The organism is Bacteroidales bacterium, from assembly GCA_035299085.1.
Classification (GTDB): Bacteria; Bacteroidota; Bacteroidia; order Bacteroidales; family UBA10428; genus UBA5072.
The window spans coordinates 1-55,041 of sequence record DATGXG010000060.1 but is presented as its reverse complement, the minus strand read 5'-3'; the positions used below and the strand labels follow the sequence as shown (position 1 = coordinate 55,041).

The 55,041-nt window shown below is 41.2% G+C and carries 39 protein-coding genes; 20 read left to right on the top strand and 19 right to left on the bottom strand.

Features of this window, described 5'->3' with window-relative positions; genetic code table 11:
- Positions 1-210 precede the first annotated feature (210 nt).
- The 4 genes from VK179_20305 (at position 211) to VK179_20290 (ending at position 7,658) form a co-directional block, all read left to right on the top strand.
- Complete coding sequence (locus VK179_20305) at positions 211-1,191, top strand: hypothetical protein (GenBank protein HLO61104.1); 981 nt, start codon at positions 211-213, stop codon at positions 1,189-1,191.
- 1,223 nt (positions 1,192-2,414) lie between these two features.
- The gene (locus VK179_20300) at positions 2,415-5,438 is read left to right on the top strand and encodes a metallophosphoesterase (GenBank protein ID HLO61103.1); all 3,024 of its coding nucleotides are present in this window, start codon (positions 2,415-2,417) and stop codon (positions 5,436-5,438) included.
- 186 nt (positions 5,439-5,624) lie between these two features.
- Entirely contained in the window at positions 5,625-6,395 is a 771-nt protein-coding gene (locus VK179_20295) for a hypothetical protein (GenBank protein HLO61102.1), read from the top strand.
- A 129-nt stretch (positions 6,396-6,524) separates the two neighbouring features.
- Positions 6,525-7,658 (top strand): hypothetical protein, encoded by a 1,134-nt coding sequence (locus VK179_20290; protein HLO61101.1) that lies wholly within the window; start codon positions 6,525-6,527, stop codon positions 7,656-7,658.
- 129 nt (positions 7,659-7,787) lie between these two features.
- Here the strand turns inward: VK179_20290 and VK179_20285 are convergent, their stop codons facing one another.
- The gene (locus tag VK179_20285) at positions 7,788-8,123 is read right to left on the bottom strand and encodes a cupin domain-containing protein (GenBank protein HLO61100.1); all 336 of its coding nucleotides are present in this window, start codon (positions 8,121-8,123) and stop codon (positions 7,788-7,790) included.
- 808 nt (positions 8,124-8,931) lie between these two features.
- Here VK179_20285 and VK179_20280 point away from each other — a divergent pair.
- Positions 8,932-10,167, top strand: a complete 1,236-nt coding sequence (locus VK179_20280) for a hypothetical protein (GenBank protein ID HLO61099.1) — start codon at positions 8,932-8,934, stop codon at positions 10,165-10,167.
- 106 nt (positions 10,168-10,273) lie between these two features.
- Here VK179_20280 and VK179_20275 read toward each other — a convergent pair whose 3' ends face one another.
- Positions 10,274-11,338, bottom strand: coding sequence for a S41 family peptidase (locus tag VK179_20275; protein ID HLO61098.1), 1,065 nt, complete (start codon positions 11,336-11,338; stop codon positions 10,274-10,276).
- Positions 11,339-11,446: 108 nt separating this feature from the next.
- Complete coding sequence (locus tag VK179_20270) at positions 11,447-12,274, bottom strand: tetratricopeptide repeat protein (protein ID HLO61097.1); 828 nt, start codon at positions 12,272-12,274, stop codon at positions 11,447-11,449.
- Between the two features lie 385 nt (positions 12,275-12,659).
- Between VK179_20270 and VK179_20265 the strand changes: the two genes are divergently transcribed.
- The 7 genes from VK179_20265 to VK179_20235 all read left to right on the top strand — a co-directional run bounded on the left by VK179_20265 (position 12,660) and on the right by VK179_20235 (position 18,155).
- Positions 12,660-13,406, top strand: coding sequence for a hypothetical protein (locus VK179_20265; GenBank protein HLO61096.1), 747 nt, complete (start codon positions 12,660-12,662; stop codon positions 13,404-13,406).
- Positions 13,403-14,482: a serine hydrolase gene (locus tag VK179_20260; protein HLO61095.1), complete on the top strand. Its 1,080-nt coding sequence runs from the start codon at positions 13,403-13,405 to the stop codon at positions 14,480-14,482. The genes VK179_20265 and VK179_20260 overlap by 4 nt, the downstream gene beginning before the upstream one ends.
- Positions 14,483-14,551: 69 nt before the next feature.
- Positions 14,552-14,764, top strand: coding sequence for a helix-turn-helix transcriptional regulator (locus VK179_20255; GenBank protein ID HLO61094.1), 213 nt, complete (start codon positions 14,552-14,554; stop codon positions 14,762-14,764).
- A 20-nt stretch (positions 14,765-14,784) separates the two neighbouring features.
- Positions 14,785-15,702 (top strand): hypothetical protein, encoded by a 918-nt coding sequence (locus VK179_20250; GenBank protein HLO61093.1) that lies wholly within the window; start codon positions 14,785-14,787, stop codon positions 15,700-15,702.
- Positions 15,703-15,709: 7 nt separating this feature from the next.
- Positions 15,710-16,633: a hypothetical protein gene (locus VK179_20245; GenBank protein ID HLO61092.1), complete on the top strand. Its 924-nt coding sequence runs from the start codon at positions 15,710-15,712 to the stop codon at positions 16,631-16,633.
- Between the two features lie 197 nt (positions 16,634-16,830).
- On the top strand, positions 16,831-17,283 hold the full coding sequence (locus tag VK179_20240) for a hypothetical protein (protein HLO61091.1): 453 nt from the start codon (positions 16,831-16,833) through the stop codon (positions 17,281-17,283).
- A gap of 119 nt (positions 17,284-17,402) precedes the next feature.
- Positions 17,403-18,155, top strand: coding sequence for a hypothetical protein (locus tag VK179_20235; GenBank protein ID HLO61090.1), 753 nt, complete (start codon positions 17,403-17,405; stop codon positions 18,153-18,155).
- A 96-nt stretch (positions 18,156-18,251) separates the two neighbouring features.
- Here VK179_20235 and gshAB read toward each other — a convergent pair whose 3' ends face one another.
- The 3 genes from gshAB to VK179_20220 are packed head-to-tail and all read right to left on the bottom strand — an operon-like array spanning position 18,252 to position 22,442.
- Positions 18,252-20,570, bottom strand: coding sequence for a bifunctional glutamate--cysteine ligase GshA/glutathione synthetase GshB (gene gshAB, locus VK179_20230; protein ID HLO61089.1), 2,319 nt, complete (start codon positions 20,568-20,570; stop codon positions 18,252-18,254).
- A gap of 7 nt (positions 20,571-20,577) precedes the next feature.
- The gene (locus VK179_20225; GenBank protein HLO61088.1) at positions 20,578-21,972 is read right to left on the bottom strand and encodes an MATE family efflux transporter; all 1,395 of its coding nucleotides are present in this window, start codon (positions 21,970-21,972) and stop codon (positions 20,578-20,580) included.
- An 11-nt stretch (positions 21,973-21,983) separates the two neighbouring features.
- Positions 21,984-22,442 (bottom strand): MarR family winged helix-turn-helix transcriptional regulator, encoded by a 459-nt coding sequence (locus VK179_20220; GenBank protein HLO61087.1) that lies wholly within the window; start codon positions 22,440-22,442, stop codon positions 21,984-21,986.
- A 139-nt stretch (positions 22,443-22,581) separates the two neighbouring features.
- Here VK179_20220 and VK179_20215 point away from each other — a divergent pair, with 139 nt between their 5' ends.
- A complete protein-coding gene (locus VK179_20215) occupies positions 22,582-24,090 on the top strand; it encodes a ThuA domain-containing protein (GenBank protein ID HLO61086.1) in 1,509 nt (502 codons plus the stop codon).
- 67 nt (positions 24,091-24,157) lie between these two features.
- On the opposite strand, the gene VK179_20210 is transcribed toward VK179_20215, so the two are convergent.
- The 4 genes from VK179_20210 to VK179_20195 all read right to left on the bottom strand — a co-directional run bounded on the left by VK179_20210 (position 24,158) and on the right by VK179_20195 (position 32,797).
- Positions 24,158-26,170, bottom strand: coding sequence for a glycoside hydrolase family 97 protein (locus VK179_20210; GenBank protein HLO61085.1), 2,013 nt, complete (start codon positions 26,168-26,170; stop codon positions 24,158-24,160).
- Between the two features lie 438 nt (positions 26,171-26,608).
- Entirely contained in the window at positions 26,609-28,474 is a 1,866-nt protein-coding gene (locus VK179_20205; protein ID HLO61084.1) for a RagB/SusD family nutrient uptake outer membrane protein, read from the bottom strand.
- 28 nt (positions 28,475-28,502) lie between these two features.
- Positions 28,503-31,727 (bottom strand): TonB-dependent receptor, encoded by a 3,225-nt coding sequence (locus VK179_20200; GenBank protein ID HLO61083.1) that lies wholly within the window; start codon positions 31,725-31,727, stop codon positions 28,503-28,505.
- A 215-nt stretch (positions 31,728-31,942) separates the two neighbouring features.
- Positions 31,943-32,797, bottom strand: coding sequence for a hypothetical protein (locus VK179_20195; GenBank protein HLO61082.1), 855 nt, complete (start codon positions 32,795-32,797; stop codon positions 31,943-31,945).
- 256 nt (positions 32,798-33,053) lie between these two features.
- On the opposite strand from VK179_20195, the gene VK179_20190 reads away from it, so the two are divergent.
- Positions 33,054-35,042, top strand: coding sequence for a right-handed parallel beta-helix repeat-containing protein (locus tag VK179_20190; protein HLO61081.1), 1,989 nt, complete (start codon positions 33,054-33,056; stop codon positions 35,040-35,042).
- A gap of 199 nt (positions 35,043-35,241) precedes the next feature.
- On the opposite strand, the gene VK179_20185 is transcribed toward VK179_20190, so the two are convergent.
- Positions 35,242-36,804, bottom strand: a complete 1,563-nt coding sequence (locus tag VK179_20185) for a DUF6377 domain-containing protein (protein ID HLO61080.1) — start codon at positions 36,802-36,804, stop codon at positions 35,242-35,244.
- A gap of 377 nt (positions 36,805-37,181) precedes the next feature.
- On the opposite strand from VK179_20185, the gene VK179_20180 reads away from it, so the two are divergent.
- A complete protein-coding gene (locus VK179_20180) occupies positions 37,182-39,689 on the top strand; it encodes a DUF5916 domain-containing protein (GenBank protein HLO61079.1) in 2,508 nt (835 codons plus the stop codon).
- Positions 39,690-39,833: 144 nt separating this feature from the next.
- Here the strand turns inward: VK179_20180 and VK179_20175 are convergent, their stop codons facing one another.
- Together VK179_20175 and VK179_20170 are read right to left on the bottom strand one after the other, a co-directional pair.
- Positions 39,834-41,204, bottom strand: a complete 1,371-nt coding sequence (locus VK179_20175; protein ID HLO61078.1) for an aldehyde dehydrogenase — start codon at positions 41,202-41,204, stop codon at positions 39,834-39,836.
- A 156-nt stretch (positions 41,205-41,360) separates the two neighbouring features.
- Positions 41,361-43,241 carry a hypothetical protein gene (locus tag VK179_20170; GenBank protein HLO61077.1) on the bottom strand — a complete coding sequence of 627 codons (1,881 nt, stop codon included), beginning with the start codon at positions 43,239-43,241 and terminating at the stop codon, positions 41,361-41,363.
- A gap of 145 nt (positions 43,242-43,386) precedes the next feature.
- On the opposite strand from VK179_20170, the gene VK179_20165 reads away from it, so the two are divergent.
- On the top strand, positions 43,387-44,448 hold the full coding sequence (locus VK179_20165) for a hypothetical protein (GenBank protein ID HLO61076.1): 1,062 nt from the start codon (positions 43,387-43,389) through the stop codon (positions 44,446-44,448).
- A 14-nt stretch (positions 44,449-44,462) separates the two neighbouring features.
- Here VK179_20165 and VK179_20160 read toward each other — a convergent pair whose 3' ends face one another.
- The 5 genes from VK179_20160 to VK179_20140 all read right to left on the bottom strand — a co-directional run bounded on the left by VK179_20160 (position 44,463) and on the right by VK179_20140 (position 47,646).
- Positions 44,463-44,897: a hypothetical protein gene (locus tag VK179_20160; protein ID HLO61075.1), complete on the bottom strand. Its 435-nt coding sequence runs from the start codon at positions 44,895-44,897 to the stop codon at positions 44,463-44,465.
- Positions 44,898-45,059: 162 nt separating this feature from the next.
- Positions 45,060-45,881: a 4,5-DOPA dioxygenase extradiol gene (ygiD, locus tag VK179_20155; protein ID HLO61074.1), complete on the bottom strand. Its 822-nt coding sequence runs from the start codon at positions 45,879-45,881 to the stop codon at positions 45,060-45,062.
- Between the two features lie 8 nt (positions 45,882-45,889).
- Positions 45,890-46,435, bottom strand: coding sequence for a YceI family protein (locus tag VK179_20150; GenBank protein ID HLO61073.1), 546 nt, complete (start codon positions 46,433-46,435; stop codon positions 45,890-45,892).
- Positions 46,436-46,535: 100 nt separating this feature from the next.
- A complete protein-coding gene (locus VK179_20145) occupies positions 46,536-47,366 on the bottom strand; it encodes an AraC family transcriptional regulator (protein ID HLO61072.1) in 831 nt (276 codons plus the stop codon).
- A 40-nt stretch (positions 47,367-47,406) separates the two neighbouring features.
- Entirely contained in the window at positions 47,407-47,646 is a 240-nt protein-coding gene (locus tag VK179_20140; GenBank protein ID HLO61071.1) for a hypothetical protein, read from the bottom strand.
- Positions 47,647-47,761: 115 nt separating this feature from the next.
- Here VK179_20140 and VK179_20135 point away from each other — a divergent pair, with 115 nt between their 5' ends.
- Together VK179_20135 and VK179_20130 are read left to right on the top strand one after the other, a co-directional pair.
- Positions 47,762-48,814 carry a VOC family protein gene (locus VK179_20135; protein HLO61070.1) on the top strand — a complete coding sequence of 351 codons (1,053 nt, stop codon included), beginning with the start codon at positions 47,762-47,764 and terminating at the stop codon, positions 48,812-48,814.
- A gap of 302 nt (positions 48,815-49,116) precedes the next feature.
- The gene (locus VK179_20130) at positions 49,117-51,258 is read left to right on the top strand and encodes a S9 family peptidase (protein HLO61069.1); all 2,142 of its coding nucleotides are present in this window, start codon (positions 49,117-49,119) and stop codon (positions 51,256-51,258) included.
- A gap of 280 nt (positions 51,259-51,538) precedes the next feature.
- Here VK179_20130 and VK179_20125 read toward each other — a convergent pair whose 3' ends face one another.
- Positions 51,539-52,039, bottom strand: coding sequence for a cupin domain-containing protein (locus VK179_20125; GenBank protein ID HLO61068.1), 501 nt, complete (start codon positions 52,037-52,039; stop codon positions 51,539-51,541).
- A gap of 90 nt (positions 52,040-52,129) precedes the next feature.
- On the opposite strand from VK179_20125, the gene VK179_20120 reads away from it, so the two are divergent.
- Positions 52,130-54,016: an alpha/beta fold hydrolase gene (locus VK179_20120; GenBank protein HLO61067.1), complete on the top strand. Its 1,887-nt coding sequence runs from the start codon at positions 52,130-52,132 to the stop codon at positions 54,014-54,016.
- Positions 54,017-54,018: 2 nt separating this feature from the next.
- A complete protein-coding gene (locus VK179_20115) occupies positions 54,019-54,807 on the top strand; it encodes an MBL fold metallo-hydrolase (GenBank protein ID HLO61066.1) in 789 nt (262 codons plus the stop codon).
- Positions 54,808-55,041: the final 234 nt, after the last annotated feature.

The window sequence follows — 55,041 nt, the reverse complement described above, 5'->3', positions numbered from 1 at the left end:
GGTTATATTTCAATCTTATCAAAAAAAATATTCAACCGAGGGTTACTTTTTGCCTTCCCGCGGTATTAAACAGTACCAAAAACAATCAGGAAGCTTCCATCTATGCAACGGCTCATTGGCGGGGACATGATGCGCTCATGGGGTCACTTTATAAAATCGGCCGGACTTGTAAATAGCTACAAATTATTAATGAAATAAAATTTTAAAACAATGGCACGAACAAAAGCAACCGCAAATCCAATTTGGAAAGATTGGAGATTTATTATTGGAACCATCATTGCAATTTTAGCTATATTTTTTGGTAACGAACTTTATTCTGTTTGCAAGCCGCATTTTGAGGTTAACATTAAACCATTGGAAATTGTCGTGTTTCAGGGAGGCAGAAGCGAAACCAATGCATCAATAAAGAATGCTTCTATTCTGGGATTTGATTTCAAAAAACCTGTTAATCTTGAAACACAAGGACAGCAACAGGATATAAGGTTTACTTTTAGCCCTGAAGCTCCTACATTACCAGACTTTGATAGCAAGGTAATGATAGAAGTAGGTAGCAATGTTGCCCCGGGCAAGTATCAATTTACTTTAATTGGCACAGGTGAAAATGGTTTGGCCCACTCTTCAGTTTTTTTTATCACTGTAAAAACTCCTCCTTGTCCATCTCCTTATGTTATTAATGTTGAAGAATATTTTATTCCAAGTGGATTTATGTGTAACACAAATGATTTAAAAATGGATACAGAATGCAATTTAGCCCCGTATTCCGGAGAAACCTGCACGAAAATCGAATATTCAGCAAGAACTAAGGAACCGTGCCAAAACGATGGCTGGATAGGGGCAGGTATTTACTGGTTCTGTTATGGTTGCAAGTGGGGAGAGTCAAGGCCTGACCCAATTAAATACGATTTTTCATGTGCGAAAAGTTTAGTATTCATGGCAAAGGGCAATCACGGTGGAGAAAAGGCAGAATTCAAAGTCGGTGGTGTGACCGGAAAATATAGTGATAGTGTAAATCCTGCCAGAACAACTGGTGTCATCACGCTTACAGCTAATTGGCAGGAATACAGGATTGATTTTACAAGCGACGATAATTTAACCTCCATGATTGGTGGATTTTGTTGGGTAACTGATAGGGCCTGGAATCCTAATGGATGTACTATTTATTTGGATGATATAAAATTCATTGACAAATAGAATAAAACTGGAGAATTCGGATCAAATAGCCACGTTAGTGGCGGTATCTTTGTAGTAAGAACGTTTCCCTTTAAACACAGAGCCACGTTAGTGGCGAAATCTTGAGATGCCGCCACTAGCGTGGCTCATGTGTTCCAGTATCATAGATATTACTACAAAGATATCGCCACTCCGTGGCTGGGCGGTATATTAGCGGCCTTAACTTGCCACGAATGCACAAATCAAAACTAATAATACCTAATTAATAAGACTAAATGGCTCAAAACAATTAACCACGAATTAAAGACGAATAAAAAATTAAAACGAATGCACACGAATGCCTGAAAGCTTTGCTTTCAGCGGGTGCTCCGATTTAAGCACTGCCTAACTCATATCGTCATTGCGATGACCGGTTCCTACGCTTAAACCGAAGGTTTAAGCAATAGCCACGCTAGTGGCGGTATCTTTGTAGTATGAACGCTTCCTGTAAACACAGAGCCACGCTAGTGGCGAAATCATAAGATGCCGCCACTAGCGTGGCTCAAGCGTTCCAAAATCACAGCAATTACTACAAAGATATCGCCACTCCGTGGCTGGGCGGTATAAATCCGGTTGACTTTAGTCAACAAACAGTACGCCTCCGCTAAAGCAGATGTTATTCAACCACAAAGTTCACAAAGTGAAATCTTCACTAAGATCACAAAGTTTTAATCTTAGTCATTTTCTTTGTGATCTTTACTTGGTGTTCTTTGTGACGATCCCACTTCGTGTTCTTTGTGTTAAAATTCCTAATGCCAAAGGCATTACATAAAATTTTAGTGTTTATATTTCAAGCCTAACAAAAAAAAAATTTCAACCGAGGGTTACTTTTTGCCTTCCCGAGGTATTAAACAGTACCCAAAACATTCAATTGTTATTCCGAGGGTGTTAAAGTATGGCCAAAGGGGCGCTGAAAATGCGCCCTGTAAGGCCATTAAAAATCCATTTAGAAAGTATTAATTTCAAAATGTAATCATGAGCCTGATTATGCAGTATCTTTCGGTACCAAAAATGACACTGACAGTCAGTTCAAAGCGGTGTGATAGTGTTAGGAAATCTTACTGATTGCCACTGTGTATATCCGAACGGTAATATAAAACACATGTATTTAGTATTCCATATGATCTTGTTTAGCTAAGAACATTTCCTCGTAAAAAATTTGTATAATTTTTAAAACCTACTAAATTCCAAAAGGTGAATCGAAAATGAGTAATATAAAAGTAATTCATATTTCAGACATTCATTTTGAAAAAAATGAACCAGAAAATCAAGGACTTATTCTAAATTCTTTCTTTGATGATCTAAAAGAAAAAGAATCAAATCTAAATAAAGATAGTACATATTGCATTATTACTGGGGATCTTGTGAAAGCGGGTAGCAATGAAATTATTTATAATAGTTTTTATGATGCTTTCATTGTTCGTTTAGTTAAATTCGTTCATATTAAGAACATTTTTTGTTTACCAGGTAATCATGATTTAAACAGGAATATCGTTGAAAATAATCTTGATAGTCATAATGAAACGATTTCAAAAGAATATTCTGAATCAGAATTCAATGAATTTATCAAGTCAAACGATAATATTTTATTGAAAAAATTCATCCCATTTGAGAAATTTTGCAATGAGAAACTTGAATTACCACATTTTAATCTCTATGGCTATTCGGAAAACTTAGTACCTGAAATAAGCATTTTTTTGCTTAACAGTGCTCTCTGTTCATCTGGTGGATTTAACGGCATAATTGATAAAGGCAAGTTGAAAATTGAAACAACTTCCATAAATAAGTGGATAAGTGAAACTAGTGGAAGAAAAAAAGTCTTGCTTATGCATCACCCAATTGAACATTTATCAAATTGGGCACAAAATGAACTGAAATCGATGATCAAAAGAGATATAAATATTTTGATAAATGGTCATATTCATGATCAGGAGATTGTTACTAATTACAATGGGTCTATAAAAATATGTTCTCCCCAGCTTTTTTCTGATAAAAATGATACACTTGGATATTCAATTTTGACATTTAATGATACTGATTTGGTTAGAATAGAATATAGGCAATGGGTTAAAAAACAAAGGAAATTCATGGCTGGTAGAGATTTCTCAGGTACTGACTCTGGAATTTTAGAATTTGTAGTAGAGAACAAGATTACTTCAGACGATTTTATTACAAAAAGGCTAGAAACTGAATTTAATATTTCAATGAAATCTTATTCTCAGACTCCAGATTGGATTGAAAGGACATTAAGCACTTCACCTCCAAATTCCACTTTTATAAAAGATAAATGCGAAAAATTCGATTATATAAATATTTTAAATAATTCTCAAAATTATCAGATAATCGCCGCACCTCAATTTGGACTTACATGTTATGCAAGGTATTTATCACTAAAGTCATGGGAATTAAATAAAAAATTTTGGTTATATCTTGATTGCGAAGGTTGGAGTTTTTCCAAAGCTATTTCTGATATTGATAATGCTATTTTAAGTTATGAGGTTGATAGACAATATATAAGGTGCTTATTACTTGATAACTGGCGAAATTCAATGAAAGATGCATCGAAGATATTAGCAAAAGTAAAAAACATATTTCCAGAAATACCTTTTATTATTTTATCCAATTTTCACGATTCAATTATCATTGATGGATTAGACTCAGAGGAGAGCCATGAAGGTTTTAAACAACTTTATTTAAAAGAGCTAGATAGATCGGGGTTGAGAAAACTTGTAAAATATATTAACAACAAACAACATATTGCTGAAGAAAACAAAGTACTTGAAAGGCTAAATATTGATCTTATTGATTTAAATATTCATAGAACACCTATAAATTGTTTGCAAATTCTAATTGCTTTTATTAATAATTTTGAGAACAGACCTGTCAATCGATCGAAAGTTTTTACCTATATACTTAAAGTTATTTTTGAAAATCCAGGCAATTTATTTTATGGTAATGAATTGGACGAACAAAATTGCTCTTTTATAGTGGGTTATTTTTGTGAGTTTCTTTTAAGAAGAAATCTAGAAACCTTTACTGAAGACGAATTTTTTAGGGAAACTGTCCCATTTGCTAAGAAGAATTATAATTCTACAAATATTTCTGATCTTCTTGCTGTTTTAAAGAACACTCAAATTGTCGTAAATCACAATGGGAATTTACGTTTTAGATTTTCATATTGGATATATTACTTTGCTGCAAGTAGAATGAAAATTTCGGATGAGTTTGCAAATTATATGTTTGATATAAAACATTCAGTGTACTACCCCGAAATTATTGAATTTTATTCAGGAACAGATGGTGCTAGAGAAGATGTTGTAAAAAAGCTTATTTCTGAATTAGAGCGATTATCGGCAATTGTCCATGGGAAAATAGGATTAAAAGAAGACATTGACCCGTTTACGAATATCAAATGGTCATTGAATGAAACCAATAAGGGCATGACTCAAGATCAGTTAGAAGCTAGAGTAAAAAATTCCAGATTACCAGATGATATAAAAGATGTTATTGCAGATAATAATTATGACAGCATAAAACCATATCATCAAACAATTCATTCTTTCCTAGAGGATTATGATGTTAAGAACCTTATGGACTTAACAAGATCTGCATCGCGGGCATTAAGAAATAGCGAATTCATTTCATCAGTCTTAAAGGAAGAATTAGCCAAATCTATATTTCATGCATGGAATGAAGTTACGAGAGTTTTATTGTTAATTGCACCTATTCTAGCAAAAAATGGTTTTGGAGGAGTTGGAGGCGCTAGATTTCAATTAACTGATGATTTTCCGAAAGAGTATAGTGAATGTTTAAAGAAGATTGTTATAGCTATGCCCTTTAATATTATGAATTGGTATAAAGATGACTTTTTTTCTGATAAACTTATTCTATTATTAAACAAATATTTAATTGAATATCCTGATCCAAAAGTCAGGCATATAATTGCTTTAATAATCAGTTGTGAGAGGCCCGCAACATGGAAAGAATCAATTCAAATGTATATCGAAAGCATTGGAAAAAATTCCTATTATTTAGGTGATTTATTTACTATTTTATCGGATAATTATTCTACAAAATATATGATTCAACAAGAATTGAAACAAACAGAAATTTTGATTAAATCTTGCTGGGCAAAACATAATACAGGAAGTCCTTCTCCTGGAAAGGGTACTATAAGAAAAGTTTCTAATAGTATTTTACCAAAAAGAAATATCAAAGATTTAGAATAATGATTAAATACTAAATGAACCTTGCTTAAATACTGCTACCAACATGTGGTAGTTAGTTGCCGATGCAGTGCTTATTCGAGGCGCACAGTTCGTATTAAATAATTGTAACTTGATATGAAAGTGCTTCGAAATCGGAAACTAAAGATACCGCCAAGGTTGACAACAATTATACCAAAATTCAGACAAATGAGAAAATTTAGAAATTGGTGCAACAATAATCAAGGATTTATAGCTTTTTGGGCGTTTTTTCTATATGTGTTTGTAGAAATATTAAAACCGATAAAGCCAAAAATGCCTATGGTACTTCAGGAAATTTATGACATTTTCATTTTTAAGGTACATATACCAATTTTTGCTTTATTAATTTTATTGATCTTGATACTTATAATCTTCAAAAGCAAAATTGGAAGATGGAATTTTTTCTTTTTAAAATCCGTCCGTAACAAAGTAATTGATATAGTAAGTGATGAAACTACTCAATTTATAGGATCACCTTCATATCGTTTAGAAGCGAAAAGCTCTTTTGCATTTTCAGACAACGGTTATTGGAAGGGTTATGTCACTTTTCCTGAACTTTCATCTTCAAAATGGATTTGCCACACTAAATTAATTACTGATGAAGAAGCAACCAAAGGTGGTTCCTATTCTTTTGAGAAAGAGTTTCATATTGATTATAATATTGAACTAATTGAAGAAGCATTATTTAGTCTTGTTGTAGATGATTTGTGTCTCGTAGCTTTAAATTGTAATATAATTGGAAATTTTGCAGGATATTTAAAACTTAATCAGGTCAATATTAAAAATTTTATCAAAAAAGGTAGTAACAAGCTAAGATTTGATATTACAAATAATACTGGTTTGGTTTTAGATTCAGATCAATATAATAACTATATAAACAGAAAAGGTGAACTAAATCCTTATGGGATAAAGTATATTCTAAGAATAATTAATAAATAACTATTGCCTTCGGCCGATATTGTGCTCGAGGTTGCAGTCTTTTGGCTACCCTCTGCTAACTAGACAAATAATCGCTCAGAATCATGCAACTGTACATACCATGTCCTTATTGCAACATATATTATTATCATGAAAGACAGAGTAACAGAAATATCAATAAAGTATATTAATTCCATAAGAGAAAGACTTCATATAGAAACTAATGAATACGAACAACCTATATTCTTTCCTGGAAGAATTAATATTTTTTCATTAGAGCGTTTAAAAAAAGATATTGATGATATATACAATAGCTCATTACTTGATGATGCAATAACGGACACTGCTTCGTTTACTAGAGATAAGAAGTTAATACAAACAGTTGGATATGGTATGGTTAGCGATTTTCAAAAGTTAATAAAACTTGGTTTCTTAATTGGAGATAGAGTGGTTATTTGGGATTTTTTGTTTTCTCGGGCATTAAAGGACATTAAGGATGATTATAGGTATTTTGATTTTATAGGTGGCATAGCTTGTGATTTGTTATTATTGGAAAATGTTATTAAAGATGGTTCAATTGGAATACTTCCTCCACCAATTATGTGGTATCCCCAAACAAGAAATATTTTTCAAAATATTGAAATATCTAAATTGTCAAATGCTGATTTTGCTTTGATGTCAGTTTTAAGTATCGTTGATGATTTTTCCCTGCATCCATACACTTATTTTGACAAGGAGATTCCAAAATTTCCAAAAATTGATATTGACTATTACAATAAGGAGCAATTTCAACTACACAATTGTCTAGCTAAGCTATTTAATGATGGTCACTTTGCATTTTTAGATGGCATTTCAACCTCATCGTTTTATTCTGTTATAACACAAGAAAAAAAATTTGCAGAAAAACTTAGAGAACTTTTTAGTCCTAGGATTAATCAATCAAATGAGCAAAACGAAAGTAATTTTAATCAAATTATAGATGAACTTGAGAAACTGAAGAATGAGCGTAACAAAAGCTTAATAAGCCATAGCTTTATTCTCAATGGCGCAATTGTTTCTATGGTCAACTCTGCGGCCACTTTGATTTATGCAGGCTTAGCCCAAAAGAATCCTAATTTTCTATTAGCTATATCAGCCCTTTCCGGACCATTATTGGCGGTTATTGGTCGGTTTCTTTCTAAACCTTCAACGCCTATTTTAATACATGTTTTTAATAAGCTCGAAAAAATTTATGAAAAAGAACTTATCGAATCATATATAGCTAATTCATATCTTGGTAAATGATCTGAAATGTATACAATATTAATCTGATGCTTAAAGCGTATATACCCTTTGATGCTAGGCAGGTCGGAAAGGTTATCGGTACAATAAGTGCATATAAACACTCGGCTTTCCATTCGCCTTAAAGATACATCACAAATACTCCTCCCTCACCGGCGTAAATACATCAATAATTTCACCGGGTTCAATTATTTCAAGGGAATGCTCCATATTGGCAGGAATGGAGTATGAATCTCCGGCGGCCAGGATGTATTCATTATTATCAAATAGCAATTTGTATTTGCCTGAAATAACATACCCGCTTTGTTCATTGGGATGCTTATGAAACGGGGCAAAATCAGACTGTTTGAATAGCATCTTTGTTACCATGGACTCTTTGCCAATGGCCAGCACTTCAAAATTGACTCCAAGGAATTGCTTCTTCACGGCATCGCCTTTTTTCACAATGGTTTTAATCGGGTGGGGCATAGCAGCAGAAATTTATTTTCTCCATTAATAACTTACTTACTTTCATTTTTTTGCGGTTTTCGAAGCATTATAAAGGTATCAATTCCATTTTAATTACCATAATGTCGCACCGCTGGTGCTTGGAGTATGATAAGGCTGGCAAATATTCTACCATAATGTCGCACCGCTGGTGCTGTTCGTACCATAAAATTATAGCACAGCCAAGTTCAAAGCACCGTGGGCTGGCCATGACAAAACGAGGAGGGGCTGAAGCAGTGAATGTCGAAAGGCATGGAATTTCTTATAAACGAGCTTGTCGTCCGGTTATTAGAAATTCCTGTTTTAACCACCGTAGCCTTAGCGAAGGGGGGCCTTTCGGCAGAGCGGGCGGGGGTCGTTTTGTCTTGCCTTTTCTTGCTTCGTTCTTTTTGGCAAGAAAAAGAATGAAGTGGGGGTTAGGGGGCGAAGCCACCTACCGAATGTAATTACAGTAAAATATGAAGTGGTAATAGTAAAGATCATCATCTCTGGTATGAAAATGGTCTATGAAATAGATTTTGTTTTACCATAATGTCGCACCGCTGGTGCTTGGAGTATGGTAAGGCAACCAGATATTCTACCATAATGTCGCACCGCTGGTGCTTTGAGATATCCGATGGTCCGGTTCGAATAGAAGAAATTACTACCATGTTTAACAAGTACTTGCCAGCATGACACGCTAATTTTCTTGGAAACTTTACTCCAGCTGTTCAAATTATGATTATCTTGATAACCTATATTAAAATAAATAATAAGATTTGCGAATATGATTTTCAATAAAGAACCCATCATGAAAAATCTTATCATCATAACTCTCATATTGATTGGTATTGTCAGCTGTGAGAAAGAAAAATCAAAAAGTACCGGAATAATTATCAAAGGAAGAATTTCGCAAGGTTCCACGAAAAGTACAGAATCACTATCCGCATCAGATCTGCCACTTTCTGATGCAAAGAAAGTGCTTGTGGTAAATCTTAATAACGGAATGCTCAGATCTGAATTTATAGATATCGTCAATGGCGCATTTTCTGCAAGTGCCAGGTTGGGAACTGCCACATCATTTGTTTTCCTTGATACAAACAATACATACATCGGAACACTTTCAGCAAAAGGACTGAATTTGCTTCCGCTGAGCAATTTAGCGGATGGTGAAAATACTACAATCGATCTTGCTGACCTGACAATCATGGGGACAAGTGTTATCCCGTCACATGATCCCTTTGGTAATGAAATTATTATTAGTACTGATGAGATTAACAGGCTCAAAGAGATCGATGGATTTTTTGAATCACTTGCAAAAAACACTGATGCGAATAATGACGGAAAGCCTGACGTTCTTGATAAAAGGCAGCTATTTATTAAAACACGTTTCGGTGTAAAAGCGGCAAAATGGGGATTAAACAACACGCCTGCACTTCTGTCAGATATTGATACGGCAAATATAGATTATATGATCGAGTTACAAGGTGAAGAGGGATTCTCAAAACCTACACAGATATCTATGTTTGGACCAACCGGTAATCCTTATAATGATATCTATACATACTTCATTAATCCGGATGGCAATGGTGGTTTCTATTCAGGTATAAGAAGAACTATATATGGGAAATTGTTTGAAAAAGGGATATACTCAATAAATATTGATGACTATACCTGCACAATGGAATATTCGAATGATCAGGCGGGTCAGAATCAGATTTTTGTTCTGCCTACTTTGCATACGAATAATGATGGAAATGTTGTTTCTATTTCTCTTGAATACAAATTGCCAAATGGAACTTCTGTTGATCCGGTGAATATTCTGACTGACGTAAGTATTCAATTCACAGATGCTAACATGAATCAGTTCTATACTTCTCCGTACTTAAAAAATGAAGGAGCTGACCTCAATGGTTGTACTTGTGTATCAGGCGTATATTCATTTACTCCCGAAACTCCTATCAGCATTCCAAATTTAAAAAAGGTATCAGTATTTTATAATGATCTGCTGGGAAATACATATAGCATCGATTGGAGTGAGTTATAGAGAAGATACATGATCCAGATTCGTTCATGTTTACCCATTGGGCATCGCCTTTTTTCACAATGGTTGGCATATTTTAGGATTTATTTATATGAATACTTATCCTGGCTTACCGGAGTGGTTTTATTGAATTGCCTTTGAGGATTTTTAATGCCTGGTCAATGTACACATCCCGATCAGTCAATTCAGGCTCCATGCTATTTATTCTGTAATCCGGCTGAATGCCTTTTCCTTCCCACAACACTCCCTGGCAATCCGTCCAAACACCTATGGAATACGAGAAATGCCATCCGTTAGGGAGAATGGCATCGGTTGCATCTGAAAACGCTCCTGCTGTCGGTTCCCCGATGAACAGGATTTCCGGTTGATCTTTAAGTGCCAGGCAGAATGTTTCCGCTGCACTTATCGTGTAGCGGTTTATCAGCACTGCGATCTTTTTAAATCCGGATCCCTGTCTTGGATCGGTATGCCAGTACAAGGGCAGGGAATACCCGCTTTTATCCCTGCTATCCCTTATTTTCGAAACCTGGTAGCAGTGATTGGTTTTTACAAGGTAGTTGGCAACTAAAAGCGAAGACGAATCCGTACCTCCAATATTGTTCCGTATATCCACTACCAGGTATTGGCAACCGGAAATACTGTGCATTGCTTTATTCATTGCCGAATCACATTTTTTTACGTTCCCGTCAAACCAGTCGAGCGAAAGGTACCCGGTTACGCTGTCTATTTTTCCGGCTATTATATTGCAGGTTGGCGATGTAAAAGAATTCTTATCAAGATAGGTGCGTTCTATTGTCCCTGAATCCTTCAGTTTTTTCCTGGCACCGAAAATGGAATCCATCCTGGCGGTTAAGGCAATTTTACCTATTGAGTAATTATAAGCATAGTTGTCATTGTCAATCCATACATGTTTGTCTTTTAAATGCCCCGCTAACCTGCAAAGGGTGAAGAACAGCGTATCCGGTGAGGTCTCCTGGTTAATATACTGAGAATAATACATACATAACGAGTCCCAGTTTATGTTCTTATAAGGAAACAGTCCATAATGCTCATTCAGCGTTCTTACAAAATAGTTGTAATTGGTAACAGGATCGTTGTTTTGAGTGAATCCGTTTGCACTAATAAAAGTGGATAGCGCAATGATCCATGTTTTAATGTAATGGTTTAAAAACATGAATATTATATTTTCAGATATGACGACTGATTTATTGTAAGGTTACAAATCGGCCTTTATCTTGTCATACTTTATACCAATGGAATTATAATCGGATAAGGCAGGCATTTATTTTTCTCCATTAATGATTCTCTTTGCATTTTCATTTCCCGGATTCAGTTCCAGGGATTTTTTATAGGCTTTTATTCCTTCTTCTTTCTTACCCATTTTCATTAGACATTCACCCAAACTGTCAAACGCATTAAACGCATTCGGATACAATTCTGTGTTCAATATAAAGATTTGCAATGCTTCCTTTTCTTTATTGGAATTGAGCAATTCATAACCAAAATCATTGAGCCCGTTTTCAGCGGTGTTGTAAATTGAATTAATTCCTTTGCTGTTCTCTGATTTTATCAAATCTATGGTTTCACTTATTGAGCCGGATGTTGAATAAAATTCAGAAACCGGTACCAGGTTCAAAACACGTTCCTTTTCGCGTTGATCAGCCAGGGTTTCCACGTTATAATACCTGCGTTCTTCATCGGTTACCTGTGTAGTGTCAATGGTATACCGTTTCCATTTTTCGCCATTGTTTTTTATATACTGGGTTCCGTATATCTGCGGCTTATGCCTTCGCATTAAGTCCCTGTCAATCGCTGCAGCGAGCAACCATTTATTCATTGAAGGGTCCAATTCTATGGCTTTTCTCATATGTTTTACTGCCATAGTGGAAGCAATGGTATCGCTTCCGTGCTGAAAAATCATAGCAGAATTGTAATAGTCCTTACCTGTAATAATCAGTCCCTGGTTTATCATTTCATATACCCGTTTTTCCCTTTCTTTGTCCTGGTTAATTAAAACCGACCAGTCAATATTATTATTCATTCTTGAACGCTGGTCTTCATCATACATTCGTTGCAATTCAACATTGTCTGTCTGAGAAAATACATTCAACGGAAAGAAGATTAAGAAAAGTTTTATTACTTCTTTAATTCTAAAGAGTTTTTGGGATTGCATTTGTGTTTTATTTTTTGCGGATTTCCACTGTATTATAAAGATATCAATTCCTCGGAAAAATGTATTATTTAAGATCATTATCCCAGGAATGAATGTAAGGTCTATGAAATAGATTTTATTTACCATAATGTCGCACCTACGGTGCTTGGAGTATCACAAATACATAATTTCTACCATAATGTCGCACCTCTGATGCTTGGAGTATCGCAAATACATAAATTCTACCATAATGTCGCACCTCTGGTGCTGTTCGGAAATGATTGCAACCTAATTCGCATAGGGTAAACGCATACTGAATCTGTCCTATTCAAAAGGTCACCGGATGAACCGATATTTGATCCTCTTTATTCTTCTTTGTTTTTCATCATTGCTCAAATCGCAGTCCCTCAGAATTCATGAACAATATTTCATCATGAATTACAGCCAGGTCAGGGAAAGTATGAATTACGGATTTGTTTTCAATGGACCACAATTGCAATATGGCAGAAGCTGGCAATGGAATAAAGAATTTGTCCGGTATCAGCTGGAATCTCAGTTGGGAATCGGATTATTGTCAGAAAAGGGATCGTGTTATGATTTTCACCTGTCACCCATACATTTTAATTTCCTGGTTAACCTGGATCGTCAATTGGGAATAGGTCCCTGTTTTATTTCAGATTACAATTATGAATTTTATCCTGACCTGCAGGCCGGACACGGTTTCTGGTTTTCAACTTACAGCGCCGGCATATGCCTTGATTTTCGGAAATCATTTACAAAAAGAATTCTTTTCGTAAAATGCCAAAGCACCCTCTTCGGCTTTACTTCACGCACACCGGATGATTTTGATGCACTGTTTTTTGATATAGGTTTCAAGGACGCCATGAGAGATTTGCATAAGGACATGCGGCTCACTGCATTCAACGCATACCAGGTCATTCATATTGAAGCAGGCTTTACTTCGCTAAAAACGCAAAGGATTCATTTATCGTGCCTTGTGGATTATAAAAATTACAGGCCCGATCCTGACTGGACCCGCCTGGATATCGGGATAAAACTTACCATTCATTCAAAACCTGGCAGGTTATGAAATATTCAATCCTTTTATTGATGTTTTTTTCGGTGTTATCCTGCTTAAAAGAAGAAGAGTTCAAAAAGCCGTTTGTCAGCTACGAGCCGAAAGATTTACATGATGGATGGGATATATCAACACCTGAAGCGGAAGGGTTGAATGGTGAAAAACTCACCGGCATATATGAAGATTTTCATAACCGGAAGGACACCTGGCAGGTACGGAGTCTCCTGGTTTTCAGAAACGGTAAGCTGCTGGCTGAAAGTTATACCAAAGATGACCATGATATCACAAACCCCATCCTGGTTCAAAGTTGTACAAAACAGGTAATCAGTCTGCTTACCGGCATTGCCATTGAACACGGACTTTTTAACAGTGTAACCGATTCAATCAAAAGATACATCCCTGAAGTCAACCTTCATAAAGACAAAACCGGAATAACCATTCAGCATTTGCTGACCATGAAATCAGGAATTGATTTTCAGAATGAGGGTATGAAAGGAAACAACTTTGTGTTGCTTCAGCAGAAACCTTCCAGCCTCCTGGAATACATTCTTGATCTTCCTATGGCCGATAAACCCGGAACCAAAGCGATGTACAAGGACTGCGATGCCCATCTCATGGCTATCTGCATTCAAAAACAGGCCGGGCAAAAGACATCGGACTGGGCAAGGGAAGTGCTTTTTGATCCGCTGGCGATAAAATATCTGAAATGGGATTGCTATCGCGACGGGTACACTCTTGGCGGCCATGGTATATTTACAACTCCCCGGGAACTGGGCAAATTCGGTCAACTGGTGCTCGACAGCGGCTCATACAAAGGTCAGCAGATTGTATCCCGCGAATGGATCAGGGAAATGACCCAGGTACGGGAGCAGAATGTGTATGGCACCCAGTTTGGCTATTTCTGGAGGCTGGATGCAAGGCGCAATTGGGTAATGATGATGGGACACGGCGGACAGCTGGTTTGCATTGTTCCGGAGAAGACGCTGATTGTTGTAATTATTGCAGAACCCCTTATCCAGGGAGAATATCAATTGTCATTCAGCTATAATTTTGGTGTGGTGGAACACATCATTTCAATCTGCAACTGAAAAATATTTGTAAAAAATAATTGACATAATGTAAAATAAACATTACATTTGTACAATTATACTTTACATATGGAACTAGGCAATACGATCCGTAAATGTCGGTTTGAGCATAACGAAATGTCACAGGAAGAATTGGCCAACGAAATCGGAGTTACCCGCCAAACGATTTATGCTATTGAGAAAGGTAAATTTATTCCTTCTGCCTTGCTGGCTTTTAAAATTGCCCGGTTTTTTGGTAAAAACGTCGAAGAAGTATTCTATATCAAGAATATACCTGAGTAACCCTATTCTATTTTACAACCATGGAAACAGAATCAAAGCATCCAAAAAGCCCCTTGTTGTCGGGTGTTTTATCCGTCACTGTCGTGCTTCTGTTCATATGTATGGCCGGTCAATGTTATAATTTTTTCATCCTTAAAAATCTTAAAGCAAAAACGCCCGCGATAGAAACCTGGTACAATCCGTTACGAGAGGAATTCTTTGCGCAGTTGCTGCTCTGCATGGCTGTCTGGATTTCTGCCTACCTGATTTATAAACGGACATTGAAATCCAGGATTGCCGGGATTCTTCTCTCCATAATTGGAACTGTTGCATTTTGTGGTTTCCTCGTGCAGGGTATCCTTATGAACGAATATTACGAAGAGTTTTATTTGGGAGGCTACAATGCGGACTTTGAGTGGAAGTATACCCACAGTTTCATGATCGTTAACCTGATATTCTGCATCAGTGCAATGGTTTTTGTTATTCGGGGCATGCGAAATCTAAAGTATGCAGTAAGCACGGATTCACAATCAAATGAATATATTTTCGAAATTACCCAGTACATCGGTATCATAAGCGGTGTAATCGGTCTGATGTTTACCTGGTATGCTTATAAATACCTGAGCTTTTACAGTCATAAATTATCTCCCTCTTATGTAAACTGGGTATTTATGTGCTGCCTGATTTTTATGTTCCCCTATCTGTCCATGATTCTTTTCTGGATTATCAGGCTTGCCTGTAAAAAGGACAGGTCGGTTTATGATGAAAAACAGAAAAGCGACCTGGCAAAGGCAGGTTTATATACATGGTTATTTTCCATCCCTGTAATGTCGTTTTTTATGTTCATGAATATTCATCAGGTAAATATCGTTACAGGTGTCCTTGCATTCCCTGTTTATGTATTCACGACCCTTTTGATTTTTTCGATATTTGTTTTATTGAACTTTAAACGAGCCTAATTAAGTCATGAAAACAAAACCTGTCTTTTTATTACGGCTTACTGTTGTCTTATGCATCATAAGCCTTATCTGGCTGGGATACAATACGTATATGTACCTTGATTTTCCCAAATTTATTATGAGGGACGATACACTGATGTGGATTGCCATATATGGGCTGATTCTCTTTTTCTTCAGCCACCTCGTCATCATCTTTTCTGCTGTCAACAGTTTCCGAAATTCAAAATCGCTTACCTCAGCAGAGATCATCCTGATAGTTTTTGGTATACTTTCATTTGTGGTGCTCATGGCTGGCTTTATTCTGATGAATGAGATTGAAGACGATATAACTAACGGATATCCGTATATGGGATTAATAAGGATAGTATGGATTTCTCATTTTATCAATGTCTCATTTTTTCTGTATGCTTTATTCTATTTCATTCGGTTGCTCAGGCTGGGACAAGAATACAGTGCACCGAAAAGTGTTTCAAGGGAGCAACTTTTTGTTGCGTTAAATATGATCGGGATAGTGTGTAGCCTTTGGTGCATGCTGATTGTTTTTGTACAATTTTCGCAGTTCAGGCACATGCAGTTGGAATTGCATTTTAATAACCATTTACGTCCGGCCGGACTTTTGCCCTATCTTTTTGTATTACTTCCCTATATTTCCGTTTTACTGTTATGGCTTGTTCGTTACATACACGATAAAAGGGCCGGGTGGTTTGATGAGAAACAGAAAAGAGATATTTATGCCTCAGGTATGTCGGCGTTATTAGTTGGCCTGCCCATCATTGTGGTTCCGGTTATTTACTGCTATTTCCATTTCGGCAAAGTTTTTTTTCAATTGAATTTTGCCGGAACCATATCAGTGCTCTGGATGATGTTCTACCTGTTTATGATCCTGCTTAGCTTCTCATGCTTTTCTATTTATAATTTCAGGCGGAATTAATACATGCCTGGGGTTTAAGAGGGCGGGGCGTTATTTTTAAATGCAGATCAATATGTCCGTAATCGGACATATATCGTCCGAAAATAAACAAAACTGTGTAATTTAAAAAGCATTAAATGTTCTAAAAATCAGATAGATATATGTAATGGCACGTTTTATGGTCGATTTTTTACATTAATAAAATGGAGGACCTGGCCATGAAAAAAACTTTAATTTTTTCAACTGTTCTTTTCTTATGTGTTACCGGTTTTGCCAACACCCTGGGTACCAACTGGCTCGAAACCGATGATGGGAAAATCGATTGTAAGCAGATTAACCTCGGAATTACCAAAGCCACAGTCATTCTTGAAGACGGAAAAACTGTAGATTACAGTTACAATGACATCAATTCCTTTTCAAAGGATGGAAAGATTTACACCAAACTCTTATTGTATGAAGACAATAAGCCGACGGACCAGAAGGTTTTCATGGAATTCAAGAAAACCTGGAATGACCTCACTCTCTACAAGCTTACCTTAAAAAGTATGGATTGGACGGGAGAAACAGCCCGGTACTATTTGTACAAGGGAACTTCCTATTACCTGCAACTGGATGAACGGGGATTGCAGAACACATGCAAGGAATTCGGCATTACTTATAGTTCGCTATAGAAATGTTGTTATAGTAGTCCGTTCATGTAAAGAAGGCGTCCTCTCTGCAGGTCGCCTTTTTATTTTATGCACCTGTAATAAAGGCATTATCTCATTTGTAAAAACAAAAATTGAAACCAATGAATTACCAATTCAAAACAATTCTTTCCATATTTTGCCTCTTTAATATCTATTTGGTATGCATGGGCCAAAATACTACGGCATGGAATAATGAAAAAGAGATTAAATATCTTGAAAACAGGGAGGATTCTACCACCTGGAATCAGGAACTATTGACCAGGGACCTGGACAGAAACCGGGAAACAAAATCCGAACCGATTACTTACGGGGCCTTTCCGGTTCCCAAATATGAACTTTTAGGTCAGAATTCATTCAAAGGCATTGGGAGCGGAGGAAACCTGATACAAGGAATAAAAACCAATGGTAAAACACTCTTATATTCCTACTTTCTTGTAAATAGCAATACGTTAAATGAGCAATATTTAGGTAACAAAGAAAATGAGATTTTCTTTGTTATTGTTGTACTGACTGATTTTGTGGATAGCGTTAATTTTACACATGCCGGTGTTCAGATTATTTCAAGAAATAACCCGGATTATATAGGACAGGGTTTCTTTAAGACAAAAAAAGACCAGATAGATTATGTAGCTTTTCTGACGGCATTCAGGGAAGAATTTGCCATTATTAATATGCGACTCTTCAATTTAAAATATGGAAGAACCATATTGATAGCTCCTCAAACTGACGGCTCTGTAAGATCAAAACAAATCAAAGGTCCTGTTTTAACAGAATCTGAAGTTGATGAATACATCCGAACCCTGCTGAAACAGGACTCAATAAAGAACTTTTTTACTACAGAAGGAAACATTTAAAACAATTTCCGACACGCAGCTGCGGTATATGAGAATTAACGGGTCGATCCCCGCGTTGCTTTCTGGTGGGTGGTGTGGCATATCTCGTAGCCCGATCTAATATCCCAGGGCATCCATTAATTTCTCATTGAGTTTCCTGTTTTTCCCGATATAGGGATGACAATGAATATGGATAGCCGGATTAAAGTTTAGTTCTATGATGGCATAATTATCTTCAGTTGCCTCAAGAGTATAATCCTTTATAATCATATCCAGTCCCGTTATCTTAACTTTCAGCGCCCGGGCTGCTTTAACCGCAATCTTTTTATACGATTCTGGTATTTCATCAGTATAATCAATGCTGTCACCTCCTGTGCTTATATTTGAATTCTCGCGCAGAAAAACTGTCTCATTGATTGCAGGAATGTAATCAAAATCCTTCTGCTGCAAAGCCAGGAACATAGTTTCTGCTTCACCAAGCTGAATCTTTTCCAATGGAGTTACATATCCTTTGCCCCTTAACGGATCCAGGTTTTTAAGGCCTACAAGTTCGCGAATGGTCGATTTTCCATCCCCCTTAACATTGGCCGGTACACGATGCAAGATACCCACCACCTCGTCATTGATAACAAAGATTCTGAATTCTTTGCCCCCGATGAATTCTTCAATGAGTATGGTATTGTCCTTCTCAAAAGCAATGTCGACGGCCCTGTTATATACTTCCTGATCCTGGTTTTTCTTCAGAATAGTGATCCCGATTCCGAAATTGGTCTGGTTGGGTTTTACCACTATCGCTCTTCCCCGGTAATAACTGAAATCGGCTTTTGCTTTGCCGGCATCCGTGTAAGCATTTCCTTCGGGCGTCCTCACTCCATTCTCCTGCAGAATCTGTTTTGTGATCATTTTATTCTCCATGGCCAATATGCTGGCATAGTCATCAAGTGAAGTTTTCGTTGCCTGTTTTACATATTGAATATGATCACCCTTTCTGAATCGGACAAAGTTTTCCTTCAGGTCAAGAATTTCAAAATTTACACCTCTTTTGATTCCCTCCCGCAACAAGAGCTGCGTTGATAATTCAAGGCCGGTAAATCCTGAAAATGTATAACTGTGGTTTTTACTATCATCAAGGTATTTTGCCGCCAGTTGTAAATGAAACGGGATATAACCTATTTTCAATATACCTTCCAGCACATCAAATACAGGCCTCTTTCCAGGATTGCAGGCCAGGTTATACGCGGTGTCAATTGCATTGAAATAATTGGCATCAGTGATGTGTGCATTCCCGAATGTTGTCCGGATCGATTGGATCAGCAATTTCGCATCTGCCCAACTATCAATTGACTTTCCGTTTTGCTCATGTATGATTAAAGAAGGATCAAGTCCGTAAAGCGAAACCTTGCCATACTGTAAATTTGCCAACGCCTGGGCTGGTTTGTCAAATTCGCCGGGTTCATCGGTTAAAATTCCAAACAAGGTAAGTGCATGCAAAAACCGAAGCGCTTCTTCTTTGATCCCGGTCCTTTCTAAAGGATCAATATCCACAAACCTGATTTCGATATAAGAAATATGGGAATCATTACCGGTAAATTTTGGACGGACCGGTGCATACAATTCCTTTGGCGAGGCAAGCTTTCCTTCTGAAATCATCCGTTCCACACTTTTTAAGTAATCCGGAACCGTTGAATAATCGGGATACAGGGTGCCCAGATTCTGATAGCCGAAGCAGCTGTTCCGGATGGAAAGTCCGATGACATGATGGTCAACTTTGCCCGGATCAAGTTTACAGGAAAGCTCCATGGATGCATCAACAACCGGGCTGTTTCCGTAAAGAAGCACATATAACCATCGATACCTCAGCAATTGCCGGATGGCTTTTAAATATATCATATCTTTAAATTCATCCGGTGAAACATCAGAATGGCTGTTTTTATAGAGCATATCCAGCAACCTGTCGCTTAATGAGAAATTGAAATGAATTCCGGAAAACATCTGGTTCTTCGGACCATATTTTCGGGCAAGAAATTCCCTGTATGCCTGTGCTTCCTTCCCTTCTTCATCATACCGGGCAACAGGTATTTTCTCACTATCCGGTAAAACCGGCGGGATGCTCTGGGGCCATAAGTATTCTTCATTCAGTTCAACGCTCACAATATCATGAATGGTTTGAAGAAATCCCATCACCTGATGAATATCCGGCAAAGGCGGGGTTCTCATTTCAATCTGACTTTCAGAAAAATCCGTACTAATAAAAGGATGCTTTAACTTATCGCCAAAAACTTTTGGATGTGGTGTAAGTGCCAGGTTTCCCATCGGATCGACCCGTAAATTTTCTTTTTCTATACCGAATAATCCTTCCAGCCAACTATTTCCCTTAACCTGTGAAACCGATAATTGGAGATCATCAGCTATTATTGAATTTTCGGTTTTTTGCATTTCAGTTTTAATTTTTTTCGGACTTCGGATTAGTGGATCCGCTGTGCAGCAGTTTGGTTTCATATGAGAAAGATTGTTGATTCCTGATAAAATATTTAAAAAGGAAAATGAATAATGCGACAAGAATAATTCCTTTGGCCATGCTGCTGATGCTGATGCTCCACCACACAGAGGACAGGGAGTGACGCCAGAAATGAATAAAGGCAAGGGCCATGGGAATTCTTAATAAGGTCAATGTTATTCCTGTAATGGCGGGAATGTTAGTTTTTCCCCAGCCAAAGAAAGCGCCGGTGGCCATCAGCTCAAGGCACATGAATAATTGGGAATACCCCAGAATTACAAGATATTCACGACCCATGGAAAGGCTTTTTGCATCGTTCAGAAATAGTGAAAACAAGGTCCCTGGGAAAGCGATCAGGATCATTGAAGTAAAGAGTCCGATTATTACTGCCAACACCATCCCGGCACAAAACACCCTCCATTGCTTGTCAAAATTTCGGGCTCCATAAGCTTTCCCTGAGATTGAAGACAGGGCGGACATAAAACCTCCGGCTGTCATATAGGAGATGGCTTCAATTTGTATGCCTACTTTTTGAACGGCTATGGCGGCCGGGCCCCATCCGCTGATTATCCGGGCCATGCTTATGGCAATGATTGTAAAAGATACCCGTTGTATGGTAGGACTGATTCCCAGCATGAAGATTTTTTTCAGGAGGTCATTCCTAAAAGCCACACCTCGCGGGTTTAATTCAGGCCTTTGGAAAAGCTTTCGGTAAAAAAGAACGGTGGCGACGGCCTGGGATAAAACGGTACCTATGGCAGCACCTTTTATTCCCAATCCGGCAATAAAAATTAATACAGGATCAAGAATCATATTCAATACCACCGCGGTTGAATTGATTCGAAACGATGTTTTGCTGTCTCCATAACCAATGAAGACGCTGGTAAAGAACAAATTCTGAAAGTTGAACAGGATATTTAACCCGATTATTACCAGGTATTCCGCAGCAGAATCTTCAATTTGGGGATTATTCAGCCCGATGACATGAATCAGGTGCTTTGAGGCAGCAACCAGGATGAGATAATAGAAGACGGCAATCAGAATAATTACCTGGAGTCCGCTCCTTACATAACTTCGCGAGAGCTGGATATTTTTTTCACCTATTGAATGGGATACTTTAATGCCGGCACCTACTGTCAGAAGCGAAGAAATTCCCCAGCTTAAATTCATAAAGAATCCGGCAGAACCAACCGCAGCAACAGCATCACTTCCAAGCCGGCCAACAAATATCATATTGATAAAATTATAGGCCATCGACATGAATGAAGTGGCTATGACCGGCAGAGCCAATTGAACCAACTGTTTCAGGCTGGTATTAATCCGGTAATCACTTGAATACATTACCTGTTTAGTTAATCTGCAGATCCTTTTGTTCGCAATTCGATCATGCGGTTAATCACAAGGGTCATCAGCCGGATTAATTCGCCGGTTTCCTTGTCAGACAGCACTTCAAGAGTCTTTTCAAAATACCTGTCGTTTGAACAGTTAATGGTGTGACAAATGTTTTCCCCCGATTCCGTTAGCTGAAGTGTTGCCATGCGCCTGTTTTCGGCTGGAATGGACCGGTTAACGAGGCCGATATTCACAAGCCCGTCCACGGTCCTGCTTATAGTGCTTTTATCAAGGCCTAATGTTTTAGATAGTTCAGTAAGCGATTCTTTGCCTTTGTCCTCAATCTCCAATAGCGTGTGGCACTGGGCAAGGGTCACCCCGTTACAACACGACTCGCTGTTCTGCATGAATAACTCCCTTTCGAAGCGGCGCAGGAGCCTTCTGAATTCTTTAACCGGCTGGTTATCTGATTGTGACATAAAATTAAGTTGTATTTTAAAACAGTTGCAATATACAACTAAATTTTATGAAAAAATGAAATTTCGGGGATTTTCTTCTAACTGCAATGAATATCCATTCCTCGGAAAAATGCTATTTTTAGAATTCAAAATCACAAGTATGAAAAAGGCTTTCAAAGTTTTGATGTTACTGGTTTTTCTTTGTGCAAGTGCTATCATTTCAGCCGCACCTTCCTGTAAAATCCTTGTGTTGACCGAGCGGGGAGGGCAGCATGGCGGGTTTACCGATGCGGCGCTGAAATGGCTTACGGAGAAATCAAAAGAACTGAATGTTGAGTTTACTGAAATCAATGCTACAAAGGAAATAAATGACGAATACCTCTCGGGGTTTAAACTGATCATCCAATTGGATTACCCTCCTTATTCATGGACCAGGGACGCCGAAAAAGCTTTTATCCGTTACATTGATGAAGGACGCGGAGGATGGATTGGTTTTCACCATGCCACACTGCTCGGAGAGTTTGATGGCTACCCCATGTGGCACTGGTTCTCCGATTTTATGGGAGGAATCCGCTTCGATAATTATATTGCTGCCAAAGCCGATGGGGTAGTCAGGATTGAAGATGCAACACATCCTGTGATGAAAGGCGTCAGCGCGTCGTTTACAATCCCTGATGACGAATGGTACACCTTTGACCGGAGTCCCCGACCCAATGTGCATGTACTGGCCAATGTGGACGAATCGACGTACACACCGGCATCCGGTATCAAAATGGGTGATCACCCTGTCATCTGGACGAATCCCCATAAAGCCGCAAGGAATGTGTATTTCTTAATGGGACATAGCCAGAAGCTTTTCGAATCCAAAGATTTTTCGCTCATGTTTTCCAATGCCATTCGATGGGCATCTGCCGGTGACCCTGACAATATTCCCTATTCTGCGAATTACGCCAGCGCCCCGAGGTTCAAAGCCCTGGTGTATTACAGTGAAGAGGTCGAAGAGGCCCATCGTATTTTTGCCGAACAGGGTGTTGAATTTTTCCACAGGCTGAGCTATGGTGAGGGTTATAATCTGGATGTGACAAAAACCCTTGCAGGTTATACATATGAAAAGCTAAAAGAATATGATATCGTTGTGATGCTGAACAATGCACCTTCGGCACAGGAAGAGCGTGATGCCTTTCAGCAATACATGGAAAACGGCGGAGGATGGATGGGATTTCACGCAGCCGCTTACAACGACAAGGATACTCACTGGCCATGGTTTGTCAATTTCATGGGCGGAGGCGTTTTTTATTGCAACAACTGGCCACCGCAACCGGCCAAGCTGAGTATGGATAATGGCACACATCCGGTCACCAAAAATTTGCCGGGCTCGTTTATAGCCCCCGAAAGTGAATGGTACCAGTGGGATCCGAGTCCCAGGAAGAACCCGGATGTGGAAGTACTGCTTTCCTTGTCACCCGACAATTATCCGATAGGCATTAAGGATGTAGTGAGTTTCGGTGATTGGCCTGTCGTGTGGACGAACCGGAATTACCGGATGATTTACCTGAACATGGGGCATGGAGATGACGAATTTACCGATGCCACACAGAAACTGTTGTTTGTAAATGCTTTCCGGTGGGTGGTGAGCAGGAATAAAAATGGGAATCCGTTTCTGAGGTAACACCGAATAGCCATCTTTGCTCTGTGAAACTCAGTGATACCCCTGTGAAACTCAGTGTAATTGGATTTCATCTTTGTACCGGTAAGAGCCTTATTGCAGCACCGCCACCGGCGGCCAGGCCCAGATCGAGTTGCGTTTGTGAATTTACTACCCTTGTGGAAACAGCAACAGGATCCGGGTTGGTTTTATAATTTGCCCCTGCACCGTCAGCATAGATCTCGGCTTTGTATTCCAGGCTGTCTGTAAGGAAACCAAGGTCAATTTTCAGGTTTCTTGCTTCTTCATTGGTGATGCTCCCGATATACCATTCTTCACTGTTTCTGTCTTTCCGGGCCATCGTGACATACTTCCCGATCTCCGCATCCAGCACCCTGGTATCCGACCAGTTGCAGGGAACATCTTTGAGAAATTTAAAAGCAGGATTATCTGCATAATTCTCAGGCAGATCTGAAGCCATCTGTAGCGGACTGAAAATAATCACATATAACGCGAGCTGTTTGGCCAGTGTGGTGTTAACCCGTGTTCCTTTATTTACAATATAATTGAAATCAAAAGTTCCCGGTGTAAAATCGAAGGGTCCTGCCAGCATCCTTGTAAATGGAAGAATGGTGGTATGCGAGGGAGGATTTCCGCCGTCGGTCGACCACGCATCCCATTCCTGTCCCCGGCCCCCTTCCTGCGTCATGAAATTGGGGTATGTGCGCTGCAACCCCGTTCCCTTAACCGGTTCATGATTGTCGATCATGATGTTGTATTTAGCCGCCGTTTCGATCACTTTCCTGTAATGCCTTACCCCATACTGCCCGTCATGCCATTCCTTTCCATCGAGGCGTTTGTTCACATACCCTGTCTTTACTGTGTTCACGCCATATTTCTGATATAATGCAAACGCATCCTCCATTTGCTTTTCATAATTGGCCACAGCACCACCGGTTTCATGATGGCCTGTCAGTCTTACATTTTTCAATACGCCATACGAGGTGACTTTTCCCAAATCAAAATCCGGATAGCTTTCTGTAAAACTGAATTTCGAACCATCTTCCGACCAGTTGCCATCCCAGCCTTCATTCCATCCTTCAACGAGTACCGCTCCGAAGCCGTTCTCGCTCGCAAAATCGATGTACTTCTTCACATTTTCAGTGGTTGCCCCGTGCTTTGGTCCCTGCGCCCAGGTGTATTTATTCAGGTGCATGCCCCACCAGATGCCGATATATTTGGTTGGCTGGATCCAAGAGATATCATCAAGCCTGCAGGGTTCATTCAGGTTCAGCATAAGGGTTGATGTAACCAGGTTGCCGGGTTTTTCGCCGATGACAATAGTCCGCCAGGGACTTACAAAAGGTGTTTTTGCGTACACTTTAACCCCGTTTGACCAGGGTACCAGTTCGCTTGTAAATTGTGTATCTCCTGTTTTTCTCAGGGTCATCGATGCAAAATCAGTAAGATTGGCTTCATGAATGGCCAGGTATAGTCCGTCTTTTGTTTCAAATGTAGCCGGCGTATTGATTGTATCCGTATCACTGATGCGGGTTTTGCGATACAGGCTTTCATAGTAACTGTTTTCTGAATGCACAGGGATCCACCAGACCTGGTGATCTTCGGGAAACGTAAATTCAGTAAGTTCATCGAGGATTACCACGGAATCCGGTTGGTTTTGTTGCGGGAAAGAATACCGGAATCCGATACCGTCATTGAATACACGGAAATGTATAGCCAGCAGACTCTTTTTCGCACCGGATTCCTGTAAAAGCACCCTGAGCTCATTATGCCTGTCTTCAACATACCTGAACTCTCCCCAGGGCTGTTCCCATTTTTCATAAGCCGAATCGGTTTCGACCCTGAGCAATTTGTACCGGGTGTTATCGCCGGTCTGCTGCCGCCTTATGAAACCCATGGCTGAAGGATTGATCACCATCTTATCATTTTTGGAAACCGAATACTGCGGCTGGCCATCAACAAGGGTAAAACTGACTTTTATGGTTTTGTCGGGTGAATATACGGCTAAAGGTTTGGTGCTGCATGATAAAATCAACGCTGAAAGGATGAACAGGCAGGAGAGGGCAAAAAAACTTTGTTTCATGTATGTTATTCTTAATATTAATCCATTTATAAAACCGTAGTTACAAACTAGCCATCAAGTAAAGTACACTAATAGGTAATACTATCAGTCACGTAAAGACGAAGTCACAGACTTCGCCTGGCACATCAAGAACCAAAGCCAGGCGTAGAAGCGAACTACGCCTGGCAGCCACTAATTATTCACTATTCCTAAAAACTAACTAAAAATCCAAATCGAAATCTCTGTTCGGCCGAGGTTCTACCTCGGCCGGATATATTTTTTCAGGCTGTGCCTGAATGAATCAATTTTAACCCCGTTCGGCCGAGGTTCTACCTCGGTCGGATATATTTTTTCAGGCTGTGCCTGAATGAATCAATTTTAATCAGGCGGAGCCTGATGAGATATGTTCGACTAAGGCAGAGCCTTAGACGAACGGGGTTCCTCGCAATGACGAACCGACTACAGCCCCGGATAGCCCTGAGACTGCTTCATATTCTCATTCCTTTCCAGTTCGAGCTGTGGAATGGGCTGAACGTATGAGGCATCACCGGTCCATGTTATGCTGCCATGGCGTGTTTCCTTGTAATAACCGGCTTCAGAAGGCCCGATCTTCCATCTTCTTACATCCCACCACCATTGCCCTTCGGCAAACAGCTCCGCCCAGCGTTCGTATTTCAGTACATCATGTGCAAGTGGATCATTCTCATCAAATGTTCTTGTTCGATCCGTCAGGCTTGTATAGTCATACGGACAAGCTGCATCGGGAGAATAACCGTATGCCCTCCTGTGAACCTTGTTGATATATTCAAGGGCCAGGGCCGGATCTTCATCTTTTATGAGTTCTGCGTACAGCAGGTAGATATCGGCCAGCCTGATAATCGGATAATTGGCATCACTGCTCTGGTTCTTGCCGCGTGTTTCAGCCGGTCCCATTTCAACACCCCTGATGTTTGTGAATTTCCGGTGCTGCCATGTCAGCAGGTCAGGCCGGTTATTTACCTCGTGCGACCGGTCATAATAGGTTGTATCGCCTTTTTCGTTTATGTAGGTATCCACGTAAGGTTGACCTGCGCAAAGCATCAGGCGGGGATCAACAAGGTCTTTATTATTCTTTAAAGCAAGGCACTTATCCCGGTAATCCGGATCGGATGTGATGTATGGATAATTGTGAAGCGACCGTGGCAGATTGGATAAAAAATCCGGATTCAGGGTTCGCCTGGGCATGGTGTCCCCATCTATCCCTGCAAACCCGAAGCGTCTTATGTTGGCATCATGGATAAAATTGTTTCCCCATTCACTGCTTTTCTTTGTGGTAATCACATCATAGGGTTTGGTTAATGGATCCACGGCGCCTTCCACGCCGGCCCTGAAACGGACGTAAAGATCCATGTACCAGGGTGCCATAACCATGGGCATGCCGCTGCCTGTTGTATAGCCCGCCCACGGACCGCTCTGGTTCCAGTTGGTGGTCATGCCCAGTTCATACAGGGATTCGGAATTGAATTCGTTTTCTTCGTTTCCGTAAAACATATCCTTGTACACATCCGGCGATGCCAGCTGCTTTCCGCTGTTCTGGAAAATGTCTTCCATAAGCGCCTTGCATTTTGTTTTATTTTCTGGGAAGATGTAAAGCGACTGCATGTAAACTTTAACCAATAGTCCTTTGGCCGCCCACTCCGATGCCCGGTTCGGGTCATCATACCCGGTCAGCAGCGGCACCGCTGTTTCAAGATCTTGGATCACAAATTGCCAGGTATCCGTAACAGTAGCCCTGGGCCGTTTCATGCCCTGGAGATCGGTGGCGACCTTGTCAAAGATCGGGAAACCAAGGCCAGCAGGATCCGTTTCAAAAAAGATCTGGCTGTGCCAATACGCCAGCGCACGGTTGAAGAGTGCCTGCCCGGTCATGTAACTGAGCTCTTCCTGTTCACCTGATGGGGCCGTTTCCCTGTAGTTATTAATAGCTTCGAGGGCCGTTGTCGACAGGTTTGCCCATTTACAAAGGTCCACATACATTTGAGTGGTGTAGCGGCTGTCGATGTTGGTATAATTGTCCATACTGGATCCCCTTTCATCATAAGAACCATAGGTGTTTGTAGTATGATCGAAAAGGTAAATGCCCATCGGGAACCAGTAAAAGCTGTATAGCCCGATGCTATATGCCCCGGCATAGGAGGATGTAAGTACCAGGTCAACCTGGTCCAGCGTAGCCGGGAAATTGTCAGTCGAAAGGGTTTTCGGATCGGAAATATCAAAGAAATCGGCACATCCTGCCGATGTGAGAATGGTTGCCGTAATCAGCAATATTTTAAGTGCATTTTTCATGATGCCATGTTTTCTTTAACAGTTTGTATTATAAAGTCAGGTCAAGTCCTACAGACATTAGCCTGGACGGTAAGTACCGGTTCTGATGATCGACACCGCGCATCAGGACATTCCCGCCGATTTCAGGATCAATTCCGGTATAACCGGTAATGGTGAAAACATTCTGAACGGTGACATACACTCTTACTTTCTGTACACCGGCTTTCTGACTGATCCCTGCAGGAAGGGTATACCCGAACGACAGGTTTTTCAGTTTCAGGTAATCTCCTTTTTCAACCATATAGGAGGATACGGTGGAATAATTTTTATTGGCCGCGCCATCGGCAATGAAAGAGCCGTTTTCATCCACAAAGCCTACACGCGGATAATCCGTCACCTTGTTGTTATCCTTTCCGAAACAGGAGGTTTTAAAGATATCTGCCGTTGTATTGTCTGAGCTGAACATCTGGGTATAGGGCTTTACGAGGTTCATGATATCAAATCCGAAAGCACCCTGGAAAACCGCACTCAGATCCACGTTTTTGTATTCAAGGTTGATATTCATCCCGAAGGTCATTTTCGGCCATGGGTTCCCTATGAATTGCCGTGACGTAGGAGTTACCCTTCCCTGGCCTTTATCGTCGAAAATCAGGTCGCCCACGCCGGTTTGCATTTTCTGGTAATAAATACCAATCGGCTGACCATCTGCGTTAAGAGGTTGTCCTGTTATAGGGTCAAAGCTTGTATGACCCGGATTCTGCGCCTTCCAGGCATTAAGGGCTTTTAAATTATACTCATCAACCTGTTCCTGGCTCTGGAAAATTCCAAGGGATTTATACCCGTAGAACAAGCTCATGGCGTGGCCATCCTGTGTACGCGACAACAGGCTCCACGTGTTGTCAAGTCCTTCATCAATGGGGGTCGCTCCCGGCTGGTCACCTACCTGTTTTACCAGGTTTGAATTGAAGGATGCATTGGCGTTGATGCTGTATGAAAACTTGCCTTTCTTGTTCTTCCAGCCTAAAGAAATTTCATGCCCCTGGTTCACCACCAGTCCGGCGTTGAAATACACAGGAACGGTATTGGCGGGGTCATCGCTGCTGAAGTAATAGCTCATTCCACCCGACAGGGGAAGGTCGCCGCGATAAAGCATATCTTTTGTCTGCCTGTTGTAGTAATCGTATGTAAACGACAGGCGGTTATCCAGGAAATACAGGTCGAGTCCGGCATCCACCTGTTCAATTTCCTCCCATTTGAGGTTCCGGTTGCCAAAAACAGCCAGCCAGTAACCGGACTGTTGTGTGGACGTGCCGTCAAATGAATGGCTGATTCCTGTGCCCGACCAGGTGGAGGCATACATAAATTGTGGTACACTGGCATCGTTACCCAGCAAACCCCAGCTTCCACGTATCTTGGCATATTCAAGCCAGCTGCCGGTGAGGTCTTTCATAAATTCCTCATCGCTGAGCTTCCACCCTACGTTAACGGATGGAAAGTAGCCCCAGCGATTTTTGCCAACAAACCGGTCGGACGCATCTGACCTGAAGTTTGCGGTCAGAAGGTATTTGTCGAGGTAGCTGTAATTAATACGGCCGAAGAACGATCCGCGACGTTCAATGGGTATGTTGTCGTACGCATCTTTGGTAGGGCCTGCCGATGAAAGGGCAATACTCTGCGCAACAGGTATTGAAAATTTGTAGGCCGTAACCCCGAGGTTATACCCGTCGAGTTTCCAGTATTCAGCGCCGGCCATAAGTTTCAGGCTGTGATTGTTAAATTTCTTTTCATACGTGAATACCGAATTGAACATAAGGTTTTGCAGTGTGCCCGCATAGGCTTCGAGGCGCTGGGGGCTAACTTCCACGGGACCAAAATCGCGGTATTCAGTGAATGTATTCTTTGAGAATCCCATAAATTCACCCGATCCGGTTATTTTCAAATCGAGGCCTTCAATAAAATGAATGTTCATGAAAGCCTGGGCATTCAGGGAATAGTTGTTGTCGTTAAAAACATGAAAGGCATCTTCAAGGGCCACAAAGTTAGGTCCGCTACCCACTTTGGCATTGGTCATGGCAAAATTACCGTCGGTGTCGTAAACCTGGGATACAGGCACTGTCCTGAAAGGAATTGTGTGATTATAAATGGATGAGCTGATTGCAGGATTAGTCTTTACAGAGCTTCCGTAAACCGATTCTCCGATTGTCAGGTGTTTATTGAATTTGTGTTCGATATTGTTCCTGAATGAATACCGGTCTGCCCTTGTATCGAGGTATACTCCTTTTTCACCCAGGTAGCCGGCAGACAGGAAGAAATTGGTGGATTCGGAACCTGAGGTAACCGAGAAATTGTATTCCTGTTCAGTGCCTGACCCGAACATCACATCCATCCAGTTGGTATTCGGCAGATCCTGAATATTGGATACACCCAGGATATCCAGAGTGTTGGTAGTTCCGAATGCATCACGGGCCCTTATCCATTCCTTTGTATCCAGCAATTCAATGTTGGTGTAGATTCTTCGTATACCAAAGCGGCCATTGGCATTGATTGTTGTTTTTTCACCTGATTTGCCCTTATGGGTTGTGATCAGGATGACACCGCCCGCAGCCCTTGAGCCGTAGATTGCTGCAGAACCGGCATCTTTTAAAATCTCAACTGAAGCCACATCACGCATATTGAAACTAAACCCGGCTTCCTGCGGAACCCCGTCAACCACATACAGGGGAGCCATACCGTTCAGTGAACCTGCACCGCGGATAATGATGTCTGAAGCGCCTCCGGGCATCCCGTCGCTTTTGGTAACCTGCACCCCTGCGGCAAGGCCGCTTAAAGATTCAGCAAGGCTCTTCGATGAGAAATCCTTGACTTCCTTAGCGCTTACCGATGAAATGGATCCGGTCAATTCGGATCTTTTTTGTGTGCCGTAACCTACAACCACTACTTCATCAAGCGATTGAAGTTCCTCTTTCAGAATTACGCTATATGTATTTTTGGCAGCGGATATTGTATCCTCATAGGTTGTATATCCTATAAATGAGACTTTGAGAATACTTCCGGCAGGCGCGGATAGTTTGAAATTCCCGTTTTTGTCGGTTAACGATCCCCCGGCGATTTTGCCTGAAACAGAATAGGATACCGTGGCGCCTTCAATCGTAACATTATTGTTGTCGACAACATTTCCTGTTATTGTTATATTCTGCTGACCATAACTACGGGCGCCTGAAAGCAATAACAAGGCAATAATTATGCGGGAAACAATTGACTTCAGTTGTTTCATAGAATTTTTGTAATCGATTTTTGATTTAAAAGTTTGGACTGAAATGCCAGGCGAAGTTTTCAACTTCGTCTGAACGGAACTTCATTATTATGTTATTATTTACGTATAGACGAAGTCAGAGACTTCACCTGGCACAGTCCGTTTAGTGAAAGGCAGGGCGTAGTTTGAAACTACGCCCAGGTACCAGCTTTATTTGAACCACCTTTACGAACAATCTATTTTTCTCTGAAATAGAGTTTTTTAACCACGTCAAAAGTACCGTCGTCTTTCAGCATTTTATCGAAGTAAATTCCTTCGAGCGGCTCTTTCGGAAGTCGTTGACCCATAACATTATAATATTCATGACCAATGACCTTGGCTGCAGGCACAATTACGTCCGGAACAGCGGTTACAAACTGTGCACAGGGTAAAGTGTATCCTTTTTCGGGTGTATTGTTTGAAAAGAACAATCCACCTTCATAATCATCACTAAAGAATTCATCGCTTGTTTTTGTACCTGTATAAGGAACAGTTTTGAAAATGGCACCGGTTCCGGCACCCGGGTCAATTTGAGTTCCCCCTGGTATTGAGGCAGGCCACATCCACCACTTGTTTCCACCATCTGCTGTTGGATTTCCATCCGAATACTCATAACCAAATACCTGTCCATAAATGAATACAACTGAGTCAAGTCCAGTCGCTGATGCAACATTCATTGTAGTGGCCATTTGAACAATATTCCAGGTAGCACCATAGATGTTCCCTTCAATATGCTTTAAACGGTTGGTTCCACCGCTTACATCGCCGAAATTTGTCCATTTGTTTATAGCCAGGGCCCGGGTGGCACCTGGTTCAGTGGATGTAGGCGTCTCCTGTAACCATTCTTCCCATCCGGTTCCTGTAACGTCTACCGCAAAAATAAAGGTTTCATCGGCTTCAAAGTCATTTGTATCGGCAAATGCATTGGCAGCACAATCCCACTTAACGATGTAATGACCGGCACCGTCTTTTGGGTTATTCAGGGTGTTTTGCGCCTGGGTAAAGGCAGCAATCATTAAAAAGGAAAGCAATAACAGAGTAGATTTTTTCATAGTGTTTCGAGTTAGTTTAACAATGAATCAAAGGTAAAGGAGAGAGAAACCTGTAAAGAGAATTTCCCCGAAAATCTAGATGTTTTTTAAACGTAACAACCAGTAAATCAATATAAAAAAAATTAAAACCCGGCAAAAAATATAGATTAAAAACGTCTGTTTTGCGCTAAAAACACCTTCTCCGGAAGTGGGCAGGAATACATTATTCGGAATCAATTTGTAGTTTCACCTTCAGTAATCAGAAATTGTATTTCACATGAAAAGAAAAAATCTCATCCTTACTTTTCTTATCGGGTTTTGTATAACCGGAGTACAGGCTCAAGGCCTGTCTTTTCCGGATGATGCCAACCAGCGGGGATATTACGATCGTGATTATGTACGGTATGAGGCCGAACAGGAGAAATGTATAACCGATGGGATCATTCTTGAACCTTCATACGATCAGCGCACTGTTCAAAGTGAAGCATCTAACCAGTCTGCTACAAACCTTGTAAATAAGGATTCCTATATTGAATGGACAAGCGACAGGGCGGCTGACGGACTAACCATACGGTTTTCACTGCCGGATGATTCAATAGGAATGGGAACCTCCGGTAATCTCATTTTATATGTTGACGGCGATTCTATACAAACGATAACGCTTTCGTCTTACTGGGCATGGCAGTATATCTTAAAATCCGGCAGCAAGTATCCGGATAATTTACCCAATGTAAACCTGAAATTCCCCAGGATGCGCTTCGATGAGAAGCATTTCAGGCTTAACCGGGTCATTGCTGAAAATGCTTCCATCAGACTGGTTAAAGCCGACAACAATAATGCTCCATATACAATTGATTTCATTGAACTTGAAAAAATACCAGATGCGTTGACATTCGAATCAGTACCCGGGGAAAACAAGGTGATGTACACTCCTGAAAGTGGCAAGCTGCAAACATTTATTGCTGAAAACGCAGGCAAAACAATCTTTATACCGGAAGGGAAATATGATGTGGATGGCAGGATTGTAATTAATGGTAACAGAACAAAGATCATCGGCGCGGGGATGTGGTACACTGAAATCTTTTTCTCTGCTTCGTCCGATATCAAGAGCACTTACAACAAGCGGGGGATTGAAACGTACAGCAGTGAGATCACCGTGGAAGGAATGTACCTGAACACCATTAATAATAAAAGGTATTACAACAATGATCCGGTTTACCAGGTAGGGAAAGGACTGATGGGAAGCTTCGGATCGAATTCGGTGATTAAGAACCTGTGGATTGAACATTTCGAATGCGGCGGGTGGATAGAAGGTTCTGATAACCTGAATATCCAGCAATGCCGGTTCAGGAATAATTACGCTGATGGGATGAACCTTGCATACGGAAGCAAGAATTCGGTGGCGGAACATTGCAGTTACCGCAATAACGGCGATGATGATATGGCTTCATGGTCGCGCGGAACCGGGTTGTGTGAGAATATTGTTTACCGTTACAGCACAAGCGAAAACAACTGGAGGGCATCGGGACTTGGGTTTTTCGGCGGCAAACAAAATAAGGCATATAATATTGTTATCCGTGACCCGATGGAGGCCGGGTTTCGCATTACATCCGATTTTCCGGGGATGCCGTTCAGCAGTGACGGATTCAGTGAATTCTATGATATTTCGGTTTATAAAGGCGGTGTATCAGCCGGATCGGTAGGTGTAAGCGGCGATCTGTGGGGCAATCAGCAGGGAGCATTGCATATTAACAGCAGCAGCCAATATGACATTATGAATTTCAGGATTTTTAACATTGATCTTTATGATTCAAAAAATGATGCAATATTTATTGGCAGTGGTTCAAAAAACATACAGAATCTTTTTTTGAAAGACATCCATATTGATGGAACCGGCCGGTACGGAATTTATTTTTATAATTCAAAAGGCAGTGGTGCTTATTGCAACATGATGTACAACAGGATCGGTGCTTCTTCAGCCACCAACACCAAACCTGTTTCATTCGCTTTTGATGAGGATTGTGAATTTACAGGAATGGAGCAGATGCCCGGAACCCCCGGCATCCTGTCCTTTATCCGCGACGGAGATCTTGTTATTTCAGGCCTTCAGAATAAAAGTGTATCGGTGTATACTATAAAAGGGGAAAAGGTTTACCAGGCTAAGATTCATAAAGACATAGCAACCGTGCATAACCTGAAACCCGGAGTATATGTGGTGAGTTGGGATGAGGGTAGGGGTATGAAAGTTTTAGTAACTGGTGACTGATAATTGGTGAAAAACGAGCCGTCATTGCGAACCCCGATTTCTGCGGGGTGAAGCAATCTGCCCGAACAGGCAAAGCAATACAACGACAGATGATTAAGAGTTGTCTTTGCGATGTCGTACCTGTGCGGGCAGATTGCTTCGTCGCTCCACTTCCTGCCATAATCAAAAATTCTTCATGCTCCTCGCAATGACGGATAAACTAGATCGACCTGATCTCCATCACCTTCTGGTTAAACTCTTCCGGTGAGCTTTTGGCCTTGCCTTTCATTTTGGTTTTATAGGTATACACAGTGTTTACCGAGTAATTCAGGAAACTTGCAATTTTTTCATTGTCATTAATTCCAAGACGCATCAGGGCATAAATCCTTAAATCCATATTCATTAACTGATCTTCCTTTAACCTGATCTGCTCGTCATCCGCCAGCAATTTATTGAATTCCTCCACAAAATGAGGGAAAAGCTTAAGAAACATCCTGTCAAATCGTTCATATAAAAGGTCCCTTTCATTCTGGACGTTAATATATTCCGGGAATTTACGGAGTGCTTCGAATTGTTTGGTTACCACCATCCGGTTGAACCACTTCTGCAGATGCTCAATTTTTTCTATGTATTCCGAATTCTGGTTGAAAAAGTCGGCAATATATTCGTCTTTGATTTTATTGGCCTCAATGAGTTTTTCATTTGCTTTCCTGATCGCTATCCTGGCGAGATTAAGCCGTCTGAGCAATAATATCAAAGCCACTACAAGAAATGAGATAAAGACCGAGAATATGACCGTTCGGTCGCGTTGCTTTTTAATCATATTCATACGGTCCCTTTCAATAATGGGGAGTATTTGTCCAACCTCAAGCTGCCTGTGCCGTGCATTGTAATACGATGCCTGGTTCAATGCTTCGATGATATACCGGTAGGCTCTTTTTTCCTCGCCTTTTGCATAAAAGAGATTGGCCAGGTTTCTCAATGCCACGGTTTCCATGGTTGCTGTTTTAACATCGGCAATGGCAGCAAGTCCGAAGTATTTAATCGCCTGGTCCGGGAATCCGGTCATCTGGTAAATATAACCAAGGCTTGAAGTGGCAATGGCATAATGGTGACGTGGAAGTTTGTAATTGTTAATCCAGTATTCGAAAATATACCTGGCTCCGTTCCAGTCGCCTTTTTTTATCCGCTGGAGACTTTTTATGGCCCAGAATTCATTTGTGTTTGGACGGGCATACTGTAAGGCGCTGTCAGTATAGGCGTTGCCTCTCGAAATATATTCGGGCATAAAAAGCGGATCCCTTACGTAATCGGCAATATCATAACATGCTCGTGCCAGTGTTGAATACAGCGCACTTTTCAGAGAATCGTTTAATAAAGCTGGTTTAAGGGAATTAAGGGTATCGAAAGCCTCTTTGAAAAGCCCTGAAGACAATAATACAAAGCCTTCCCTTATTTTTACCTCCGGGATCAGGGAAGCATCATTTAACTGGTAAGCAATTCTTTTGGCCTTATTCACATAAAACTGGGCAGAGTCGTAAATGAAGGACTGGTACTCATAAACAAGTTCAAGACTGAATAAGATTTGTGCTTTAAGATCATTGGCAGACTCATGTATATGGAGGGTATCCTTAATCTTCTGAATGGATGATTTTTTTTGTGCGATATAAATGTCCTTCTTGTCAAGTGTAGTTTCAAGCTCCCTAATAACATCCTTATAATCCTGTCCAAAGGAAGAACAGAAACAGAAAGAGAGAAATGCCAGAATAAACAGGTTTTTCATTGAAAGTTTGATTTTCCTTCCGGATTGTGCGGCATGCCATGCCGTTGGCCAAATGTAATAAACTTTGAAATTGCTTCGACGTGTGTTAAACATAAACTTTGCATGTCAGAGCTCCGTTAGGAGCGGCATTATGGTGGACCGCTCCTGACGGAGCATATCGTTAAGATGCATTCGTGTATATTTATCTTTCGTAAATGAATTCCTATTTATATATTTAGTTAATTATTGATTAAACTACCCTGAAAACCTCATCATACAGATTAACAGCCATTTCAGTATTACTGTCTGCTTTATTTACTGTTGCTCATACCCAGGCAATAGAAAAAAGGACATACACTACGGCCTTCACAGACATTACCCCGGTAATTGACGGCCGGATGGATACCTGTTGGGACAAGGTTGAGACCGCTACCGGTTTTATCCAGATACAGCCCTATGAAAATAAGGCTCCATCGCAAAGGACATGGTTTAAAATTCTTTATGATAACAATAATCTTTATGTTTTTATTCGTGCCTATGATACAGAACGTGAAAAGATAAGCCGAAGGCTGTCGCGCAGGGACAACCTGGACGGAGACATAGTTGAAATTGCGATCGACAGTTATTTCGACAAAAAAACGGCTTTTGTTTTTACGGCGATGGCATCTGGATCGAAAGGTGATGAGCTTGTGACACAGGACGGACAAATTTCTGACCCTAACTGGAACCCGGTTTGGGATCTTAAGACGGTAATTGATGACAGGGGATGGTGCGCTGAAATGAAGATACCTCTGAGTCAGCTCCGATTTGCCGATAAAGAGGTTTACACCTGGGGGCTCCAGGTTGCCAGGTATATTTTCAGGGAGCAGGAAAGTTCGATCTGGCAGTTTATCCCGAAGGGCTCGCCCGGAAGCATTAATTTATACGGGGAATTACAGGGAATTAAAAATATCCGGCCAAAAAGGCAGCTTGAATTACTTCCTTATGTTTCTGCCAAAACAGAGCGTTTTCAGAAGGTTGCCGGAAATCCTTTTCTCGACGGAAAATCAGGGTCTGTAACAGCAGGACTCGATGGGAAATTTGCCCTTACCAATGACCTTACCCTGGATTTTACCATCAATCCTGATTTCGGCCAGGTTGAGGCTGATCCTTCAGAGGTCAATCTTACGGCATATGAAACATTCTTAACCGAAAAACGCCCGTTTTTTACTGAAGGACGTAACATTTATGATTTCAGACCTTCGAATTCAATTGTTATTAATGACCTCGGCACGGATAATCTTTTCTATTCACGGCGGATCGGGGCCAAACCGCATTACAATCTTCAGGATACAGATTCGGCATATTTTAAAAATCCAGAAGTGACGCGCATCCTGGGGGCACTTAAACTCACCGGTAAAATGAAAAACGGGTTGTCGGTCGGTATTCTTGAAAGTGTGACAGCCATTGAAAAGGCGGATGCAGATAACGGCGGGCAGAGACGGAAAGAAAGCGTTGAACCATTGACAAGCTATTTTACCGGAAGGGTACAAAAAGATTATAACGAGGGAAAAACGGTCTTCGGCGGAATAGTAACCGCCGTAAACAGGGAAATTAATGATTCGACACTGATGTTCATGCATTCGTCAGCCTATACCGGTGGCATTGACTTTCAGCACAGCTGGAAAGAACGTACATGGTATGTAGCCGGTAATGCAGAGTTCAGCCAGGTAAACGGAAGCCGTGAAGCCTTGTTACTGACTCAGCAATCGTCGGCCCGTTATTTTCAGCGTCCCGATGCCGGGTACCTGTCCGTTGATTCTTCGTTAACTTCCCTGGCAGGTTATGGCGGAACGATTAAACTCGGAAGGTCAAGCCGCAAACATATCCAGTTTGAAACAAGCGCTACTGTCAGGTCACCGGGTTTTGAGATCAATGACATCGGTTACATGCGATACACCGACCTGATTCATCACGGCACATGGCTGGGTTATTATCTCCGGGATCCATTTTTCATCTTCAACAATTTTTACCTGAATACCAACTACTGGATGTACTGGAATTATGCCGGTAAGCTGATGTCGACCCATTTAAATATGAATTTTAACACGCAGCTTAAAAGTCATTGGAATATTAACGGGAATATAAGCCGGGTAAACCAGCACGTTTCAACAGGAATGCTCAGAGGCGGTCCTTCATTTATTATGCCCGGAAGTGAGGAAATGAATATCAATTTTGCATCGGATTATACAAAAAAGGTCCTCGTATTTTTCGGAACGTACCAGGATTTCAATGATGCAAACCTTCACCGGAATTACGCATTTTGGGCGGGCGGAAATGTTCAGCCTTTGAATTCGCTCAAAATAAACCTTGAACCGGTTTACCAGATCCAGAGTAACAAGCTGCAATATGTAAAAACCTTCGATATGGGAGGGATTCCGCGATATCTTTTTGCAAGGCTGGACCAGAAAACAATAAATATTACTGTGAGGGTGAATTATACCCTGACGCCAAAGCTATCCCTTGAGTATTACGGTCAGCCGTTTATTGCCGCAGGAAAATACAGCGAATACAAAATCATTACGAATCCGGCTGCTGATAAAATCGGTAACCGCTATGAGCCGTTTTCAGCTAATGAAATCACTTTCATGCCGGAAGAGAACACTTACCATTTTGATGAAAATTCAGACGGTGTTGTCGATTATTCTCTTTGGAACCCTGATTTCAATTTCAGGCAATTCCGCTCGAACCTGGTTATCCGCTGGGAATATTCACCGGGCTCTACTTTATTTCTTGTATGGTCCCAGGGTCGCACCAGTTATTCGCCCGATGGCACCTTTTCCTACGGAAATGATATCAGGGATTTGTTTGAAGAAACTCCACATAACGTATTCCTTGTGAAATTCTCATACTGGTTTGCGATATAATAAGTGGAGAACCACGGAGAAGGCACAGAGAACCACTGAGAGAATAGATTTTTGCTCTGTGAAACTCTGTGGTATGAATGGAGGTTTTAAAAATCAATAATCGACAAGTGATTTATGGACCGGATGGATGATAAGTTTAAATAGTCAATTCATCATTCTCTTTATCCACCTCAGTTTAAAATGCGAATAATGGGGATATTTCAATGAAGATTCGAACCAGGTAGGTTTGTGAAGGATACTTTTGTAATGCGAAAAAGCAGCAAAACCGGCTTTGCCATGATAACTCCCGATGCCGCTGAAACCCACGCCACCAAAAGGCAAATTGCTGTTTGAAAGATGCATTACGCTGTCGTTTACGGCGCCGCCTCCAAATGACAGATCAGACAACAGCTTATTTACCGTTTTCTTATTGGAAGAATATACGTAACATGAAAGCGGTTTGGGACGGTCTTTAACCAGTCGGATGGTTTTGTCCAGGTCCGTGAATCCAATCACTGGCAATAACGGTCCAAATATTTCGTCCTCCATGATTCTGTCTTCAAACGAAATATTCTTTAAGACTGTAGGGCTTATGAAACGGTACTCCCTGTCTGTTTTTCCGCCATAAAAGACGTTTTCAGGAGTTATCATTTCAACAAGCCTGTCGTAATTCTTTAAATTGATGATTCGTGTATAATGATCCCCGAATTCCTGCATTGATTCCGGATAGTGATTCAGTTCATCGGACAGGGCATCTAAAAATTGCTGTTCAACATTCTTCTCAACCAAAATGTAATCAGGTGCCACACAGGTTTGGCCGGCATTAATGAATTTTGCCCATGCAATTCGCCTGGCAGTCATTTTGATGTTGCAATCGGAAAACACAAAAGCCGGACTTTTGCCTCCCAGTTCGAGTGTTACAGGGGTCAGCTGTTTGGCTGCAGCCTGGTAAATAAGCCTTCCAACAGGGATGCTGCCTGTGAAAAAAATCTTATCAAACCGGTACGACAATAGCTCGCTTGTTTCCCTGATCCCGCCTTCAACAACATGCAAATAAGCACTGTCAAATGCATTATTGATCAATTCAGCCATAACATGCGAGGTCCCTGAAGGCAGTTCACTGGGTTTTATGAGCACCGTATTTCCGGCAGCCATGGCAGCAATTGCAGGAACTACGGACAACTGGTATGGATAATTCCAGGCTCCGATTACAAGCACTGTTCCAAGGGGTTCGGGTATGACATAACTTCTGGCAGGGAAATTGGCCAGGTTAGTCGGCACCCTTTTAACCCTGCTCCAGTTTCTTACTTTTCTGAGCGCCAGGTTAATTTCATGGTAGATAAGTGAAAGCTCAGTGGCGTAAGTTTCAAACGCCGATTTACCAAAATCATCCATTATGGCTTTATACAATAGGGCTTCATTCTCGAGGATAAGGGATTTCAGTTTTTTTAGCTGCTCAATCCTGAATGTAAGGTTCTTGGTCTGGTTGGAATTAAAAAAGCTTTTTTGGGTTTCAATAAGGGTTTGATATGTCATAAAAGTGGTTTATTATTCGGGGAGAAGTGATGAATGACTTTCAAAATTCTTAGAGCCCTGTTTTTGGTATCAAAAATGAACCTCTAAGGTCAAAAAATGGCCTTTTTTTGCTGTTAATAGATTATAAACCAGTATATTATTTTGGTCCGACCCCGTTTACAGCTTTTTAAAAACCTTGTATGAATGGGGCATGAGAGTTACCCTGAAGCTGTTTCCTTTCTCAGGTGGAGGCAGCATCCAGTTATTTCCTGTACTGACTTTTTGAACCAGGGGCTCAACCTGTGAGCCGCCCACGATATCCTCAATCTTTTTTGTATTTTCACCTGCAAGTACATTGATTGTGACCGGTTCATCCAGGAATGATTCCACAATGAAGGTGCCGTTGTCATAAACGAACAGGCTTACTTTTGCAGGTGCATCAATGCGTATATCAAGATCTTTACTGAGTACACGGCGGAACTGGTTGAGAATATCTTTCGGCAATTCATAGAGGCCGCCCGGATCATCCGGTATGGTGATCACATAAAGGTTACCTTTTGAATACTGCGCCCTCATCAGCATCGGAAAGCCGCTTACTCCCTTTGACAGGGGATTACCTGCGCTGGCCAGTTCCCAGGCGTCGTTTGTCTGGTATCTGACCTGGGGAATGATTATATCTTTTGAAGATTTCCCGGCATAACCGAAATCATTAACAAGGGCTTTCAGATCATCGCAACGTAATTCGGCGATATCGGCTATTTTTTCAGGGATAGCTTTCAGCAGGCCGGTTGTGATCACCACATCTCCGCCACGCTGTAACTGCGCTTTGATTTTATTGATAATATCAGGATCGTACTTAGCCTGCTCAGTAAGCAGAACTACTTTCTGATCAGTTGGGAATGCGGAGTACATATCCATAGGCAAACCGATCATTCCAAGATAATTCTGCAGAAAATCCTCACCCAGCGAATGGAAAGGTTTATAGCATTTGATTCCAACCGGCTTTCCCAGCTGGTATACAAATTTATCAATAGTTTCAAACGTGAGTCCTGCAGCTCTTGCCATTGTTGTCGGTGATACCTCGCTTCCATCCTTTTGTTTGACAGGCTTCATCATTTCATCCCAGTTGAAACTGGTTCCCTGTCCCTGCCATGGCGTGCGCATTTCATCGCGGATGGGGATGCCGATAAGCTGGTTGTAAGCAAACAGGGCAATTTCAGGAGCTTTTGCAAACATGGTCAGCCATAATTGTTCTGCATACCGGTCCATTCCCATATTAATACCGCCTGCGTCTACCCACCCGCCATAATTATGCCCGGGGCGAAGATTATCGAAGTAGCGGACAATATTGTATCCCAGGTATTGCTGTAAATGCTGGTTGCCCGATGGATCACGTGTTTCTGTTCCGCTCCATACACCATCAAAGATCTGCGGGCCCTGACTTAGGTCGAATCCAAGTCCCTGGAAATGATCGTACCAGTTGGGATACTTTATGATGATCTTCACTTTGGGATTCACTTTTTTTGCAGGACCGATAACCAGTGTTTGTGCAGCCTCTGTCATGAGTTTTGTTCGGTAATCGGTCCAGCTTTGTGTTCCCTTTGCCCTGATTTCAATGTCATTTTTACAGTTGGTAAAAAAGAAATCATCAAGGATAAAATCATCAAAATGCTTTGCCGTAAGCTCGGCAATTTTCTGCACCATTTTCCTGTGTTCCGGATCACTGTAGCAGAACGTTTCAAAATTATTTCTTTCGTTTACCGTATATGTAATTCCACCGCCCACTTCAATTCCCCTGTCGAGGAAAAATTTCTTTGCCTGTTCCAGTGTGGCATCAGGAACGATCAGCAGGTCGCGGTGGGTTTCAAGGTAAATCTTATCAATTTTTATTTGGGATGAGATGATGTTCCATGTGGAATCGAGCCAGTGAAGGTCTTTCATCTTTTCCACTTCGTAGGCCCTTGTATAAACGGCTACTTTAAAACTTTTGTAATTTCCGCCAAAACAGGTGAAAGCTGTTAATGTTAAGGCAGATAAAACGAGTGAAAGTTTTTTCATTGTCAGGTTGCTTTATGTAATTTTTGGTAACCACTAATTTAAAGGATTTCGGTTTATATTCTTCTTTTTAATTGTTTTATACATAAATCTGCACGCAGGGAGCCAGATTGACAGTCTTAATTAGTTTCGGTAACTTTACAGAAAAATGAAATACATTCTGCGATGGACAACGGTAATTCCCATACTGGCCTGGACTTTGTATTTCACAGGTCTTGTTGAAAACAGCGTTTTATTTCAGATTTTAGCCGGCATCCTCCTTGTTTTTTCAGTAATGGCTTCGGTAAATCATTCCGAGATCATTGCGCTCAGGGTGGGGGAGCCATATGGAACCATCATCCTGGCCATTTCAATCACCATCATTGAGGTCTCAATAATTGTATCCCTGATGATCTCAGGGGGAAAAGAAGCGGCATCCCTGGCCAGGGACACTGTTTTTTCAGTTACAATGCTTATTCTTAACGGAATCGTAGGACTATGCCTGTTTATTGGCGGATTAAAACATCATGAGCAGATCTTTTCAAAACATTCGGCAACTATTTCTCTCGTCTCCATTGTTTCCATCGTGATTCTGACACTTGTATTTCCAAGCTTTACAACCAGCAAAGAAGGGCCGTATTATTCAACTCCTCAACTGATATTTGTTTCCGTTGCCTGTGTGGTCATTTATTCTTTCTTTCTTTTTGCTCAAACAACCAGGCACAGGGATTACTTTCAGACCGGTGATGAAAAGGAAACGGTCCAATCTGTAAATAAATCCCGGTTTATCATAAGTCTTGTTTTTTTGCTTGTTTGCCTGGGAATTGTGGTATTGCTTGCAAAATCGCTTTCACCGCCTATAGAGAACATAATAGTAAAGAACAACCTGCCTAAAGTTCTTGTAGGAATCATCATTGCGGCCATTATTCTGTTACCTGAAGGGATTGCAGCCATTCTCGCGTCAAAACATAACAAACTTCAGACAAGCCTGAACCTGGCACTGGGTTCGGCACTTGCCAGCATCGGGCTTACAATACCTGCTGTTTCAATTGTCAGTATTATTTTTCATTTTGATATCATCCTGGGCATTGATATCAAATCGATGCTGTTACTGGGGTTATCCGTATTCACCGTTGTATTGTCACTGATAAGCGGTCGCACTAATATCGTGTACGGGGCCGTTTTGCTCGTGAATCTATGCGCCTATATCTTCCTCGTAATTAATCCGTGACTCTATAACAAACTTTACTTAGCAGTACTGACAAAGGTCAGTAGCTCAACTTTCTCGCCGTTAATATAACGGAGTCTTATTGTGCCCTGATCTGCGGAAATTACATCCCACTCTCTTGACAGAAGAGCGTAAGTTTCCGGTGTCTCGAATTCAATATTAAAAATAAGCCCGAGTGTACTCGGTGTGTTTTCCGTATTACCGGAATACCAGGAACCCTTATAGGTATTGGTCCCATTTGTGGCTTTTACAGAATCATTTGTAAGAAAGTTAAACTTATAATTCGTGTAATCATCTGTTTTAATATCATCGCCGTTGGCATATAAATTTACCTGCCATTTTGAAGAAACGGCTATCTGGAAAAGGTTTTCCCTTGTAAGTTTTTCAGTTTCGTTATTCTCGGAGCACGCTACAAGGGCAAGCACTGAAAAGAGAAGAAGAATTCTGTTCATATAGGCTTATTTTTATTTGAGGATGCAAATATTCTGCCATCGGTTGCTTTGGCTTATGTAAAACTAGTAAAAAACCGTGGAAACCGGATATAGTGCCTGCTTATTCAGTTGTAGTTATATGCAATTTTACCTTCGGGGATTATGATCAGCAGACCCAAAAACCTACCCGATTTTTACTGAAGTCATCAGCAGTGATCCTGCGACGGTTTTATCATTGAAAAACTCGACACGTTCGTTTTGCTGACTGAGAGAAAGAACATACAGAAGGGGCAGATAGTGTTCGGGTGTGGGAATTGAAAGATCAAATGATCTACCCAGCTTGTTGAAATTGATAAGGCTTTTATGATCGCCTTCTCTTATAAAGTTTTTCATTTTATCACCGGCTTCCAATGCCCAGTCATAGCCGAAATTATCGGTATTCAGTTTGTCCCATGCAACAAGCCTCAGGTTATGGATCATGTTTCCACTGCCGATGATGAGTATCCCTTTTTCACGAAGTACAGCCAGTTCAGATCCCAGCTCATAATGATATAAAGGAGTCTGGCGATAATCAAGGCTCATCTGGATAACCGGAATTTCAGCCTCCGGGTAAAGGTGCCTGATAACACTCCAGGCGCCATGATCGAGGCCCCAGTTAAAGTCGATGCAGATTTCACCTTTTTTAATCGTTTGCTGCAGCTCATTTGCCAGGGAAGGATTTCCGGGCGCAGGGTACTGTACCTGAAAAAGTTCCTCAGGAAATCCGCCAAAATCGTGTATTGTAGGCGGGTTTTCCATGCCGGTAACGTAAGTGCCTTTTGTTTCCCAGTGTGCCGAAATACATAAAACTGCCACGGGACGCGGGATACTTTTGCCAATGTTCCTGAAGCCACGGACAAACTCATTTTCTTCAATAGCATTCATGGGAGTACCGTGACCAAGAAACAGCACAGGCATTCGCTCCGTGCTGTTTAAATTCTGTGACAGGTTATATATATCGTTCATGCTCATAATCAGTTCAACTGTGCTTTAACAAATTGCACTTCGCCATTGATGCGTACATCATCACTTACAAGCACGCCGCCGGTTTCAAGTGCTGCATTCCAGTTCAAACCCCAGTCTTTGCGGTTTATTTTGCCACTCAGTGAAAACCCGGCTTTCTCATTTCCCCAGGGATCCTTATTTATTCCGCCGAATTCGGCATCGAGAACCACTTCGCGGGTAATTCCCTTGATTGACAGGTCACCGGTGAGTTTGTAGGTTTCTTCATCTACTTTTTTAACCGATTTACTTTCAAATGTAATTTCCTTATGATTTTCCACATCAAAGAAATCCGCGCTTTTCAGGTGTGCGTCCCTGTTGTCTTCATTTGTAAAAACAGAGCCGGCATCAATCACCACTTTTACTTTTGATTTGGTAAAATCTTCACCGTCGATTTCAGCATTGAATTTTCTGAATTCACCTTTGACATTGGTGATCATAAGATGTTTCACCTTAAAAAGCAGTTCACTGTGTGAAGGATCAAGGACCCATTTACTGGTTGAAATTGTATTTTCCATATTTCAGATTTTTATTATACTGTTTTAATAATTTAACAGTACAAAGTTGCAACAACCTCATAAAACGGGGATTACACTTTCCGGAAAAAGAGTTGTAAATTCAGGAAAGATGGTTTTTCATCTCATTACGGAACTCGGATGGGGTCTGACCAGATTTTCTTTTGAAAACGTTTGTGAAATACGATTTCTCATTGTATCCGAGTTCATAGCCTATTTCCGAAATGGTTTTATCGGTATGGATGAGCAGATTTTTGGCTTCAATCAGTTTTCGGGTTTCAATTATTTCCGACACGCTCTGGTTCAGGATATTTTTACAGATAAGATTCAGATTTCTGGACGACATAAAAAGCTTTTCAGCATAGAACTCAACACCTTCAGGTCTTCTGTAGTTCTCTTCAAGAATTTTCAAGAAGTTTTTGAATGTGATGTTCTGCGTTTTGTTGAGTATTTCGGGTTCGGGCAACACATTCCGGCGTTCGGCTTCTATCATCGAAAAGAGGGCATTCAGCAGATGACTGACAATACTCAGGTCAGGCACGGGACGCTGCATTTCACCATACATCATGCTGCAGATCTGGGTCAGCCTGTCATAGCACATGCCCGGCTGAAGTTTGATATTAGCGTGATCATGATAGAATGAGTACAATTGAAACGTTGTCTCCGGAATAAATTCGCTTTGAAACCGGATTACCCACATGCTGCATTTACCGTTGTGCAGATAGGGGATTACACGATGCATTTTGCCCTTTGCAACAAAACTGATTAAAGGCGCCTCAATGATGGTTGTTTTAAAGTCGATGAAATGATCAAGCTTTCCTTCCACACCCACTATGAGCTCTTCGTAATCATGCTGATGCGGTTCGTCGGGCGCTGATGAAATCCTAAGCGCATCTTCCTCGTTAACCTGGAATATATGAAAAAGTTTATCCATCAGAATAATTTACGATTTCAGATTTACGATTGACGATTCGCTATACATCCGGAAGATGTACACGCACCGATTTCTGCCAGACAACCATTTGCCGCGCATGCGCCCGCAGTTCTTCGGCCATATCGATGTTACCGTCATCTTCGAGCAGTTTGGCATAATACCGTAATGTAGACGGGGCATATACATCCTGGGCTCTCAGAAGGAACACAGGTTCATCATCCGGAATTTTGCCTGCCGTATCAACGATTCTTTTATTATAGTCTTCCCTTGTAAATTTCATGAGCTTTTTCCTGTTTGGACAACTAACTAAATTATGAAATAAAGTCGAACTTTCAATTTGGCGTTTTGTTTTTCAGTCTCCTATAGTGAGTAGTTAAATCTTAAATTTTAAAATTATGGAGACTCATATTAATCCCCGGCCGCTTGATGTGGTGAAAGGGAATGATTTTCAGAAAATCGTTCCGTTCCTTTGGTTTGATAACCAGGCTGAAGAAGCAGCCAATTTTTATGCATCGGTTTTTAAAAATGCCCGTGTAAAAACGATAACCCATTACAATGCGGAATCGTCTGCAATGGCTGGCGTTCCTGAAAACTCTGTCATGACGGTGTCGTTCCAGTTAGAAGGTATGGATTTTACGGCTATTAACGGAGGCCCTGTATATAAAATAACTCCTGCCATTTCTTTTATGGTGAATTGCAGAACGCATGAAAAAATTGATGACTTATGGTGCCGGCTTTCTGAAGGAGGATTGGTGCGAATGGAACTTGACAAATACCCGTTTAGTGAAAAGTACGGATGGGTGGAAGACAAATACGGAGTTTCATGGCAGCTGATTCTCGCAAACGACAGCCAGATTATAGCTCCCTGCATTATGTTCACAGGAGAGGGGCGAGGCAAATGCGAAGAAGCCATAAATTTTTATATGAGTGTATTTGAAAATTCTGCAGTTGAAAGAATTGAAAGATATACCGAAGAAGATCCGGGTCCTACCGGTCTCGTAAAATATTCGGCATTCAGTCTGAATGGCCAGAATTTTAAAGCAATGGACAGTGGAAATGACGTTCCTTTTCTTTTGAATCCCGGAATATCGTTTGTTGTTAATTGTCATAGCCAGCAAGAAATTGATCATTACTGGAATGAACTGACACGCGGTGGTGATGAAAGCGCCCAGATGTGCGGATGGCTTTCCGACCGGTATGGGGTGTCTTGGCAGGTGGTGCCGGATAAAATTTCACTGTGGACAAGCGACACCGGTTCAGAAGGTGGCAAAAGATTCATGAAGGCCATGATGCAAATGAAAAAACTGGATATGAATATACTGCAGGCTGCATACGAAGGTGAAGGACTGAATGAACAGGAAGCCCGTATTGATTTTGAAGAAACCGGCGCCCTTTCGGACCATAATTACGGGAAAGGTGATACACTGACACCGAATGAGGAGCTTTAGAAGACCTGACAGCGTCCGCATGACCTGTCAGCGCCTGGTGGAAGACCTGACAGCGTCCGGAGGACCTGTCAGCGTCTGGGGGAATTAGAAAAAATGAAAGAATGAAAGAATGAAAGAATGAAAAAATGAAAGAATGAAAGAATGAAAGGGAGAAAGGGAGAAAGGGAGAGTGGGAGAAGGGGAGAAGGGGAGATAGACCTGACAGCGTCAGGTACTTAAAAATAAAACTATTTTAATTTTGGTATTAGGCTTTTTTTCAGCATATTAGTAGTAGTATTCTTCCATACACTAAACCTTCATTTATGAAAAAAATTCTTCTTCTCTCCCTTATCTTCTTTTGTTTTTTTCCATTCGGTTGTCAAAAACAAAAATCTGCCACAGTGACTGATGAAACAAACTATCCGAAACCTCCTGTTGCCGCGGTTAAGCCGGATACGCTGAAGGAATTTGGTAATGTAAGGATTGATAATTACTTCTGGTTAAAGGACAGGAGTAATCCCGATGTGATGGCTTATCTGAAAGCCGAGAATGCGTATTTCGACACGGTAATGTCACACACAAAAGATCTTCAGCAAACGTTATATAAAGAAATGAAGGGGAGAATAAAAGAAGATGATCAGACTGTTCCTAAGCTGGACAATGGGTATTTTTATTACAGCCGGACTGAAAAAGACAAACAATATAGGGTTTATTGCAGGAAAAAGGAAAACCTCCAGGCGCCCGAGGAAATTCTGTTCGATGTAAATAAAATGGCCGAAGGCAACAATGCTTATTTATTTGCTGATTATGAAGTTACAAAGAACAATGAGGTTGCCGGGTACATGTTTAACACTACCGGTTCATACGCCGATTTCAACCTGAAATTCAGAATCCTGAATACAGGTGAGGATTTGCCGGATGTAATCGGGAAAGTGCAGTCATTTGTCCTGGCCAACGATAACAAAACCGTCTTTTATGCCGTGGGCAATGAATCGCTTCGGCCTTACCGGGTTTATCGCCATGTATTAAATTCGAAGGTACCTGATAAGCTGATTTATGAGGAAAAGGACGATATGTTTAACCTTGGTCTGGCCATATCGAAAACAAAGGAATACATCTACATGGTCTCATCAAGTTTCACTTCGAGTGAATACAGGTATATTCCTGCAGACAAACCGGAGGGCGATTTCAAATTGTTTATGGCACGAAAACCGGATGTTGAATATTTCATGGAACATCATAAAAACGGGATTTTTATCCGGTATAAAGATAAGCAGAGTCCAAACCGAAAGATATTTGAAGCACCCCTGGGCAGTGATGGAGACATGACAAAATGGAAAGAAATTATACCTCACGATCCTGCAGTTAAAATACAGGATATGGAACTTTTTGAAAAATTTCTTGCTTTATTCATTCGGAAAAATGGCCTTGACGGAATATCTGTTTATAATATTGAGACAAAACAAAGCAATATCATTGAATTTCCGGAACCTGTCTATGCCGTAACACCGGAATATACGCCGGAATTCACATCCATCAAATGCCGCTATAATTATTCCTCCCTGAATCGTCCGCTCACCACGTACGAGTATAATATGTCGGACAGATCGGCTGTAAAATTGAAGGAGCAGGAAATTCCGTCGGGATTTAATCCTGATGCCTATGTAGTTGAACGATTGTGGGCAGTCTCATCCGACAGCACCAAAGTTCCTATGGCTATCGTGTACAAAAAAGAACTGAAGAAAGACGGAAATAACCCGGCATTGCTTTATGGATACGGGTCTTACGGTTACAGTACCGATGCCAATTTCAGATCGGGTATATTCAGTCTGGTCGACAAGGGTTTCGTTTTTGCAATAGGACAGGTCCGTGGCGGCAGCGAGATGGGAGAGCAGTGGTATGAGAACGGAAAGTTAATGAACAAGAAAAATTCATTCAATGATTTCATTGCCTGTGCAGAAAAACTCATACAGGACAACTATACGCAGCCTGCCAAACTGGCCATAAATGGAGGCAGTGCAGGCGGATTGCTTGTAGGCGCGGTAACTGTAATGCGGCCTGATTTGTTCAAAGCCGTGATTGCCGATGTACCCTTTGTAGATGTGGTATCCACCATGCTCGATGAATCATTGCCGCTTACCACCCAGGAGTACGAACAATGGGGAAATCCTCACAATGAAGCAGATTATAAATACATGCTGAGTTATTCGCCGTATGATAACATTAAGCAACAGAATTATCCCGATATCCTGGCGACAGCGGGATGGAACGATTCCCAGGTTCTGTATCATGAACCTGCAAAATTTGTCGCCAAAATCAGGGCGATGAAAACGGGAAATAATATTGTATTGCTTAAAACAAACCTTGAATCAGGTCATGGCGGGGCCACGGGACGATTTGACTACCTGAAAGAGGTTGCGTTCAGATATGCCTTCCTGATTGACAGGCTGGGAGTGGCTGAATGATCAGCTGCATTGTTTGAGCAGCATAAAGATTACTATAAAAACAACTATGGTGGAGATACACCCTCCACCTAGTTTTTTTGCACCGTATGCGGCAATCAGGGTCCTCCAGAAGTTATTCATAAGGGTTTGGCTTTTATGTAATAAACATTCAGAAGAGAAGTACTGTTCAAAGTTTGTAAGTCACCTTTAGGAGTGGTAATTAGTATTTTAAATTTAATTCAGGCACAGCCTGAAAAGATATATTCGGCCGAGGCAGAACCTCGGCTCGAACAGGTTCTGCTTACCGTGTATATTCCAAAATAAGATCCCTATATTGAGGGAAAAGCTGCAGTAGTTCCTCACGGTCACCCTGTTTAAAATCGGCAAATGTAAAACCGGGAGCAACCGTGCATCCGAATAACGAATAACTTTCGGCCTCTAAAGGTTTGGCAGCGAACCAGGTGCCTCCGGGGATCACATATTGGGGAACCTGGCCTTTTGAGAAATCCCTTCCTACTATAACTTCGATGTGGTAGCCAAGGGGCGTGATCATCTGGAGGGCAACCGGAGATCCATCATAATAGTGCCAGATTTCATCCTGTACTATTTTATGAAACGACGAGAAGGCATCATTATTCAACAGGTAATAAATGCAGGTTGAATGATTGCGGCTTCCGCTGTATTCCGGGCCAAGGCATCTGTCACTGATGATTCCCTCGCTGCGGTATGTTTCACGGTAAAATCCTCCCTCCGGATGAGGTTTCAGTTTCAACAGTTCAATTATATTTTCAAGCGTTTCCATAGGTGCTGTTTTGGTTGTCAAACTTAGTGAAAATTGTATATTTGTTTTAAAGATATAATCCTCACACCCGGCCCGCAAAAAAATGATATCATGAAATATCTGCTTGTTTTCTTATGCCTTCTTTTCAATTTGGCTCTCTTTTCTCAATCCCAAATCCCTCCCTACACTGACACTTCTCACTTCAGCCAGGTATTCGGGCATCAGAAGTTTTACCGGATTTACCTGCCGGGGAACTATAAAAACAATTCAGAAAGATTTCCTGTCATTTATTTCTTCCATGGTTGGGGCGGTCGGCATTTCAAAGATGACAATGCCCTGCTTGAGTACACCATGATTAAAGACCTTGTCGATAAGTACAGGGTTATTCTCGTCATGTGGGATGGAAACATTGAAGAAAGCCAGCCCCGGCCATATAACATCGGGAACCACAAGGATATCAGGTACCCTGTACAAATGAAAGATTATTTCCCTGAACTGGTGGAACACATAGATTCGAAATACCGCACGTTGTCTGACCGAAGCCATCGCGGTATTATCGGCTTCAGCATGGGCGGTATCATGTCGTTTTTCCTTGCCGGAAAATACCCCGATAAAGTTTGCTCTGCCGTGAACCTGGCCGGTACACCTGAATTTTTCATCGGTTATCCTGAAAACCATACGCTCTACCAGGTGCGGTATACCTTCAAAAACCTGATGGAGGTTCCGGTACGCCAACAGGGAGGCGACAGGGACATACTGGTTTATCTTAACGAGGAAGTCCAAAAAGGTGCTCAATGGGAAGGCAATCCTTATGAATTTTACGGGTTTCATGGTGGTCATATGGTCGATAAACCGGGCGAAACAAAAGCATTTGAGATGGCCATGAAGTTCGTATGCAGTAATTTCGGAAGGCCATTCACCTATCCTTCATCCTGGTCGCATTATGACTTGTACAACCAGTTTAGTGTATGGGATTACAACGTGAACAGCAATAAAAATATTCCCGGGTTTATTTTCCTGAGAAATGTGACTAAGCACGGGATGGGTGTGCAAACATTGAAATGGCTTCCTGACGGGCCTTCTTTGCGTATTCCGGTTACCATAACGACTGCTCCTTTATATGTTCCCGGGAAAGCATACCAGGTCATTCATTTCATTAATGATAACTCCTCAATGATTGATGACAGGGCGGTTGCCGATAAAGAGGGCAGATTAGGACTTTCATTTGGCCCGAATGATTATGAAACGGCTATTTTCTTACCCGGAGATATACCGGAACCAGCCTTTTTAAGGTATTCTTTACAGGATAACAAGAAACTGCTTGAAACCGGGGATAATGATCTTTATATTCAATTGTACAACCGGGGCGGTGATTTTAGCGGGGATGAATCTCTTGCCATTCGTGTTCAATCGTGCGACAAAGATGTCGTTTTGTATGGAAATGAAATTACGATGAAACCTGAAGCCCGTGAACGAATCCTTATTTTGCCAGCCATAAGAGCCACCTGCGGCAAAACTCCACCGATGCATGCTGAGCCTTCACAGGTAAAGTTTAAGGTCACCATTCAATCCGGTGACACAACGTATGCCGATGAGGTTATTGTTCCGGTGCTTTTCAATGCTCCTGCATTCGACAGCATCCGCATCGATGATGGCAGGGTCATAAGGGAAAAGGCCTTTGGAAAGGGAAACGCTGATGGAACAGCCAATGCAGGCGAAAGCATTATGGTTTATAAAAGTAAGAACCGGCTCAGATTGTATACCAATGATCCATGGATTAACAGGTCAAAAGAAGAATTAATGGATGAACAGATCCCCTCAATATGGGAAGACGGATATGCACTCAGCTCTGTCGTGACCATTTCTCCTGATTGTCCCGACGGCCATGTGATTGAATTTACAGGCGATTATGAAACAAACAGCTATAACCCCATTGAGCGGAAACTTCACTGGGGAACACTGAAAATCAAAGTAAGCAACCCAAAAACAAAAAAATAAACATGAAAACAAAAACCACAATTCTTATCGCATTCCTGGTTCTGGCCATAGTTCGCATCCATGCGCAGGAAAATTACAGGATCGACGAACTGGGTAAAAATTTCTGGCGGATCCAGGCCGTGCAGGGAACACTGTCAACCGCATACCTGATTTTAGGCAGCAGGCAGGCACTGGTTATTGATGCGTGCACGGGACAGGAAGGTTTTAAGGAAGCCGTTAGGAAACTGGCAGGAACAACTCCTGTTACATTAGCCCTTACTCACGGGCATATGGATCACAGTGGCGGGGTCAAATACTTCGACAAGGTATATGTTCACAAAGCTGATACAAACCTGATGCCTATGGGGAGCCGGAATAAATGGGTGTTTTTTGATGAAGGTTTTATGTTCGACCTGGGAGATCAGAAGATTGAGATCCTGTCGATCCCGGGACATACTCCCGGTTCTGTAGCTTTTTATAACAGGAAAGGGCGGTATATGCTCACAGGGGATGGTATCGGATCGACAAGTGTCTGGGCTCATATTTCAAATGATCCGCTCACCGTATTCCTTTCGACGCTGAAACGACTGGAAGCCATGAAGGGTGACATCGACAGGATTTATGTCGGCCATCATGAACAGGAAGAGAAGGCTCCTCTCACGACTCAATATATTACGGATATGCGGATAGCCACTGAAAAAGTACTGGATGGTTCCATTGAAACAAAGCCCTATGAAAACTCATTCCGCAGCGGCATGCAGGCCACGTATGGTTCCGCCACCCTGGTATTTAACCCGGATAAGCTGAGGTAAAGTATAGCTCGTCATTGTGAGTGATTAAACCTATTTTTAAGATCACCGAATGATATGACGATCAGTCGTTAATATCTGGATTTATTCTATCGGGGCTATCCGCCCCGAACCCTGAGTCACTTTTTTTCTGCAGCAAAAAAAAGTGACCAAAAAATGCCGCCGCTGCTGAAAAAATCGCTAAAAATTAATTCACTTCGCTAAAAGAAAAGAACTCTCCCGATCAAGAATTCTGTG

What these genes read in the sequence shown, in the direction of transcription:
- VK179_20305 (HLO61104.1), top strand. Translation starts at nt 211, where the DNA reads ATGGCACGAACAAAAGCAACCGCAAATCCAATTTGGAAAGATTGGAGA.
- VK179_20300 (HLO61103.1), top strand. Translation starts at nt 2,415, where the DNA reads ATGAGTAATATAAAAGTAATTCATATTTCAGACATTCATTTTGAAAAA.
- VK179_20295 (HLO61102.1), top strand. Translation starts at nt 5,625, where the DNA reads ATGAGAAAATTTAGAAATTGGTGCAACAATAATCAAGGATTTATAGCT.
- VK179_20290 (HLO61101.1), top strand. Translation starts at nt 6,525, where the DNA reads ATGAAAGACAGAGTAACAGAAATATCAATAAAGTATATTAATTCCATA.
- VK179_20285 (HLO61100.1), bottom strand. Translation starts at nt 8,123, where the DNA reads ATGCCCCACCCGATTAAAACCATTGTGAAAAAAGGCGATGCCGTGAAG.
- VK179_20280 (HLO61099.1), top strand. Translation starts at nt 8,932, where the DNA reads ATGAAAAATCTTATCATCATAACTCTCATATTGATTGGTATTGTCAGC.
- VK179_20275 (HLO61098.1), bottom strand. Translation starts at nt 11,338, where the DNA reads ATGTTTTTAAACCATTACATTAAAACATGGATCATTGCGCTATCCACT.
- VK179_20265 (HLO61096.1), top strand. Translation starts at nt 12,660, where the DNA reads ATGAACCGATATTTGATCCTCTTTATTCTTCTTTGTTTTTCATCATTG.
- VK179_20260 (HLO61095.1), top strand. Translation starts at nt 13,403, where the DNA reads ATGAAATATTCAATCCTTTTATTGATGTTTTTTTCGGTGTTATCCTGC.
- VK179_20255 (HLO61094.1), top strand. Translation starts at nt 14,552, where the DNA reads ATGGAACTAGGCAATACGATCCGTAAATGTCGGTTTGAGCATAACGAA.
- VK179_20250 (HLO61093.1), top strand. Translation starts at nt 14,785, where the DNA reads ATGGAAACAGAATCAAAGCATCCAAAAAGCCCCTTGTTGTCGGGTGTT.
- VK179_20245 (HLO61092.1), top strand. Translation starts at nt 15,710, where the DNA reads ATGAAAACAAAACCTGTCTTTTTATTACGGCTTACTGTTGTCTTATGC.
- VK179_20240 (HLO61091.1), top strand. Translation starts at nt 16,831, where the DNA reads ATGAAAAAAACTTTAATTTTTTCAACTGTTCTTTTCTTATGTGTTACC.
- VK179_20235 (HLO61090.1), top strand. Translation starts at nt 17,403, where the DNA reads ATGAATTACCAATTCAAAACAATTCTTTCCATATTTTGCCTCTTTAAT.
- gshAB (HLO61089.1), bottom strand. Translation starts at nt 20,570, where the DNA reads ATGCAAAAAACCGAAAATTCAATAATAGCTGATGATCTCCAATTATCG.
- VK179_20225 (HLO61088.1), bottom strand. Translation starts at nt 21,972, where the DNA reads ATGTATTCAAGTGATTACCGGATTAATACCAGCCTGAAACAGTTGGTT.
- VK179_20220 (HLO61087.1), bottom strand. Translation starts at nt 22,442, where the DNA reads ATGTCACAATCAGATAACCAGCCGGTTAAAGAATTCAGAAGGCTCCTG.
- VK179_20215 (HLO61086.1), top strand. Translation starts at nt 22,582, where the DNA reads ATGAAAAAGGCTTTCAAAGTTTTGATGTTACTGGTTTTTCTTTGTGCA.
- VK179_20210 (HLO61085.1), bottom strand. Translation starts at nt 26,170, where the DNA reads ATGAAACAAAGTTTTTTTGCCCTCTCCTGCCTGTTCATCCTTTCAGCG.
- VK179_20205 (HLO61084.1), bottom strand. Translation starts at nt 28,474, where the DNA reads ATGAAAAATGCACTTAAAATATTGCTGATTACGGCAACCATTCTCACA.
- VK179_20200 (HLO61083.1), bottom strand. Translation starts at nt 31,727, where the DNA reads ATGAAACAACTGAAGTCAATTGTTTCCCGCATAATTATTGCCTTGTTA.
- VK179_20195 (HLO61082.1), bottom strand. Translation starts at nt 32,797, where the DNA reads ATGAAAAAATCTACTCTGTTATTGCTTTCCTTTTTAATGATTGCTGCC.
- VK179_20190 (HLO61081.1), top strand. Translation starts at nt 33,054, where the DNA reads ATGAAAAGAAAAAATCTCATCCTTACTTTTCTTATCGGGTTTTGTATA.
- VK179_20185 (HLO61080.1), bottom strand. Translation starts at nt 36,804, where the DNA reads ATGAAAAACCTGTTTATTCTGGCATTTCTCTCTTTCTGTTTCTGTTCT.
- VK179_20180 (HLO61079.1), top strand. Translation starts at nt 37,182, where the DNA reads ATGGATACCTGTTGGGACAAGGTTGAGACCGCTACCGGTTTTATCCAG.
- VK179_20175 (HLO61078.1), bottom strand. Translation starts at nt 41,204, where the DNA reads ATGACATATCAAACCCTTATTGAAACCCAAAAAAGCTTTTTTAATTCC.
- VK179_20170 (HLO61077.1), bottom strand. Translation starts at nt 43,241, where the DNA reads ATGAAAAAACTTTCACTCGTTTTATCTGCCTTAACATTAACAGCTTTC.
- VK179_20165 (HLO61076.1), top strand. Translation starts at nt 43,387, where the DNA reads ATGAAATACATTCTGCGATGGACAACGGTAATTCCCATACTGGCCTGG.
- VK179_20160 (HLO61075.1), bottom strand. Translation starts at nt 44,897, where the DNA reads ATGAACAGAATTCTTCTTCTCTTTTCAGTGCTTGCCCTTGTAGCGTGC.
- ygiD (HLO61074.1), bottom strand. Translation starts at nt 45,881, where the DNA reads ATGAACGATATATATAACCTGTCACAGAATTTAAACAGCACGGAGCGA.
- VK179_20150 (HLO61073.1), bottom strand. Translation starts at nt 46,435, where the DNA reads ATGGAAAATACAATTTCAACCAGTAAATGGGTCCTTGATCCTTCACAC.
- VK179_20145 (HLO61072.1), bottom strand. Translation starts at nt 47,366, where the DNA reads ATGGATAAACTTTTTCATATATTCCAGGTTAACGAGGAAGATGCGCTT.
- VK179_20140 (HLO61071.1), bottom strand. Translation starts at nt 47,646, where the DNA reads ATGAAATTTACAAGGGAAGACTATAATAAAAGAATCGTTGATACGGCA.
- VK179_20135 (HLO61070.1), top strand. Translation starts at nt 47,762, where the DNA reads ATGGAGACTCATATTAATCCCCGGCCGCTTGATGTGGTGAAAGGGAAT.
- VK179_20130 (HLO61069.1), top strand. Translation starts at nt 49,117, where the DNA reads ATGAAAAAAATTCTTCTTCTCTCCCTTATCTTCTTTTGTTTTTTTCCA.
- VK179_20125 (HLO61068.1), bottom strand. Translation starts at nt 52,039, where the DNA reads ATGGAAACGCTTGAAAATATAATTGAACTGTTGAAACTGAAACCTCAT.
- VK179_20120 (HLO61067.1), top strand. Translation starts at nt 52,130, where the DNA reads ATGAAATATCTGCTTGTTTTCTTATGCCTTCTTTTCAATTTGGCTCTC.
- VK179_20115 (HLO61066.1), top strand. Translation starts at nt 54,019, where the DNA reads ATGAAAACAAAAACCACAATTCTTATCGCATTCCTGGTTCTGGCCATA.